The sequence below is a fragment of the Massilia sp. 01N417 genome, from assembly GCF_056399645.1.
Genome location: NZ_JBFTRS010000032.1, coordinates 1 through 56,359 on the forward strand (window position 1 = coordinate 1; position 56,359 = coordinate 56,359).

At 66.1% G+C, this 56,359-nt stretch carries 43 protein-coding genes, 1 tRNA gene, 1 pseudogene and 2 riboswitches; of the genes and pseudogenes, 30 read left to right on the forward strand and 15 right to left on the reverse strand.

The window, feature by feature from the left end:
- Positions 1–80 precede the first annotated feature (80 nt).
- Positions 81–1,034 carry an IS1595 family transposase gene (locus AC1DOQ_RS25100; protein WP_477370523.1) on the forward strand — a complete coding sequence of 318 codons (954 nt, stop codon included), beginning with the start codon at positions 81–83 and terminating at the stop codon, positions 1,032–1,034.
- Positions 1,035–1,059: 25 nt separating this feature from the next.
- On the opposite strand, the gene AC1DOQ_RS25105 is transcribed toward AC1DOQ_RS25100, so the two are convergent.
- From AC1DOQ_RS25105 to AC1DOQ_RS25115, 3 genes are all read right to left on the reverse strand, one after another.
- Positions 1,060–2,025 (reverse strand): HDOD domain-containing protein, encoded by a 966-nt coding sequence (locus tag AC1DOQ_RS25105; RefSeq protein ID WP_477370526.1) that lies wholly within the window; start codon positions 2,023–2,025, stop codon positions 1,060–1,062.
- A 96-nt stretch (positions 2,026–2,121) separates the two neighbouring features.
- Positions 2,122–3,426: a dicarboxylate/amino acid:cation symporter gene (locus AC1DOQ_RS25110; RefSeq protein WP_477370624.1), complete on the reverse strand. Its 1,305-nt coding sequence runs from the start codon at positions 3,424–3,426 to the stop codon at positions 2,122–2,124.
- A 168-nt stretch (positions 3,427–3,594) separates the two neighbouring features.
- Positions 3,595–4,887: a metal-dependent hydrolase family protein gene (locus AC1DOQ_RS25115; protein WP_477370529.1), complete on the reverse strand. Its 1,293-nt coding sequence runs from the start codon at positions 4,885–4,887 to the stop codon at positions 3,595–3,597.
- A gap of 223 nt (positions 4,888–5,110) precedes the next feature.
- On the opposite strand from AC1DOQ_RS25115, the gene AC1DOQ_RS25120 reads away from it, so the two are divergent.
- The 5 genes from AC1DOQ_RS25120 (at position 5,111) to AC1DOQ_RS25140 (ending at position 14,477) form a co-directional block, all read left to right on the forward strand.
- A complete protein-coding gene (locus tag AC1DOQ_RS25120; RefSeq protein WP_477370531.1) occupies positions 5,111–8,086 on the forward strand; it encodes a reprolysin-like metallopeptidase in 2,976 nt (991 codons plus the stop codon).
- 27 nt (positions 8,087–8,113) lie between these two features.
- Positions 8,114–8,701: a cohesin domain-containing protein gene (locus AC1DOQ_RS25125; protein ID WP_477370533.1), complete on the forward strand. Its 588-nt coding sequence runs from the start codon at positions 8,114–8,116 to the stop codon at positions 8,699–8,701.
- A 165-nt stretch (positions 8,702–8,866) separates the two neighbouring features.
- Positions 8,867–11,458 carry an EAL domain-containing protein gene (locus AC1DOQ_RS25130; protein ID WP_477370536.1) on the forward strand — a complete coding sequence of 864 codons (2,592 nt, stop codon included), beginning with the start codon at positions 8,867–8,869 and terminating at the stop codon, positions 11,456–11,458.
- A complete protein-coding gene (locus AC1DOQ_RS25135) occupies positions 11,455–12,852 on the forward strand; it encodes a putative bifunctional diguanylate cyclase/phosphodiesterase (protein WP_477370539.1) in 1,398 nt (465 codons plus the stop codon). The genes AC1DOQ_RS25130 and AC1DOQ_RS25135 overlap by 4 nt, the downstream gene beginning before the upstream one ends.
- A complete protein-coding gene (locus AC1DOQ_RS25140; protein ID WP_477370542.1) occupies positions 12,846–14,477 on the forward strand; it encodes a methyl-accepting chemotaxis protein in 1,632 nt (543 codons plus the stop codon). Before AC1DOQ_RS25135 ends, AC1DOQ_RS25140 begins: the two co-directional genes overlap by 7 nt.
- Here the strand turns inward: AC1DOQ_RS25140 and AC1DOQ_RS25145 are convergent.
- The 3 genes from AC1DOQ_RS25145 to AC1DOQ_RS25155 form a co-directional block, all read right to left on the reverse strand.
- Complete coding sequence (locus AC1DOQ_RS25145) at positions 14,400–14,780, reverse strand: hypothetical protein (protein ID WP_477370545.1); 381 nt, start codon at positions 14,778–14,780, stop codon at positions 14,400–14,402. The genes AC1DOQ_RS25140 and AC1DOQ_RS25145 overlap by 78 nt on opposite strands.
- 70 nt (positions 14,781–14,850) lie before the next feature.
- Positions 14,851–17,004 carry a TonB-dependent receptor plug domain-containing protein gene (locus tag AC1DOQ_RS25150; protein ID WP_477370548.1) on the reverse strand — a complete coding sequence of 718 codons (2,154 nt, stop codon included), beginning with the start codon at positions 17,002–17,004 and terminating at the stop codon, positions 14,851–14,853.
- A gap of 175 nt (positions 17,005–17,179) precedes the next feature.
- Positions 17,180–17,974, reverse strand: coding sequence for a 3-hydroxybutyrate dehydrogenase (locus AC1DOQ_RS25155; protein WP_477370550.1), 795 nt, complete (start codon positions 17,972–17,974; stop codon positions 17,180–17,182).
- A gap of 125 nt (positions 17,975–18,099) precedes the next feature.
- Between AC1DOQ_RS25155 and AC1DOQ_RS25160 the strand changes: the two genes are divergently transcribed.
- Genes AC1DOQ_RS25160 through AC1DOQ_RS25185 form a run of 6 tightly spaced genes read left to right on the forward strand, consistent with a single transcriptional unit; the run spans position 18,100 to position 24,073 of the window.
- Positions 18,100–18,981 carry an alpha/beta fold hydrolase gene (locus AC1DOQ_RS25160; protein ID WP_477370552.1) on the forward strand — a complete coding sequence of 294 codons (882 nt, stop codon included), beginning with the start codon at positions 18,100–18,102 and terminating at the stop codon, positions 18,979–18,981.
- A 28-nt stretch (positions 18,982–19,009) separates the two neighbouring features.
- Positions 19,010–19,360 (forward strand): RidA family protein, encoded by a 351-nt coding sequence (locus AC1DOQ_RS25165; RefSeq protein WP_477370555.1) that lies wholly within the window; start codon positions 19,010–19,012, stop codon positions 19,358–19,360.
- A gap of 9 nt (positions 19,361–19,369) precedes the next feature.
- Positions 19,370–21,619, forward strand: a complete 2,250-nt coding sequence (locus tag AC1DOQ_RS25170) for a RelA/SpoT family protein (protein WP_477370558.1) — start codon at positions 19,370–19,372, stop codon at positions 21,617–21,619.
- Between the two features lie 43 nt (positions 21,620–21,662).
- Positions 21,663–22,469: an MlaE family ABC transporter permease gene (locus AC1DOQ_RS25175; protein WP_477370561.1), complete on the forward strand. Its 807-nt coding sequence runs from the start codon at positions 21,663–21,665 to the stop codon at positions 22,467–22,469.
- Between the two features lie 27 nt (positions 22,470–22,496).
- Positions 22,497–23,438, forward strand: a complete 942-nt coding sequence (locus AC1DOQ_RS25180; protein ID WP_477370563.1) for an MlaD family protein — start codon at positions 22,497–22,499, stop codon at positions 23,436–23,438.
- The gene (locus tag AC1DOQ_RS25185) at positions 23,435–24,073 is read left to right on the forward strand and encodes a hypothetical protein (protein WP_477370566.1); all 639 of its coding nucleotides are present in this window, start codon (positions 23,435–23,437) and stop codon (positions 24,071–24,073) included. The genes AC1DOQ_RS25180 and AC1DOQ_RS25185 overlap by 4 nt, the downstream gene beginning before the upstream one ends.
- 8 nt (positions 24,074–24,081) lie before the next feature.
- Here AC1DOQ_RS25185 and AC1DOQ_RS25190 read toward each other — a convergent pair whose 3' ends face one another.
- The 3 genes from AC1DOQ_RS25190 to AC1DOQ_RS25200 all read right to left on the reverse strand — a co-directional run bounded on the left by AC1DOQ_RS25190 (position 24,082) and on the right by AC1DOQ_RS25200 (position 26,626).
- On the reverse strand, positions 24,082–24,570 hold the full coding sequence (locus AC1DOQ_RS25190; protein ID WP_477370569.1) for a hypothetical protein: 489 nt from the start codon (positions 24,568–24,570) through the stop codon (positions 24,082–24,084).
- A gap of 71 nt (positions 24,571–24,641) precedes the next feature.
- The gene (locus tag AC1DOQ_RS25195) at positions 24,642–25,622 is read right to left on the reverse strand and encodes an NAD(P)/FAD-dependent oxidoreductase (protein ID WP_477370572.1); all 981 of its coding nucleotides are present in this window, start codon (positions 25,620–25,622) and stop codon (positions 24,642–24,644) included.
- A gap of 89 nt (positions 25,623–25,711) precedes the next feature.
- The gene (locus tag AC1DOQ_RS25200; RefSeq protein ID WP_477370575.1) at positions 25,712–26,626 is read right to left on the reverse strand and encodes a cation diffusion facilitator family transporter; all 915 of its coding nucleotides are present in this window, start codon (positions 26,624–26,626) and stop codon (positions 25,712–25,714) included.
- A 162-nt stretch (positions 26,627–26,788) separates the two neighbouring features.
- On the opposite strand from AC1DOQ_RS25200, the gene AC1DOQ_RS25205 reads away from it, so the two are divergent.
- The 11 genes from AC1DOQ_RS25205 to AC1DOQ_RS25255 all read left to right on the forward strand — a co-directional run bounded on the left by AC1DOQ_RS25205 (position 26,789) and on the right by AC1DOQ_RS25255 (position 37,620).
- Positions 26,789–26,865 (forward strand) — tRNA-Val (locus AC1DOQ_RS25205).
- Positions 26,866–27,111: 246 nt separating this feature from the next.
- Positions 27,112–29,022, forward strand: coding sequence for a threonine--tRNA ligase (gene thrS, locus AC1DOQ_RS25210; RefSeq protein WP_477370578.1), 1,911 nt, complete (start codon positions 27,112–27,114; stop codon positions 29,020–29,022).
- Positions 29,023–29,075: 53 nt separating this feature from the next.
- Positions 29,076–29,600 carry a translation initiation factor IF-3 gene (infC, locus tag AC1DOQ_RS25215; protein WP_477370626.1) on the forward strand — a complete coding sequence of 175 codons (525 nt, stop codon included), beginning with the start codon at positions 29,076–29,078 and terminating at the stop codon, positions 29,598–29,600.
- 303 nt (positions 29,601–29,903) lie between these two features.
- Positions 29,904–30,104, forward strand: a complete 201-nt coding sequence (gene rpmI / locus AC1DOQ_RS25220; protein WP_036228503.1) for a 50S ribosomal protein L35 — start codon at positions 29,904–29,906, stop codon at positions 30,102–30,104.
- A gap of 20 nt (positions 30,105–30,124) precedes the next feature.
- Complete coding sequence (gene rplT / locus AC1DOQ_RS25225; RefSeq protein ID WP_036228505.1) at positions 30,125–30,484, forward strand: 50S ribosomal protein L20; 360 nt, start codon at positions 30,125–30,127, stop codon at positions 30,482–30,484.
- Positions 30,485–30,620: 136 nt separating this feature from the next.
- Positions 30,621–31,655, forward strand: coding sequence for a phenylalanine--tRNA ligase subunit alpha (gene pheS / locus AC1DOQ_RS25230; RefSeq protein ID WP_477370581.1), 1,035 nt, complete (start codon positions 30,621–30,623; stop codon positions 31,653–31,655).
- 154 nt (positions 31,656–31,809) lie between these two features.
- Positions 31,810–34,233 (forward strand): phenylalanine--tRNA ligase subunit beta, encoded by a 2,424-nt coding sequence (pheT, locus tag AC1DOQ_RS25235; RefSeq protein WP_477370584.1) that lies wholly within the window; start codon positions 31,810–31,812, stop codon positions 34,231–34,233.
- Positions 34,234–34,301: 68 nt separating this feature from the next.
- Complete coding sequence (locus AC1DOQ_RS25240; RefSeq protein ID WP_477370628.1) at positions 34,302–34,712, forward strand: integration host factor subunit alpha; 411 nt, start codon at positions 34,302–34,304, stop codon at positions 34,710–34,712.
- Positions 34,713–34,731: 19 nt separating this feature from the next.
- Positions 34,732–35,145, forward strand: a complete 414-nt coding sequence (locus tag AC1DOQ_RS25245) for a MerR family transcriptional regulator (protein WP_477370587.1) — start codon at positions 34,732–34,734, stop codon at positions 35,143–35,145.
- Positions 35,146–35,312: 167 nt separating this feature from the next.
- Positions 35,313–35,945 (forward strand): response regulator, encoded by a 633-nt coding sequence (locus AC1DOQ_RS25250; RefSeq protein WP_141837548.1) that lies wholly within the window; start codon positions 35,313–35,315, stop codon positions 35,943–35,945.
- Between the two features lie 151 nt (positions 35,946–36,096).
- Positions 36,097–37,620, forward strand: coding sequence for a CHASE3 domain-containing protein (locus tag AC1DOQ_RS25255; protein ID WP_477370590.1), 1,524 nt, complete (start codon positions 36,097–36,099; stop codon positions 37,618–37,620).
- Here AC1DOQ_RS25255 and AC1DOQ_RS25260 read toward each other — a convergent pair.
- Complete coding sequence (locus AC1DOQ_RS25260) at positions 37,574–38,386, reverse strand: Crp/Fnr family transcriptional regulator (protein ID WP_477370593.1); 813 nt, start codon at positions 38,384–38,386, stop codon at positions 37,574–37,576. The two genes, AC1DOQ_RS25255 and AC1DOQ_RS25260, sit on opposite strands and share 47 nt — an antisense overlap.
- A 452-nt stretch (positions 38,387–38,838) precedes the next feature.
- On the opposite strand from AC1DOQ_RS25260, the gene AC1DOQ_RS25265 reads away from it, so the two are divergent.
- Positions 38,839–40,506, forward strand: coding sequence for a peptide chain release factor 3 (locus tag AC1DOQ_RS25265; RefSeq protein ID WP_477370596.1), 1,668 nt, complete (start codon positions 38,839–38,841; stop codon positions 40,504–40,506).
- Between the two features lie 88 nt (positions 40,507–40,594).
- Here the strand turns inward: AC1DOQ_RS25265 and AC1DOQ_RS25270 are convergent, their stop codons facing one another.
- A complete protein-coding gene (locus AC1DOQ_RS25270) occupies positions 40,595–40,924 on the reverse strand; it encodes a hypothetical protein (protein ID WP_477370599.1) in 330 nt (109 codons plus the stop codon).
- Positions 40,925–41,095: 171 nt separating this feature from the next.
- Between AC1DOQ_RS25270 and AC1DOQ_RS25275 the strand changes: the two genes are divergently transcribed.
- The gene (locus AC1DOQ_RS25275) at positions 41,096–42,778 is read left to right on the forward strand and encodes a methyl-accepting chemotaxis protein (RefSeq protein WP_477370601.1); all 1,683 of its coding nucleotides are present in this window, start codon (positions 41,096–41,098) and stop codon (positions 42,776–42,778) included.
- On the opposite strand, the gene gcvP is transcribed toward AC1DOQ_RS25275, so the two are convergent.
- The 3 genes from gcvP to gcvT form a co-directional block, all read right to left on the reverse strand.
- Positions 42,779–45,685, reverse strand: a complete 2,907-nt coding sequence (gcvP, locus tag AC1DOQ_RS25280; RefSeq protein ID WP_477370603.1) for an aminomethyl-transferring glycine dehydrogenase — start codon at positions 45,683–45,685, stop codon at positions 42,779–42,781.
- 157 nt (positions 45,686–45,842) lie between these two features.
- A complete protein-coding gene (gcvH, locus tag AC1DOQ_RS25285; protein ID WP_477370606.1) occupies positions 45,843–46,223 on the reverse strand; it encodes a glycine cleavage system protein GcvH in 381 nt (126 codons plus the stop codon).
- 59 nt (positions 46,224–46,282) lie between these two features.
- The gene (gcvT, locus tag AC1DOQ_RS25290) at positions 46,283–47,407 is read right to left on the reverse strand and encodes a glycine cleavage system aminomethyltransferase GcvT (protein WP_477370609.1); all 1,125 of its coding nucleotides are present in this window, start codon (positions 47,405–47,407) and stop codon (positions 46,283–46,285) included.
- 62 nt (positions 47,408–47,469) lie between these two features.
- Positions 47,470–47,563: riboswitch (glycine riboswitch) on the reverse strand.
- A gap of 28 nt (positions 47,564–47,591) precedes the next feature.
- Positions 47,592–47,677: riboswitch (glycine riboswitch) on the reverse strand.
- A gap of 132 nt (positions 47,678–47,809) precedes the next feature.
- On the opposite strand from gcvT, the gene AC1DOQ_RS25295 reads away from it, so the two are divergent.
- Positions 47,810–48,370 carry an ATP-dependent Clp protease proteolytic subunit gene (locus tag AC1DOQ_RS25295; protein WP_477370612.1) on the forward strand — a complete coding sequence of 187 codons (561 nt, stop codon included), beginning with the start codon at positions 47,810–47,812 and terminating at the stop codon, positions 48,368–48,370.
- A 75-nt stretch (positions 48,371–48,445) separates the two neighbouring features.
- Here the strand turns inward: AC1DOQ_RS25295 and AC1DOQ_RS25300 are convergent, their stop codons facing one another.
- Positions 48,446–48,760, reverse strand: coding sequence for a hypothetical protein (locus tag AC1DOQ_RS25300; protein ID WP_060567171.1), 315 nt, complete (start codon positions 48,758–48,760; stop codon positions 48,446–48,448).
- Positions 48,761–49,123: 363 nt separating this feature from the next.
- Here AC1DOQ_RS25300 and AC1DOQ_RS25305 point away from each other — a divergent pair, with 363 nt between their 5' ends.
- The 4 genes and pseudogenes from AC1DOQ_RS25305 to AC1DOQ_RS25320 all read left to right on the forward strand — a co-directional run.
- The gene (locus AC1DOQ_RS25305; protein WP_477370615.1) at positions 49,124–51,583 is read left to right on the forward strand and encodes a DUF1631 family protein; all 2,460 of its coding nucleotides are present in this window, start codon (positions 49,124–49,126) and stop codon (positions 51,581–51,583) included.
- 115 nt (positions 51,584–51,698) lie between these two features.
- Entirely contained in the window at positions 51,699–52,424 is a 726-nt protein-coding gene (locus AC1DOQ_RS25310; RefSeq protein ID WP_477370618.1) for a phosphatase PAP2 family protein, read from the forward strand.
- A 135-nt stretch (positions 52,425–52,559) separates the two neighbouring features.
- Positions 52,560–56,084, forward strand: coding sequence for a chromosome segregation protein SMC (smc, locus tag AC1DOQ_RS25315; RefSeq protein WP_477370621.1), 3,525 nt, complete (start codon positions 52,560–52,562; stop codon positions 56,082–56,084).
- A pseudogene (locus AC1DOQ_RS25320) lies at positions 56,081–56,359 on the forward strand (cell division protein ZipA C-terminal FtsZ-binding domain-containing protein); the annotation flags it as partial. The gene smc and the pseudogene AC1DOQ_RS25320, both read left to right, overlap by 4 nt.

A 56,359-nucleotide genomic window follows, 5' to 3' on the forward strand; every position in this document is an offset into this window, starting at 1 on the left:
AGGCGCTGTTCGCGCCAAGTGTGGAATCTTTTCCGTAAGCCTGCGGTCCAATGTCGACCTGAACCGTTGACGGAGGCCCAATGCAAGCACGGCAGTTCGAACAGTTCCTGCAACGCCTGTCCAGTCTGACCCGGCGGCAACGCGACCGCCTGCTGGCACTACTGCAATCGGCGGCCGGCCTCGACCGCGTGCTCGAGATCGTCGAACAACCCGCCGCGCCGCTCTGTTGCCCGCACTGCCAGGCCAGCAAACCCTATCGTCACGGTTACGCACATGGACTGCAGCGCTACCGCTGCCGCAGTTGCCGTCGCACCTTCAACCTGCTCAGCGGCACGCCGCTGGCCCGGCTGCGCTACAAAGGGCATTGGCTCGACTACCTCGGCGGCATGCTCGACTCCCGCAGCGTGCGCCGCGCGGCGCGCGAGATCGGCGTAGCCAGTGCGACCAGTTTTCGATGGCGTCACCGCTTCCTGGCCTTGAGCAAGGATGACCGGCCGCAGCGCTTGAGCGGTATCGCCGAAGCCGACGAGATGTATGTGCTCGAATCGCACAAGGGTTCCAGAAGCCTCGACCGTCCGCCACGAAAGCGTGGTGGCAAGGCGACRAAGCGTGGGATCTCGAACGAGCAGGTGTGCATCCTGGTCGCACGCGATCGCAGCGGCCAGACCATCGACGCCGTGACCGGCAAGGGCAGCGTGAGCAAGCGGCAGCTATTGCAACACCTGGGGCCGCGCCTTGAGCGTGACGTGCTGCTGGTGACCGATAGCCACGCCGCCTATCCGGCATTCGCGCGGGAGCTCGGGATCTCACATGAGGCCATCAACGCGAGCGCCGGCGAAAGAAGGCGCGGTGCGCTGCACATCCAAAATGTGAACGCGTATCACAGCAGGATGCGCGCCTGGCTGCTGCCATTCCGCGGCGTCGCGAGCCGTTACCTGGGCCATTACTTCGGCTGGCGCTGGGCGCTGGATGGACGGCGCATTGCCAGTCCCGACGCCTTTTTGAGAGCGGCGCTCGGCAGGTTCAACACTTAGCGCGAACAGCGCCAAATAATATTAGCTAACCCTCGAGCTTCGCCAGCTTGCCCAGGCAACGGCGCTGGAAATTGTCGAGCCCGTTGGTGACCAGGCTGTCGTCTTCGCCGATCACGCCGGCGTCGATCAGCAGGCGCAGCTTGGCGATGCGGTCTCCCTGGGCCAGGGCTTCGGCCAGGTGGTCGCTGCCCGGATCGCCGGCGTGGGCGATGGCGTCGACGACTTCCTGCGGGAAGCTCCAGTGCGCGGCGATGGCCGAGGAAAGCTGGCGGCTGGCCGCCAGCAGCTGGACGCCGAAGGCGCTGGAGCCGGGCACGCGGCCGTCGGTGCAGACGCGGTCGGCCAGGCGGAAGGCGACCACCAGGCCGACGTTCTGCATCAGGCCGGCCAGGTAGGCTTCGAACACGCCGGTGCTCAGGCCGGGCGCCATCAGGCTGGACGCCAGCGCGCAGCTGACCGACTGGTTCCAGACCTGGGGCGCGGCCTCGCGCGCGAAGCCGTTCGCCTGCATATTGACGAGGGGACGGAAGGCGATGCGCGCCAGCAGCATGCGCAAGCCGTTCTGGCCGAGCATCATGATGGCGGCCTCGACGTTCTTGACCGGGGCGATCGGGCGGTAGTAGGCGCTGTTGGCTTCGCGGATGACTTCGGCCACCAGCACCACGTCCTGGGCGACCTGGCGGGCCAGGTCGGCCACCGAGGCGTCTTCGTCGCTCAGGCTGGCAAGCAGCTTCGGGATGGCTTCCGGCACCCGCGGCACCAGGCCGGCGGCCTTGTCCGGTTGCGCGGCCAGGTGGCGGACGGCGCCGAGGATGCGGGTCTCGACCTCTTCGGGGGCGTCGTAGCCGCGCGCCGCGGTCAGCCAGCGGTAATAGCTTGCTTCGATGTCGGCCGCGAGGTCGGCCGCCTGTTCGTCGGGCGCGGCCGCCGTAGCGGCTGCGGCGGGCGCATTCTCGGGGGCGCCGCGCAGGCGGTTGATCCAGTTCTTCATAGCACGGATTCTAAAGCAAAAAAAAGACGCCGGGCGAACCCGGCGTCTGAACGAGGAGAGTTAATCCGACTCGAGCAAGCGAATCGAGCGGCCGACTCAGGCGGTTTCGTGCACCGCCTGCTCGCGCAGGGAGCTTTCGTCCACGCTCGGGTTCTTCAGCTCGGCGCTCAGGCGCTCCTGGTCGAGCTCGCCTTCCCACTTCGACACGACGATGGTGGCGACGCCGTTGCCGATGATGTTGGTCAGGGCGCGGCATTCGCTCATGAACTTGTCGATGCCCAGGATCAGGGTCATGCCCGCCACCGGGATGGTTGGCACCACGGCCAGGGTCGCCGCCAGGGTGATGAAGCCGGCGCCGGTGATGCCGGACGCGCCCTTCGAGGTCAGCATGGCCACCAGCAGGATGGTCAGTTCCTGGGTCAGGGTCAGGTCGGTGTTGGTTGCCTGGGCGACGAACAGGGCCGCCATGGTCATGTAGATGTTGGTGCCGTCCAGGTTGAACGAGTAGCCGGTCGGAACCACCAGGCCCACCACCGATTTCGGGCAGCCCAGCTTTTCCAGCTTGCGCATGATGGCCGGCAGGGCGCTTTCCGACGAGCTGGTGCCCAGCACGATCAGCAGCTCTTCCTTGATGTAGGAGAGGTAGCGGAAGATCGAGAAGCCGGTCAGGCGGGCGATGACGCCCAGCACGATCACGACGAACAGGGCGCAGGTCAGGTAGAAGGAACCGACCAGCGACGCCAGCGGGATCAGCGACTTGACGCCGTATTTGCCGATGGTGAAGGCCATCGCGCCGAAGGCGCCGATCGGGGCGGCCTTCATGATGATGTTCACCACGCCGAAGATCATGTGCGACAGGGTTTCGATGCCGCGGGTGATCGGACGGCCACGCTCGCCCATCATCGACAGCGCGAAGCCGCACAGGATCGCGATCAAGAGCACCTGCAGGATCTCACCCTTGGCGAACGCATCCACGAAGGTGTTCGGGATGATGTTCATCAGGAAGTCGGTCGTCGTCAGCGCCTTGGTCTTGTCGGTGTACTGGGCGATCGAGTGGGTGTCGATGGTGGCCGGGTTGACGTTGAAGCCGGCGCCCGGCTTGATGACGTTGGCGACGATCAGGCCGATCGCCAGCGCGAAGGTGGACACGACTTCGAAGTAGAGCAGGGCCTTGCCGCCGACGCGGCCGACCTTCTTCATGTCCTGCATGCCGGCGATACCGGCGACCACGGTACAGAAGATGACCGGGGCGATGATCATCTTGATCAGCTTGACGAAGCCGTCTCCCAGCGGCTTCATCGCGGTGGCGAGGCCGGGATCGTAGATACCCAGCAGGACGCCGACGATAATCGCGAACAGTACTTGGATGTACAGTACTTTATAGAATGGTTTTTTCATGATCGGGCTTCATGAGCGAATGATAGTGCCGTCATCATTACTGAAAATATCTGCGCCAGCTATTGTGGAAAACCGCAACGCCGGCACGTATAACCCATCCTACGCTTCCTGAATGTCAGGAGCGCCCGATTGGCGGGCGCACCCGTGCATCACGCGCCTTGTCGGCGCCGCTCAGTTGCGGCGATACACCGTGCCTGCCTTCATCACGAAGCCCACCTTGCGCAGCGCCGCGATGTCGGCGGTCGGGTCGCCCTCGACCGCGATCAGGTCGGCCAGGCTGCCGGCCTGGATCGCGCCCAGGTCCTTCTTGCCGAGGATGTTGCCCGCAACCGCGGTGGCGGCACGCAGCGCCTCGGTCGGTGTCATGCCCAGGCGCACCATCCACTCCAGCTCGCGTTCGTTGGTGCCGTGGGTGAACACACCGACGTCGCTGCCATTGCCGATGGTGACGCCCAGCTTGTGCGCCAGGCGGAAGGCGCGCGCCGCCTCCTGCATGCCCGGGGTCGGCGTGCCGCCCCGCACGTGCTTCTGGAAATACTCGCCGATCGCTTCCGGCGCGGTCAGGGTCGGCACGTAGGCGGTACGGCGTTCCAGCATCAGCTTGAAGGTCGCCTCGCTGGCGCCGTAGCCGTGCTCGATGCTGTCGACGCCGGCCAGCACGGCCATGCGGATCGCCTCGTCGCTGCTGGCATGGGCCGCCACCTTGCGTCCGGTCACGTGTGCGGCCGCCACCATCGCCTTCATCTCTTCCAGGGTGAAGGTCGGGCGGGTGCTGCCGTCGATGCCGGTGCGGTAGTCGGCATAGAACTTGATCCAGTCGGCGCCGTGCGACGCCTGCTCGCGCACCGCCTTCGTTACTTCGTCGATGCCGGTGGCCTGCTGGGCGCCGTAGGGAATCTCCATGTCCGGACGGTAGTTGCGCTCGGCCGGGCCGTAGCTGGCGGTGGCGACGATCGCGCGCGTCGCCACCAGCAGGCGCGGACCCGGCACTTGCCCTTCTTCGATGGCGCGCTTGATGCCGACGTCGGCATAGTCGACACCCTCGGTGCCGAGGTCGCGCAGGGTGGTGAAGCCGGCCTGCAGGGTGTCGGCCGCATGGCGCACCGCCAGCGCGATGCGGTAGGCGGGCGCCTCCTTGATCACCTGGTCGTCCCAGGTGGTTTCGTCATACGGGTGCAGCAGCACGTGCGAGTGCAGGTCGATCAGGCCGGGCAGCAGGGTCTTGCCGGGCAGATCGATCCGTTCGGCATCGGCCGGCACGGCCAGCTTGTCGGTCGGGCCGACGGCCTGGATGCGGCCCTGGGCCACCAGCACGCCCCAGCCGGCATGCGGCGCGCCTTCGCCGGTCCAGACCTTGTCGGCGGTGAGGAGCACGGGGCGCTGCTCGGCGCCATGCGCGGCGGCGCCCAGCAGGCCAAGGGAGGCGAGGGCGGCGAGGGCGATTTTCCTGGTCCAGCTCGGCATGCTTTTTTCCTTCTGAGTGTGAATTTTCGGAAACGAAATCATAGCGGACAGGACTTCTTTGCGGTAAAGAAATCATTTGCATAAATGTAATATTTTTCTTGTGTTAATAATTTTTTGGCAATACCATCCACTTGCTGTATTGCCTTTAATGCATGCCGGGAGTGGGGCGCCGGCATACCTATAACCATAAGCACAGCAAGACCACTCCGAGAGAGGACACCGCATGAAGACGAAGTGTTCGAGTTCCATCGCATTATGTGTCGCCCTGGCTTTCCTGGGCACCGCGCCTGCGGCCTACGCCCAGGCGACTTCCGGCGTCAAGAGCCAGCCCGCGGCACCGTTCTGGCAGAACGTGGGCGGCGGGATCCAGTCATCCTCCAGCCTGACGCAGGCGCTCGGCGCTTCCGCAAGGTTGCCCGAACTGCAGCTCAAGCGTTTCCACGCCGCTACGCTCGACCTGCCCGGCATGAAGTCGTTCACGGCCGGCGCACCGCGCGAACGCCTGGCTGCCGGCGCCACCGCCACCTCCAGCACCCTGACCATCGCGCTGCCCCACCCGGATGGCGGCTACCAGCGCTTCACCCTGGTCGAATCGCCGATCATGGAAGACGAACTGGCAGCCCGGCACCCCGAGATCAAGACCTATCGCGGCAAGGGCGTCGACGACCCGAACGCCAGCCTGCGCATGGACATCACCCCGCTCGGCCTGCACGCCTCGGTGCGCTCGCCGAACGGCGGCTGGTACGTCGACCCCTACTATCGCAACGACACCAGCGTCTACGCCGCCTATACCCGCGCCGACCTGGTCAGCCCGCGTGGTCCGCTGATCGAAGGGAGCCTCGACCAGGCCACGCTGAGCGTGTCGCGCGGCTTCGTCGGCGAAGGCGACAATGTCGAGGTGCGCGGCGACGGCTTCGCGCCGGGCGCCAGCGTCAACCTCGAACTGCACGCGGAAGGCGACAGTGTTCCCCTGCAGAACCTCAGCGCCACCGCCGGCAAGGACGGCAGCTTCAGCATCGCGCTGCCGGCCGGAACCGTTCCCGGCGCCTACGAGATCAGCGCGGCCAACGGCGGCGCCAGCGCCGCCTTCCACGTGGTCGGCCAGGACGCGACGCCGATGGCCAGCGCCGGCGGCACGCTGCGCACCTACCGCCTGGCGCTGGTGACCGATCCCTCGTATGCCGCCTATTTCGGCGGCGACCCGGCGAATGTGACCGCGGCCAAGGTCACGCTGATCAACCGCGTGACCCAGGTGTACGAGGACGAGACCTCGATCCGCCTGGTGCTGATCAACGGCACCGAGGCCCTGAACCTCGACACCAACGCCAAGATGACCGGCGCCAACGGCCCCTGCGGCGGCGCCGCCTGCTTCACCACCGCCCAGGCCTCCACCTGCGGCAGCGGCACCCTGACGCGCAACCGCGTGGTCGCCGGCCTGCTCGTGGGCGCCAGCAACTTCGACATCGGCCACATCGGCCTGGGCCTGAACGGCGGCGGCATCGCCAGCCTGGGCGTGGTCGGCGGCACCAGCAAGGCCCAGGGCTGCACCGGCATCCCGACCCCGAAAGGCGATTTCTACGCGGTCGACTACGTGGCGCACGAGATGGGCCACCAGTTCGCGGGCAACCATACCTTCAACGGCACCATCAGCAACTGCGCGAGCACCAACCGCAACCCCGGCACCTCGGTGGAGCCGGGCAGCGGATCCTCGATCATGGCCTATGCCGGCATCTGCGGCACCGACAACCTGCAGACCCACAGCGATCCCTACTGGTCGCAGCGCAGCTTCGACGAGATCACCGCCTACACCTCGGGTGCCGAGAGCAACCTGGCCGAAGTGCAGATGGGCGTGCTGACCAACTTCGCCGGCACCCAGAGCTTCCAGCTGTCCTGGAACGGCAAGCTGTCGGCGCCGATCGTGCGGGGCTCGAACTTCACCACCGCCGGCATCAAGGCGGCGATCGAGAACATCGCCGGCTGGCAGGCCGGCGGCACGGTGACGATCAGCGCGCTGACGGATACCGGGTTCACGATCACCTTCGGCGGCACCCTGGCGGGCACCAACGTGCCCTCGCTGGCACTGCTGAACTGCAGCGGCGGTTGCACCGGCTACATCGGCGAGATCACCGCCGGCGGTCCGACCACCCGGCGCGGCAGCCTGTCGGGGACCGGCAACACGCCGCCGGTCGTGAGCGTGACGCCGTCCTACACGATCCCGGTGCGCACGCCCTTCGTGCTGACCGGCAGCGCGACCGATGCGGACGGCGATGCCCTGACCTATATGTGGGAACAGAACGACCGCGGCTCTGCCACCGGCACCGGCCTGGTGAGCAACACCAAGGTCAACGGTCCGCTGTTCCGCCAGTTCGGCCAGCGCGCCATCGTCAACAGCGCCGATACGCTGGAGTATCAATCGCCGGGCGAGAACACCGTGACCGCCGATCCGACCCGCGTGTTCCCGGACATGAAGCAGATCCTGGCCAACAATACCAACGCGGAAACCGGCGCCTGCCCGACTGCCTCGCCCACGCCGACCGCGGACCAGATCGAGTGCTTCTCGGAGTTCCTGCCGACCGCGGCCTACGTCGGCTTTGCCGGCGTGAACGCGAGCCCGGCCTCGCTGAACTTCAAGCTGACGGCGCGCGATGGCCGTGGCGGCGTCAACAGCGCCATCACGACCCTGGTGCTGGCCCCGGCGGCCGGTCCCTTCCTGGTCACCGCGCCCAACACGGCCGTGACCCTGGACGCCGGCGTGCCGCAGACCGTCAGCTGGAGCGTGGCGAACACCAACGTCGCGCCGGTTTCCACCAGCAACGTGCGGATCACGCTGTCGACCGACGGCGGCGCCACCTGGCCCTACGAGCTGGCGGCCAGCACGCCGAACACCGGCAGCGCCAGCGTGGTGCTGCCGCGGGTGGCCACCAATGCCGCGCGCATCAAGGTGGAAGCCGTGGGCAACGTGTTCTTCGACGTCTCCAATGCGAACTTCACCATCAACCTGCCGCCGGTGGCGGGCGACGTCGATGGCGACGGCGCGGTGAGCTGCGCGGATGTCTCCATCGTCAAGGCCCTGATCGGCAAGCGCAGCGGCCAGGCCGGCTTCGATGCCCGCGCCGATGTCAACAAGGACAACGTGATCGACATCCGCGACCTGAGCTACGTGAACGCGCGCCTGCCGAAAGGCACCAGCTGCAATTGATCGCATCCTTAAAAAATCAGGAGAAACATGATGAAAAGTTGGAAAAAAATGCTGGGTGCGGCGGTACTGCTGGCCAGCTGCGCGCAAGCCTGGGCGGAGCCGATCCTGTCGACCATCGCCACCAAGTCCGGCGACGGTTCGACGGTCAGCGTTGCCGTGATGATCTCGAATATCGCCGACTTGTACGGCTATCAGTTCAGCCTCGGCTTCGCCCCCGGCGTGCTGAAGGCGACGGGCTATGCGGCCGGCGATTTCCTGGGTGACGCCAGCACCGCGATGCAGGACGTCGTCGATCTCGACAACGCCTCCGGCCTGGTGAGCTACGCCTTCGGTTCGCTGTTCAGCGCCGTGCCGGGCATCAGCGGCAGCGGCCTGCTGGCCACCATCAGCTTCAGCGTGCTGGGCGCCGGCGAGTCGCCGCTGTCGTTCTCGGACGTCCTGTTCCTGGACAGCAGTCTGAACGACATCGCCGTGACCGCGCTCGACACGGCGGTCCAGACCGGCGGCAGCAATGGCGGCAGCGACGTGCCGGAACCGGGCAGCCTGGCCTTGCTGGCGCTTGGCGCCGCTGCGGTGGGGGCGGCGCGCCGGCGCCGGGCGGCATCGATGGCCTGAGCGGCTGAAGCAGGCATGTAGGGGAGGCCGGCCTTGTGCCGGCCTTTTCAGTTGTAGCGGGTAAATTCAGCAAATTTTTGATGCAGATCAAGCAACTGGTTTGATCAAAGATTAACGCCTTCCTAAAATTGCAAACAGTACACATTTGTGGCTCTTTTGCAATTTATGCTCGATAAAAAGAACGATTCCATCGACGCGATCGCCCTCGAGATCGGCCTCGACCGCAAGGAACTGGCCGCCCGCATGGCCTTCCTCGAACTGGGCGAGAGGGATGTCGCACTGCTGCGCGAACTGCACGGCCTGATCGACAAGGACATCGATACCTTTTCGGACAGTTTCTACGATCACATCCTGAGCTTCCCGGAACTGCAGGCCCTGATGAGGGACGGCGGCACCGTGCAGCGCCTGAAGCACGCACAGGCCTCGTATTTCCGCAGCCTGACCGCGGGCGAGTATGGCGAAACCTATATCCGCGACCGCCTGCGCGTCGGCCTGGTGCACCAGCGCATCGGCCTGGAGCCGAAGTGGTATATCGGCGCCTACCGCAAATACCTGGCCGAGATGATCGAGCTGCTGTGGGGGCGCATGCACGCCGAGCCGCGGCGTTTCCGCGCCGCCTGCGACAGCATCCTCAAGGTCGTCTGCCTGGACATGGGCCTGGCGCTCGACACCTATGCGCATGCCGACCGGCGCAGCGTGGTCCAGTACCAGAACTACCTCGAGCAGGTGATCGGCGGAATGCCGGCCGGCCTGATCGTGGTCGACGACGAACACCGGATCCGCTCGATCAACGCGACGATGCTGCAGATGCTCGGCATTCCGGACGACGCGGTCGAGGCCCGGCCCCGGCTCGGCACCCTGATCCCGGCCCCCGAGCTGGCCGAACGCATGGCGGCCGTGCTGGCCACGGGCGCGCCCCAGGACGGCGTGGTGGTCACCATCGACGGCCATGCCGAAGGCGTGCGCTACTTCGAATTCAATATCCGCCGTACGCGCCAGGCCGGCGGCGCGATCCTGCTGCTGATCGGCCAGGACGTCACCTTCCGGCGCCAGGCCAAGCTGCGGCTGCAGGAAAGCGAGGAGTTCTTCCGCCTGACCTTCACCCAGGCCGCGGTCGGGATCGCGCTGCTGTCGCGCGAGGGCCGTTTCGTGCGCGTCAACCGCAGGCTCACGCGGATCGTCGGCTTTACCGAGATCGAACTGCTGCAGCGTTTCGTCCACCAGATCACCCATCCGGACGAGCTGCTCGAAGACCGGGTACTGATCCGCAGGCTGGTCGATGGCGAGATCCGCGACTTCCAGCGCGAGACCCGTTACGTCGCCAAAGGCGGCAATCCGATCTGGGTGACCGTCAGTGCGTCCGTGATGCGCGAGGCCGCCAGCGGCCAGCTGCGGCTGATCATCGCGGTCGAGGATGTCTCGCGCCGCAAGCAGGCCGAGGAAGCCCTGCAGCGCATGGCCAGCCACGACGCGCTGACCGGCCTGCCGAACCGCACCCTGTTGCAGGACCGGCTGGCGAACGCCATCGCCCAGGCCCAGCGCACCAGGCGCCAGGTGGGCGTGATGTTCATCGATCTCGACCGCTTCAAGCACGTCAACGACAGCCTCGGGCACGAAGCCGGCGACCAGATGATCATCGAGATCGCGCGCCGCCTGGCCTGCGCCCTGCGCGAGAGCGACACCGTGGCGCGCCAGGGCGGCGACGAGTTCGTGGTGGTGCTGCCCGACCTGGCCTGCCCGGACGATGCCGCGCTGGTGGCGCAGAAGCTGCTGGCCCAGCTGTTCCAGCCGCTGACCCTGTGCGGCACCGAGCTGTTCCCGACAGGCAGCGTCGGCATCGCCATGTATCCGCGCGATGGGGCGGACTGCCATGCGCTGCTGAAGGCGGCCGACACGGCGATGTACAGTTCGAAGGCCAAGGGCGGCAATCACTTCCATTTCTATACGGCGGACCTGGGCATGCACGCCGAGGAGCATCTGCAGGTCGAGGCGAGGCTGCAGCGCGCGCTCCAGCGCGGCGAGTTCGTGCTGTACTACCAGCCGCAGTTCGACGTCGCCGGCGGCAGCGTGGTCGGCCTCGAAGCGCTGCTGCGCTGGCGGCCGGAAGGAAGGGAGATGGTGCTGCCCGCCGACTTCATCCCGCTGGCGGAAGAAACCGGATTGATCGTGGCGATCGGCGAATGGGTGCTGGCCACCGCGATGGACCAGCTGGCGGCCTTGCGGCGCAAGGGCGTAGGGCCGCTGCGCATGAGCGTGAACGTCTCGGCGCGCCAGTTCCAGCACCAGGACCTCGCCGCCCAGGTGGAGCGCCTGGCCGCGCGCAGCGGCTGCGATCCCGCCGCGCTGACCCTGGAGATCACCGAAACCCTGCTGATGGAAAGCCCCGCCGTGGCCGCCGAAACCATGTCCCGCCTGGCGCGGATGGGGGTGCAGCTGGCGATCGACGACTTCTGCAGCGGCTATTCGAGCCTGGCCAACCTGAAGCGCTTCCCGATCCACGGACTGAAGATCGACCGCTCCTTCGTCGCCGACATCGAAACCGACAGCGACGATGCCGCCATCGTCGCGGCCGTGATCGCCCTGGCCGCGTCCCTGAAGCTGGACGTGACGGCGGTGGGCGTCGAGAGCGCCGGCCAGCAGGACTTCCTGGTCGCGCACGGCTGCCGGCGGATGCAGGGCTACCGCTTCGGCGCGCCGCTGCCGGCAGCGGAGATCGAGGCGCTGCTGCGCGCGCCGAAGGCGGAAGCGGCGGCATGAGAAAAGCTTTGTGGAGCGTACTGCGGCGCTGCGAAGCCGAGCGGCGCCGCCTCGAGCGCGCCCTGGTGGAGCAGCAGTCCCATGACGACCTGACCGGACTGCCGAACCGGCGCGGCATCCTCGACCTGCTGGACGCCGCGCTCGATGGCGCGCGCCGGGCTGGACGCGTACCGGCGGTGCTGGTATTCGATGTCGACGAATTCAGGAAGATCAACGGCAGTTATGGCCATGCCGGCGGCGACGAGGTACTGCGCGAGTGCGCGCTGCGGCTCGCGCGTCTGCTGGGCCCTGACGACATGCTGGCGCGGCCCGGTGGCAACCAGTTCATCGTGGTGCAGCCGGATTCCGGCATCGATGCGGCGGCGCGCCTGGGCCGCTCCATGCTGCTCGGCATGCGCGATTCCTTCCTGCTGGGCGGCCAGCGCCTGTTCCTGTCTGCCAGCATCGGCATCGCCACCGCGCCGCCGGGTCCGTGCACGCCGGCGCAGCTGCTGCAGATGGCGGAGGTGGCGCTGGACTCGGCGCGCGCCGGCGGCCCGGCCCAGATGTGCTTCCACCGCGCCGAGATGGAGCAGGTGATCCGCGACCGCGTCGATCTCGAATCGATGCTGCGCCATGCGATCGGACGCGGCCAGCTCGCCCTGCAGTACCAGCCGCGCGTCGGTGCGGACGGCGGCATGGCCGGGGTCGAAGCCCTGGTGCGCTGGCGCCACCCGGTGCTGGGGCTGGTGGCGCCGGCACGCTTCATTCCGCTGGCCGAGGAAACCGGCATGATCGAGCAGCTCGATATGTGGGTGCTGCACGAAGCCTGCGGCCGCGCCGCCCGCTGGCGCCAGGAGGGCCTGCCGCTGGGCCGGGTGTCGGTGAACCTGTCGGCGCGCCAGTTCCAGCAGGCCGGCCTGACTGCCCAGGTAAGCGCCGCGCTGGCCGCGAGCGGCCTCGATCCGGCCGGCCTGGAAATCGAGATCACCGAAAGCACGGTGATGCGCGACACCGCCAGGGCGGTCGAGGTGCTGCGCTCGCTGAAGGGGCTCGGGGTCGCGCTGTCGATCGACGACTTCGGCACCGGCTATTCCTCGCTGAGCTACCTGAAGCGCTTCCCGCTCGACGTGCTGAAGATCGACCGTGCCTTCGTCAAGGACGTGGTCGACGACCGCAGCGACGCCGCGATCACCCGCGCCATCATCGATCTCGCCCACGGCCTCGACCTCGAAGCGGTGGCGGAGGGCGTCGAGACGGCGGAGCAGGTGGCCTTCCTGAAGGCCAATGGCTGCGACGAGTTCCAGGGGTATTACTTCAGCTCGCCGGTATGGCCGGAGCAGCTGGAGCGGCTGTTGACGCAAGACCTTCCCAATCCAATCCTCCAACCGCTACAAGCAGGTAGCTCATGCTGAACAAACTCACCAAACAACTCACTATCAAGACGCGCCTGATCCTCGTCATCGTGCTGCTGGGCCTGGAACTGATCGTCGGCGCCACCGTGGGGCTGCTCAGCCTCGGCCACGCCAACGACCAGCTGCGCTCGCTGCACGACGACCGCATGGTCTGCCTGGGCCAGCTCGACCGCATCGTGCGGCGCCTGAACCTGAACCAGCTGGCGGCCGCCGAAGCCCTGAACGCCGACCCAGGCGCGGTGCCGGCCCTGCTCGAGGACATCGCACGCAACCAGGTGTTGATCGACGAACAATGGAAGGCCTACACCGGCACCAGGATGGCGAACCGCGAAAAAGAGCTGGCCGACGGTTTCGTGCGCGTCCGCCGCCGCTTCGTGGAGGAGGCCCTGCAGCCGGCCGTCGAGGCGCTGCGCGCCGGGGACATGGAGCGCGCCAAGGCCGTCGTGCAGGGGCCGATGATCGCGCTGTTCGCGCCGGTGCGCACCGCCATCGACGGCCTGATCCAGCTCCAGCTGGACGAAGCCGGCCGGGCCAGCACCGAGTCGCAGTCCACCTACGAGATCGTGCGCCTGGTCTGCCTGGCCGGCATGGCCTTCGGCCTGGTCCTGGCCGGCATCGTCGGCGCGATGCTGATCCGTGGGATCGTCGTGCCGTTGGAAGAAGCGGTGCGGGTGGCCGGCGCGGTGGCCGGCGGCGACCTGACCCAGAACATCGCCGTGACGGCGCAGGACGAGACCGGACGCCTGATGCGCGCGCTGAACGAGATGAACCGCGGGCTGGCCAGCCTGGTGGGGCGGGTGCGCGGCGGTACCGACACCATCGCCACGGCGTCCGGCCAGATCGCGGCGGGCAACCTGGATCTGTCCTCGCGTACCGAGGAACAGGCGGCCTCGCTCGAGCAGACCGCATCGTCGATGGAAGAGCTGACCGCGACCGTGCGCCAGAACGCCGACAATGCGCGCCAGGCCAATGCGCTGGCGCTGTCGGCCTCCGAAGTGGCCAACCGCGGCGGCGCGGTGGTGGCCGAGGTGGTCGGCACCATGGGGGCGATCGACGCTTCGGCCACGCGGATTGCCGACATCATCGGCGTGATCGACGGCATCGCCTTCCAGACCAATATCCTGGCGCTGAACGCCGCGGTCGAGGCCGCGCGCGCCGGCGAGCAGGGGCGCGGCTTCGCGGTGGTCGCCGGCGAGGTGCGCAACCTGGCCCAGCGCAGCGCGGCGGCGGCACGCGAAATCAAGGCCCTGATCGACGATTCGGTGCGCCAGGTGCGCCACGGTTCGGCGCTGGTGGACCGCGCCGGCAGCACGATGCGGGAGATCGTCGGCAGCGTCGGCCGGGTCACCGGCATCATGGGCGATATCATGGCCGCCAGCCAGGAGCAGGCGGCGGGCATCGAACAGGTGAACCAGGCCATTGCGCAAATGGACCAGGCCACCCAGCAGAACGCGGCGCTGGTCGAGCAGGCCTCGGCCGCCGCCCAGGCCCTGCGCGAAGAGGCGGACAGCCTGGCGGCCGCGGTGCAGGCCTTCCGGCTGGACGGCTCAGCCCTCCAGGTCCCCCAGCGACTGCTCGACCCCCAGCTGCACGTCGCGCAGGAACGCCCCGCCCTTGTCCGATAGGGCGATGCCCGGCACCGCCAGCTCGACCAGGCATACGAGCGCCTGGCGGAACCATTCCATGTCGGTGCCCATCAGGGGCAGGGCGTGGGCGTCGATCATGTAGTAGACGGCGCGGGTCAGCAGATTCGGATCGCGTCCGGCGCGCGCGATGCCGGGTGCGAAGTCGATGACTTCGCGGTGGAAGCGGTCGGCCAGGGTTTCGAGGATGTCGTTCGAGACTTGCGGCTGGCCGGCGGCTAGCACGACCCGGGCCAGGTCCAGGCAGGCGTCCTGCAATTCCTGTTCGTCGAGGCGCTGCGTCATGGATGTGCTGCTTTCTTGCGTTGAAAAAGCGCAGCATGCCATGAATCGGCGATTCGCGCCGGCTGCGGCCTTATTCGAATTTGTGCTCGTACTGCAGGCGCAGGCTGCGGTAGGTGGCGCTGCCGGCATCGCGTTCGGTGGCGCCAAGCGCATTCGCATACAGCATGCCGCGCGGCCGGTCCGGCGCCAGCAGGTTGCGGGCCGTGAGGCGCAGCTGGCTGCGCGGCGCGAACTTGTAGAGCGCATAAGCCTCGAGGTCGCGCGTCACGCCGCCATAGCGCGACTCGAACACCGAAGTCCGGGTCCAGCCGCCGGTGAGGAAGTTGAAGCTGGCGCCGGTGCTGAAGCGCGCGCCGTTGACGTCGGCGCCGAGGTTGCCGGACCACCGTGGCTGCTGGGCGAGGCGGTTGCCGGGGCCGGGCACGGCGTCGACGCGCGACCAGTTGCGGCTGAGGTTCCCGCGCAGTTCGAGCGGCCAGGCGGCCCCGAAGGGCTTCGCCGGCAGCTTGATTTCCAGCGCCAGGCTGCGCACCTCGGCGCCGCCCTGGTTGACCGGCGCCGTCACCCAGCGGGCGCCGTCGTAGCGCGTCATGTCGCGGATGAAGTCGCGGATCGAACGCGTGGTCGCGCCCAGTGAGACGAGGCCGCCGCCGCTGAAGTAGTGCTCCCAGGCGGCGTCGATGCCGGTCGCCAGCTCCGGGCGCAGGCCGGCATTGCCGGTGTAGTCGGACGAGACCTCGGTGTTCAGGGTCGCGTAGAAGATCGCCGGGATCAGCTGCTGCATGGTGGGGGCGCGGTAAGTGCGGGTCAGGGCCAGGCGCAGCTGGTCCTGTTTCGTGCCCGGGATCTTCCACAGCGTCTGCATCAGCGGGCTGAAGACCTTGTAGCTGCCGTCGGAGCGGGCGAAGGCATCGCCGCTCGTGCCGATGCGTACGCCTTCCCAGCGCGCGCCCAGGTACAACGACCAGCCGGGGCGCAGTTCCCACTCGTCCTGTCCGTACAGCGCCAGGCGCTCGACCGTGGCGGTGTAGCCGGTGTCGACGTCGAGCGCTGCGCCGCTCGAGGGCGCAGCGCCGGCCGGGTGGCGCTCGACGCGGATGTCGTGCTGGTGGTTGCGCTCGCGGCCGGCATCCCAGCCGAAGGTGAAGGCATGGCCCTCGAGCAGCGGCACCTGGTATTTGCCGGTGCTGGCGATCTCGGCGTTGCGGATCCTCCCTTCGTCGAAGGTGTCGAGCACCGTTTGCCGGTCGGCGATGCCCTGGCGCCCCATGCGGCGCAGCACGTGGGTGAGATCGAGGACGGCCTTGGCCTCGAGCCTGGCGCCGCCGTCGATGCGGCGGTCGAGACCGAGTTCGCTGTGCAGGTTGTCGCTGTCGATCTTCCAGCCGACCGGCAGCAGCGGGTAAGGATAGGCGGGGCCGAGCAGGGTGTCGGTGCGGTTGTCCTCGGCGCCGCGGTTGCGCCCCGCGTTGTAGAGGGTCTGCCAGCTCAGGGAGCCGCCGCCGTCGAGCGCCCAGTTCAGGCGCGCGTTCGCATTCAGGGGCGTGAAGCGCTGGCGGTAGAAGGTGTCGGTGTCGCGCAGCTCGTCGAGCCTGCCGCCGGCATCGCGCGCGGAGAAGCGCTCGATCGTGCGGTAATCGCGGGTCGAATGATTCAGGGTGGCGCCCAGCGTGTAGCCGAAATCTCCCTGCTTGTCCGATTTGCTCGCGCTGAGGCTTCCTGCGGTGCTGCCCGGACCGCCGCCGGCCGACAGCTTGAGCTCCGCCGTCTTCTTGCCGACCGCCTTGCGCAGCACGATGTTGATGGTGCCGGCGATGCCCTCGGTGCTGTACTCGGCGGTGGCGGCGCGGATGATCTCGATCTTTTCGATGCTGTCCGGCGCCAGCGCCTCCAGCAGGAAGCCGGGCGGCATGCGCTGGCCGTTCACCAGGATCTGCGTATAGCCGTTGCCGAGGCCGCGCATGCTGACGCCGCCGTTGCCGACGGTGACGCCCGGCAGGCGCTTGAGCGCATCCAGCACCGAGGCGTCGCCGTATTTCACCAGTTCCTCGTGGCCGACCACCACCCGGCTGGCGGTGTCGTTGCGGCGCACGGTGTCGAGGCTGGCCTTGACCTCGACCGTGGCGAGCGGCTTGGCCGGCGCCTCGGCCTGGGCCTGGAGCTGCTGGGCCGAAACCAGCGGGGCGAAGAGGGCGGCGATGGCGGCGGCGATCGGTTTTTGCATGGACGGCATCCCTTCTCAATGTAGACACGGCTGTCTATATTGATGCGTAAAGGATTGCCGAGTCAACGGTAAAACGCTGTCTAGACCGATTATTCTAGATTTTGAACGAAAAACGGCGGCGCAGGTGGCGCCGCCGGAGGAGGGGAATTACGGGAAGGGGATTACAGCACGGGGATTACTGCGCGGCCCAGCCGCCATCCATATTCCACGCCACGCCGCGCACCTGGTCGGCGGCCGGCGAGCAGAAGAACACGGCCAGCGCGCCCAGTTCCTCGGGGGTGACGAATTCGCCGGACGGCTGCTTCTCGCTCAGCAGGGCCTTCTTGGCGGCTTCGTTCGAGACGCCTTCGCGGGCGGCGCGGTCGTCGACCTGTTTCTGCACCAGCGGGGTCAGCACCCAGCCCGGGCAGATCGCGTTGCAGGTGACGCCGGTGTGGGCGTTTTCCAGCGCCGTCACCTTGGTGAAGCCGACCAGGCCGTGCTTGGCCGCGACATAGGCCGACTTGCCCGCCGAGCCGACCAGGCCGTGCACCGAGGCCAGGTTGATGATGCGGCCCCAGTTCTTCTGCTTCATGCCCGGCAGCGCCAGGCGGCTGGTGTGGAAGGCCGAGGTCAGGTTGATGGCGATGATGGCGTCCCATTTCTCGACCGGGAATTCGTCGACGTTGGCGACGTGCTGGATGCCGGCATTGTTGACGAGGATGTCGACGCCGCCGAATTTCTCGGCCGCGAAGGCCATCATGGCCTCGATCTGTTCCGGTTTGGACATGTCGGCATTATGGTAAGCGGTGCGCACGCCGAATTCCTGGCCGATATCGGTGTACAGCTTCTCGATCTGCTGGGCGTCGCCGAAGCCGTTGAAGACGATATTCGCGCCCTGTTCGGCCAGCGCGCGCGCGATGCCGAGACCGATGCCCGAGGTCGAGCCGGTCACGAGGGCGGTCTTGCCGCTTAACATGGTTGATTTCATTGCTTCCTCTTCTCAGAAAAAAGTGATCGTGATGTGATGTGGCGCGGACTTGGTAGAATTCTAATCGCTTAGCCGGTTAAAATGTTGGCGGCCGTTCAGACATCAGAATCGAGAGGAGGTAGGGCATGGGCGAACCGAGGCTGAAGAGCGTGCAATGCAGTTCGCCGGCCGGCCTGCACCGCATGGCCTACAAGGAGTGGGGCGATCCCGCCAACCCGCGCGTGCTGGTCTGCGTGCACGGCGTGACCCGCGTGGCCGACGACTTCGATGCGCTGGCGGATGCCATGAGCGACCGCTACCGCGTGGTCTGCCCGGACGTGGCCGGCCGCGGACGGTCCGAGCGCCTGCGCGACCCGAACCTCTACGTGGTGCCGCAATACGTGGCCGACATGGTGACCCTGATCGCCCGCGTGACGGCCGGCAGTGAGGACGAAGCCGTGCACTGGGTCGGCACGTCGATGGGCGGCCTGATCGGCATGATCCTGGCGTCCTTCGACGACAGCCCGATCCGCCGCCTGGTGCTGAACGATATCGGCCCGGTGCTGGACCCGGCCGCGATGGCGCGCATCGGCGAATACATCGGCCAGGACGTGCGCTTCCCGAGCTTCGAGGCCGGCGCCCGCTTCGTCAAGGATGTATCGAGCTCCTTCGGCCCGCACAGCGACGCCGAATGGCACAAGCTGGCCAGCGACGTGCTGGTCCGGGCACCCGGCGGCGAATGGGTGCGTCATTACGACCTTGGCCTGGCCAAGCCCTTCGCCGCGATCACGCCGGAACGCGCCGAGCAGGACCAGGCCGCGCTGTGGGCCGCCTGGGATGCGATCCGCTGTCCGACCCTGCTGCTGCGCGGCGAGCTGTCCGACCTGCTGTCGCGCGCGACGGCGGAAGAAATGACACGCCGCGGACCGAGGCCGATACTGGCCGAGATCCCCGGCGTCGGCCATGCGCCGACCCTGATGCATGCGAACCAGATCGCGATCGTCAGGGATTTTTTGAGCACCGAATAACTTATTTCAATTCAAAGGTAGAACACATATGGAAATCCAACGTCTGCACGTCGGCAAGCGCCTGTCCGAAACCGCCATCCACAACGGCACCGTCTACCTGGCCGGCCAGATCGCCGAGGACACCACCCAGGACATCGTCGGCCAGACCCGCGAAGTGCTGGGCCACGTCGACCGCCTGCTGAACGAAGCCGGCAGCAGCAAGGCCCGCATCCTGAGCTGCCAGATCTACATCTCGGACATGAGCTACTTCCCGGGCATGAACGAAGTCTGGGATGCGTGGGTCGTGCCGGGCCACACCCCGCCGCGCGCCACGGTCGAGGCGAAGCTCGCGAATCCCGCCTGCCTGGTCGAGATCGTGGTCGTCGCCGCCCAGGCGTAAGAAAGCCCTATGGTATCGATTGCCGCGCTCGGCGACGCCACCACCCAGCTCGTCCACGGCCTCGGCAAGGACGATTGCGCGCGGGTGCAGGCGGCGCTGGATTTCGCCGCCGAGGCCTATGGCGAGCGTCATGCCGCCTCCGGCCAGAGCGCCTTCGAGTTCTCGCTCGGGGTCGCGGGCACGCTCGCCGTGCTGCGCAGCGACGCCGAGACCCGCATCGCCGGCCTGCTGTTCGAGCTTTGCCTGGTCGAGCCGCTGATCGCCGAAAAGCTCGAGGAACGCTTCGGCAAGGAAGTCGCCGACATGGTGCACGGCGTGCACCAGCTGATCCGCCTGCGCGACCTCACCGCCACCCAGGCCCCGGTCGGGCGCGGCAAGAACGCCGCCCAGCAGGCCATGGCGCAGGTGGAAACCCTGCGCAAGATGCTGCTGGCGATGGCCTCCGACATGCGGGTGGTGCTGGTGCGCCTGGCCTCCTGCGTGACGACCCTGCGTTATTTCGCGGAGCAGAAACGCTTCGACGACCTGACCCGCAACTATGGCAGCGAAGTGCTGGACCTGTACGCGCCGCTGGCCAACCGGCTCGGCATCTTCCAGCTCAAGTGGGAACTGGAAGACCTGTCGTTCCGGATGATGGAGCCCGACACCTACAAGCGCATCGCCAAGATGCTCGAAGAGAAGCGCATGCTGCGCGAGAGCTTCGTGCAATCCTCGATCGAGCGCCTGCAGGCGGAGCTGTCCGCGGCCGGCATCAAGGCCGAGGTCAGCGGCCGGCCCAAGCACATCTACAGCATCTGGAAGAAGATGCGCGGCAAGGAGCTCGATTTCACCGAGCTGTACGACGTGCGCGCCTTCCGCGTGATCGTCGACGACATCAAGACCTGCTACACGGTGCTGGGCGTCATCCACAATATCTGGACCCCGATCCCGAAAGAGTTCGACGACTATATCTCGCGCCCGAAGCCGAACGGCTACCAGTCGCTGCATACGGTCGTCACCGCCGACGACGGCCGGCCGCTGGAAGTGCAGATCCGCACCCAGCAGATGCACAATTTCGCCGAGTACGGCGTGGCCGCGCACTGGCGCTACAAGGAGGAGGGCGGCTCCAACTTCAAGAGCCAGCAGTACGACGAGAAGATCGCCTGGCTGCGCCAGCTGCTGGCATGGAACAGCGAAGTCGCCGACGCCATGACCGGCGGCGACCAGGAAGAACTGCAGCGCGAGTGGGTCGAGAAACTGAAATCCACCACCCTGGACGACCGCATCTTCGTGCTGACCCCGCAGGCGCGCGTGATCGAGCTGCCGCAGGGCGCGACCCCGATCGACTTCGCCTACCACCTGCACAGCGAGGTCGGACACCGCTGCCGCGGGGCCAAGATCGACGGCGTGATGGTGCCGCTGAACACGCCGCTGAAGAACGGCCAGACCTGCGAGATCATCACCGCCAAGGGCGCGCCCGGCAGCGCCGGACCCTCGCGCGACTGGCTCAGCCCCGGCTATACCGTCAGCAGCCGGACCCGCACCAAGATCCGCGCCTGGTTCCACGCCCAGGAACTGGCCGAGACCCTGGCGCACGGCCGCGCCCTGGTCGAGAAGTCGCTGCAGCGCGAAGGCAAGACCGCGGTCAACCTGGAGGCGCTGGCGCACAAGCTGGGCTTCGCCAAGGTCGACGACCTGTTCATCGCGGTCGGCAAGGAGAAGTTCAGCCTGCGCCACGTCGAAGCCGCGCTGCACGATTCGGGCGAGGCCGCGCCGCCGCCGGAAGACACGGCGGTGGTCAACAAGAGCCGCGCCTCGAGCGTGGAGCAGGGCGCCAAGTCGGGCGTGCTGGTGGTTGGCACCGAAGGCATGCTGACCATGCTGGCCAAGTGCTGCAAGCCGGCGCCGCCGGATCCCATCGTCGGCTTCGTCACGCGCGGCAAGGGCGTGTCGATCCACCGCGCCAGCTGCAAGAACTTCGGCGAAATGGCGTCCAAGGCGCCGGAGCGGGTGATCGAAACCGAATGGGGCCGCGCCGACAAGGAAACCGTCTATCCGATCGACATCTTCATCCTGGCCTCCGACCGCCAGGGCCTGCTGCGCGACATCTCCGAGGTGCTGGCGCGCGAGAAGATCAACGTGATCGGCGTGAACACGCAAAGCGCGAAAGGCTTCGCGCGCATGGTGTTCACGGCGGAGATCGGATCGACCGGGCAGCTGCAGAAGGCGCTGGCGGCAATCGGCGAAGTCTCCGGCGTGCAGGAGGCGAGACGCACGTGATACGTCCTGGCGTATCACCTGCCGGAAAATGTATCATGTAAATATGCCAATCTCGTCCTTCCTCTACATCAAGCCGCGCGACTGGGGCGGCCGCATCGCGCGCTACCTGGGCAGCTGGTGGGCCATGCTGCACCTCGGCGCCGTCGCGCTGGTGATGGCGATGTCGCCGTCCATCTGGCACCGCGGCAACCGGCTCGCGACTTCGCGCTACATCTACGCCAGCACCTGGGCGGTGCTGCCCTGGTTCACCGTGCTGACCGCCCTGATCAGCCTCGTCATCATCCGCATCGTGCTGGTGACGGCGCAGAGCTACGGCCTGTCCGGCTTTGCGCTGGAGATGATGGTGCGGGTGCTGGTGCTGGAACTGCTGCCGCTGTCGGCGGCGATGTTCGCGGCCCTGCGCGCCAGCATGGCCTTCGACGCCAATGCGATGGGGCTGGCGGCCAGCGGCGTGGCAACCGGCGACGCGCTCGAGTCCACCCTGCGCCGCGTGCGCCGCGACCTGGTGCCGCAGGTGATCGCGAACGCCTTCTCGGTGCTGAGCCTGGCCATGGTCAGCAGCGTGATCGTGCTGGTGCTGGCCTACCTGAACGTATACGGCGTATCGCCGTGGGGTCTCTCCGACTATACCCGCACGGTGGGGCGCGTGTTCGATCCGACCGTGACCCTGGGCTTCGTGTTCAAGACCGTGCTGTTCGGGCTGGCCGTGGCCGTGATCCCGAGCGCGGCCATCCTGGACATGCTGCGCCACCGGCGCCGCCACCGCAGCAATGTGCAGCCGGGCGCGCTGCGCCTGCTGTTCGTGCTGCTGCTGATCGAGGCCAGTTCGCTGGCCGTGAAGTACATCTGAAAGAAAACAAGGAACCAAGGACCCCGCATGGCCGACCCCATCTCCGCCGCCCCGCCCGACGAACCGAAACACGTGGAAGCGAAGGCGCTGATCCTGCTGATCGTGATCGGCGCCCTGATCGTCGCCTTCTTCGTGTACGTGATGTACGCGCGCGGCGTGTTCGAGCCCACCCAGCGCCTGGTGCTGGTGACCGACAATTCCGAGGGCGTGATCCCCGGCATGGACATGAGCTTTGCCGGTTTCCCGATCGGGCGCGTGCGCCAGGTCGACCTCGGCCAGGACGGCAAGGTCAACATCCTGGTCGACATCCCGAAGGACGACGCCAAGTGGCTGCGCACCACCAGTGTGTTCACCCTGGAATCCAGCGTGGTCGGCCAGACCCGGCTGCGCGCCTACAGCGGCATCCTGACCGACCCGCCGCTGCCGGACAAGGCCCAGCGCCCGGTGCTGCGCGGCGACGCCGCCGCCGAGATCCCGCGCCTGCTCTCCACCGCCCATACCTTGCTGGAGAACCTGGAAGCCATGACCCGCCCCGACTCCGCGATCGGCAACACCCTGACCAACGTCGAGACCCTCAGCGGCCGCCTGACCGGCAAGTACGGCGTGCTGGGCACCGCCCTCGGCGGCGACGAGGAAGCCAGGAAGCTGCTGCAGACCCTGCAGCGGGTCGACGCCATCCTGGCCAAGACCGACCAGCGCGTGTTCGGCAAGAACGGCGTGATGGACGATACCCAGGCCGCGGTCCGGCAACTGAACGGCGTGCTGGGCGACGCCCGCGCGACCTTGCAGAAGGTCGACGCCGTGCTGGTCGAAGCCCAGGCCGTCGGCGCGAATGCGAAGGTGGCGACCCAGGACCTGGGCCGTCTGCGCGGCGAGGTCGACGCCAGCCTGCGCAAGGTGAACCGGCTGGTCGACGAGATCAACCGCAAGTGGCCGTTCAAGCGCGACGAGGAGATCAAGCTGCCATGAAGAAGACCGCCTTATCGTTTGCGACGATGGCTGCCATCGCCCTGGCCGGCTGTGCCGGCAAGCCCCAGCCGCCCGACTGGCAGCCGAACGCGAAGAGCGCGCTCGAAGGCTATACGGACGCCTGGCTGCATGGCGACACGGCGGCCGCCGACGCCGAATTCGTGCGCGCCCGCCGCGCCACGGCCAGCACCGGCCGCTTCGACAACGTCGCCCAGGCCGAGCTGGTGCGCTGCGCGGCGCGCGTGGCCGCCCTCGAATTCGACTGTCCCGGCTATGCAGCCGTGGCGGGCGATGCGAGCCCGGCCCAGCAGGCCTATGCGGCCTACCTCGAGGGCCGCTGGCAGGGGCTGAACGCCAGCCTGCTGCCCGAGCAGCACCGCGCCGTCGTCAGCGGCGGCAGCCTGGCCGGCGTGCAGGATCCGCTGGCGCGCCTGGTGGCGGCCGGGGCGCTGTTCAAGGCGGGCAAAATCAGCCCGGCCGACATCGGAAATGCGGTCGACACGGCGTCGAACCAGGGCTGGCGCAGGCCGCTGCTGGCCTGGCTGGGCGTGCAGGAACGGCGTGCCCGGGCGGCGGGCGATATGCAGGCCGTGGAGCAGATCCGGCGCCGGATGGCGCTGGCGTCCGAAGGCTGAGCCGGGCCTTACCTGACCCGCGCCACCCTTGCGCTGTTGGTATGGCCCTCGACCTGCAGGAAGTAGGCGCCCAGCAGGCCGCGCGTGATCTCGACCTTCGGGTTCTGCATGATCGGCAGCACGGCATCGGCGTCGTCGGTCACCTTCCAGACCTGGCCGTTGGCGAGGGTCAGGACCGTTCCCGGGCTCCAGCCGTCGAAGCGGCCCACCACGCTGCTGTGGATGGCCGCGGGTTCGGCATCCTGCTGTTTCCTGACCACCGGGCGCAGGCCGAAATTCTGCTCGGGCGATGCGGCCGGCACCGGCGCGGCAGCCGGCGCGGAGGACCGGGCGGCCATCGGAGCGGCTGCGCCGACCGGAATCGCGTCGTAGCAGGCCAGCCGCTTCGCGGTGTCGGGCAGGGCGCGGCATGCCAGCATGGCGGCATCATCGGCGGCGAAGGCGGCGCCGGACAGGGTGGAGGCGATCAGCAGCAGGGACGGAAAAGTCTTCTTCATGGGCTCGTCGACGTTGTCATGCCGGTCCGGAGCGGGCGCGGCTTGACACTATTATATCGACACCTTGCCCATCAGGAAGCCGTCCATCCGGCCTGCGCCGGCCGTGGCATCGCCTGGCGCAGTGCCGGCGGCAGCTGGTTGTGGATGCGCACCGCCGCCCTGGCCGCGCCGCCGGTCGCCACCGCGATCTGGTTCAGGCCCACGGTGACGTCGCCGATCGCGTACAGGCCCGGCACGCTGGTGGCCTGGTGCGCGTCCACCAGCAATTCCTCGCATTGCGCGGTGCGGGCGCCCAGCTTCGCGGCCAGGCTGGAACGGGCCTTCTCGCCCAGCATCGGGTAGAACACGTCGGCCGAATAGTCTTCGCCGTCCTCGGTATGCATCACCGGCTTCATCGACGCATCCATGGTGACGGACACCAGTGGCGATTCGATCAGGCGCACGCCGGCGGCAGCCAGGCGGGCCCTGTCGTCATCGTCCAGCATCGAGGGCGAGCCGCGCTCGAACAGGGTGACGTCGGCGCTGAAGGTGCGCATGAAGAGGGCGTGGCCGACCGGGTTGGTATCGGCGGTGGCGACCGCGATGCGCTTGTCCATCACGTCGAAGCCGTCGCACACGGGGCACAGGCGCAAGGAGCCGGAGGCGATCGCTTCGCGCCAGTTCTCGATCGGCAGGCCGGCATCGGCGACGCCGGTGGCCAGCAGCACGGTGTGGGCGCGGATACGGGTCAACTCGCCCTCGGGTGCGTCCTCCGCGGCATAGTCGCCGACGAACAGGCCGTCCTCGAGACGCAGGTCGACGATCTCGCCCGGCATCACGCTGCCGCCGTAGCGTTCCAGCTGGACCGACAGATTGCCCAGCAGGACATTGCCTGGCACGCCTTCCGGAAAACCCGGGTAGTTGTGCGACACGGGAATCAGGCGCAGCCGGCTGTTGCCCTTGTCGACCAGGGCGACACTGCGGGTGAAGCGGCGCAGATAGATGGCGGCGGTCAGGCCGCCGGGGCCGCCGCCGATGATGAGGCAGTCGTAGACTTGGTCTTGGATAGGCATGTGCCGATTATCGGCAACACCCATCGGCTGGCCTATCGGCGTGCGCCCCGGCACGGGGTCGGAGGGCGCTGACAGGCAGCCGAAAGTGCTCAATGACCCTGGGCTTCCGGCTGCAAGGTCACGTGATCGATGCCATGCTTGGCGAGCAGCATCTCCTTCACCGCGCGCAGCACCTCGGGCCAGGCGTTCAGGTCGGCGATCTCGAGGTGGCCGATCAGGGCCGGCTCGCCCGGCGACATGTCCCACACGTGCAGGTCGTGCACCGACAGCACGCCGGGCACGGCGGCCAGGTCGGCGCCCACGCCCAGGTAGTCGATCTGGTGCGGCACGCCTTCCATCAGGAAGTGGTAGGACTCGCGCAGCACGCCGAGCGTCGATTTCAGGATCAGCAGCGACACGAAGATCGACAGGATGGGGTCGATCCGCAGCCAGCCGGTGAAGTGGATGATGGCGCCGGCGGCGATCGCGGCCACCGAGCCGAGCAGGTCGCCCAGCACGTTGACGAGGGCGGCGCGGGTGTTGATGCTCTGCTCGCCGCGCGACAGCACCCAGGCCACCAGGATATTGATGCAGGCGCCGATCGTGGCGACCACGAACACGGTCCCGCCTTGTACCTGCTCCGGATGGGCCAGCCGCGTGGCCGCCTCGTAGACGATCCAGCCGACCAGCAGCAGCATCGCCAGGCTGTTCACGAAGGCGGCCAGCGCCTCGGCACGCACGAAGCCGAAGGAGTGGCGGCTCGACGGCGGCCGGCGCGCGATCAGTTGCGCCATCAGCGCCAGGCCGAGGGCGGCGGCGTCGGTGACCATGTGGCCGGCGTCCGAGATCAGGGCCAGCGAATTCGAGAAGACGCCGGTGACCGCCTCGATCACGGCGAACAGCAGGGTCAGCCCCAACGCCAGCCCCATCGCGGCCTGGCTGCGGCCTTCGATGACGTGGCCATGGCGGGCGTCGCCGTCGAGGTGGGCGTGCAGGTGGGCGGAGGAGGCGGACTGGTCGGACATATTCGATATTGGTAGAAGAGCAGCGCAGAAGTATACACGCAGGGTGGGCACCCCGTGCCCACGCAAATACGTACGGCCGCAAACGTCGAAAACAGGCACCAAACGCCCATCGTCCGTGCTGCCTTGCACAACTGCAGCCGACCCCCTATAATGGCGGCATACGGGCGGTTAGTTCAGCTGGTTAGAATACTTGGTCGACATCCAAGGGGTCGCAGATTCGAATTCTGCACCGCCCACCAGAATACTCAGCAGTATCCTTAGTAAGAGCGAGAAAGGCACCGACGGTTATGACACCGCGAACTACAACTTGGTTGTGGGGGAATCGCTAGACGCGGTATGGTGTGCTTTTGCCTGTTGAAAGCTCTACGACACTAAAAGAAAACGCGCCTGGTGCGCGTTTTTTTTCGTCCGAATATTTTCCGTTTCAAATTTATTAACTCATTTTCCAACTTTGCGGGCGCGAGGGCGCCGAACAGGAGATCAAGATGCTGAATGTGCGACTTCCGGACGGCTCCAGCCGTCAATTCGAGGGCCCGGTCACCGTGGCCCAGGTGGCGCAGAATATCGCCCCGAGCCTGGGCAAGGCCGCGCTGGCCGGCAAGGTCAACGGCAAGGTGGTCGATACTTCCTTCCTGATCGAGAGCGATGCCGATCTCGCCATCGTCACCGACAAGGACCCGGAAGGCCTGGACGTGATCCGCCACTCGACCGCCCACCTGCTGGCCTACGCGGTCAAGGAACTGTTCCCGGAAGCCCAGGTCACCATCGGCCCGGTCATCGACAACGGCTTCTACTACGACTTCTCGTACAAGCGCCCGTTCACCCCGGAAGACCTGCAAGCCATCGAGAAGAAGATGGTCGAGCTGGCCAAGAAGGATGAGCCGGTGACCCGCAAGGTCCTGCCGCGCGACGAGGCGGTGGCCTATTTCAAATCCATCGGCGAAGACTACAAGGCCGAGATCATCGCCTCGATCCCGGCGAACGAGGATGTGTCGCTGTACTCGGAAGGCAAGTTCACCGACCTGTGCCGCGGCCCGCACGTGCCGTCGACCGGCAAGCTGAAGGTGTTCAAGCTGATGAAGCTGGCCGGCGCCTACTGGCGTGGCGACTCGAAGAACGAGATGCTGCAGCGCGTCTACGGCACCGCCTGGGCTAAGAAGGAAGAGCAGGAGCAGTACCTGCACATGCTGGAAGAGGCCGAGAAGCGCGACCACCGCAAGCTGGGTAAGCAGTTGGACCTGTTCCACTTCCAGGACGAGGCCCCGGGCCTGATCTTCTGGCATCCGAAAGGCTGGTCGATCTGGCAGCAGGTCGAACAGTACATGCGCCATACCTACCAGGTGACCGGCTACAACGAAGTCAAGGCGCCGCAGATCATCGACGTGTCGTTGTGGAAGAAGACCGGCCACTGGGACAACTATCGCGAAAACATGTTCACCACCGAGTCGGAGAACCGCACCTACGCGCTCAAGCCGATGAACTGCCCGGGCCACGTGCAGATCTATAACGCCGGCCTGCGTTCCTACCGCGACCTGCCGCTGCGCTACGGCGAGTTCGGCCAGTGCCACCGTAACGAGTCCTCGGGTGCGCTGCACGGCCTGATGCGCGTGCGCGGCTTCACCCAGGACGACGGCCACGTGTTCTGCACCGAAGAGCAGATCGCGCCGGAAGTCGTGGCTTTCCACGCCCAGGCGATGAAGGTCTATGAAGACTTCGGTTTCGAGAACATCGACGTCAAGATCGCCCTGCGTCCGGAAAACCGCATCGGCAGCGACGAGGTCTGGGACCAGGCCGAGGAGGCCCTGCGTTCGGCCCTGCGCGGCTGCGGCGTCGAGTGGACCGAGCTGCCGGGCGAAGGCGCCTTCTACGGCCCGAAGATCGAGTACCACCTGAAGGACAGCCTCGGCCGTCCGTGGCAGGTCGGCACCATGCAGGTCGACTTCTCAATGCCGGGCCGCCTGGGCGCCGAGTACGTGGCGGAAGACAATACCCGCAAGGTACCGGTGATGCTGCACCGCGCGATCGTGGGTTCGATGGAGCGCTTCATCGGCATCCTGATCGAGAACTACGCGGGCGCGCTGCCGCTATGGCTCGCGCCGGTCCAGCTTGCGATCTTGAACATTTCTGATGCGCAAGCTTCATATGTGAAAGAAGTGGAAGCCCGTCTGAAGGCGGCCGGCCTGCGTGTTCACGCTGATTTGCGGAACGAGAAGATTACCTATAAAATCCGGGAGCATTCCGTCCAAAAACTGCCGTACATCTTAGTTGTCGGAGATAAAGAGCGGGATGCCAACACTGTGGCCGTTCGCGCACGCGGCAATGTCGATCTCGGCGTCATGTCGGTCGATGCATTGCTGGAACGCCTCCTCGGCGAGGTGGCAACCAAGGCGAAATAAGCATTCTTGCGCCTTGAGACGGCCCGATCTAATTAACTTTTAAAGGAAACACCATAGCTACTGACAAGTCGTCACATCGCATCAATGGCGAAATCACCCATCCGGAAATGCGTCTGAATGGCGTTGACAATGAGCCGCTGGGCATCGTGAGCCTGGCTGACGCATTCCGTATGGCCGAAGAAGCGAACGTCGACCTGGTCGAGATCGCGCCGAACGCGGTCCCGCCGGTTTGCCGCCTGATGGACTACGGCAAGTTCAAGTATTCGGAGCAGAAGAAGGCGCACGAAGCGAAGCTGAAGCAGAAGATCATCCAGGTCAAGGAGATCAAGTTCCGTCCGGGTACGGACGAAGGCGACTACAGCATCAAGCTGCGCAACCTGATCAAGTTCCTGGAAGAGGGTGACAAGACCAAGATCACGCTCCGCTTCCGTGGCCGCGAGATGGCCCACCAGGACATCGGTGCGCGCATGCTGGAGCGTCTGCGCGGCGACCTGGAGCCCTATGGCCAGGTCGAGCAGTTCCCGAAGCTGGAAGGCCGCCAGATGATCATGGTGGTCGCGCCGAAGAAAAAGAAATAAGCTTCTTCGCTCGTTGAGACAGTCAAGCCGGGCCAGGCCCGGGCTGCAGGTTTCCTGTGGCCCGGGCCTGGCCTGTTCTGCTTGGGCTGTCGACATGCGGGCTCCAGACGTGGTCACGGGATGCCCACGCAAGCAAAACCTGTGGTATGATCTGCGGTTCTCGTATCGTATGATGCGGGAATGCAAGACTGTAGTGGACTCGCTTCTGCTGCAGAAACAAGTGAAAGCAGGCATCCAAGAGCAGCGTTGCTGCCACCTGCAATCCTGTTACATATGAGGCTGCCTGTAAGAGGGCAGAAGACTATGCCGAAAATGAAAACCAAAAGCTCCGCGAAAAAGCGTTTTCGCGTGCGTCCGGGTGGTACCGTCAAATCGGGTATGGCGTTCAAGCGTCACATCCTGACCAAGAAGACCACCAAGAACAAGCGCCAACTGCGCGGCACCCGTAACATCAATGCGTCCGACGTCCAGAGCGTCTACCGCATGATGCCGTCTGCTGTTTAATCTCACACTAAGGAGCTAATATGCCTCGAGTAAAACGTGGGGTTACTGCACGTGCCCGTCATAAGAAGGTTCTTGAGCTTGCCAAAGGCTATCGTGGCCGCCGCAGCAAAGTATTCCGTATTGCCAAGCAAGCAGTCATGCGCGCTGGCCAGTACGCATACCGCGACCGCCGCAACAAGAAGCGCGTTTTCCGCGCACTGTGGATCACCCGTATCAACGCGGCTTCGCGTTCGCACGGCATGACCTACAGCGCATTCATGAACGGCCTGAAGAAAGCCGCGATTGAACTGGACCGTAAAGTCCTGGCCGACATGGCTGTGAACGACAAGCCGGCATTTGCCGCTATCGTGAACACCGTCAAGGCAAAGCTGGCTGCCTAATCTCAGTTCAGCACACAGTTGTACAGCGCCGCGGTGCAAGCCGCCGGCGCAAAAAGGACGGGGCAAAGGTTGAAGGACCGATGCCCCGTTTTTGATTCTGGCGTTCCCCGCCATTCAAAACAGGAAAAGAACAAGCATGAACTCGTCGGTGGAAGAACTCGCGCTGCAAGAGCTGATCTCTTCGGCACAGGCTGATTTTGGATTCGCACAAGACGCTGCCGCGCTGGAAAACGCAAAAGCGAAATACCTGGGCAAGACTGGCCAGGTGACCGAACTGATGAAGGGCCTCGGCAAGCTCGACCCGGACCAGCGCAAGGCGCAGGGCGCCCTGATCAATGCCGCCAAAGAAAAAATCGAACAGGCCTTGACCGCCCGCCGCGAAGACCTGGCGAACGCCCAGCTGATGGCGCGCCTGAACGCGGAGAGCATCGACGTCACCCTGCCGGGCCGCGGCCGCTCGATGGGCGGCATCCACCCGGTGATGCGCACCTGGGAACGGGTCGAACAGATCTTCCGCTCGATCGGCTTCGACGTGGCCGACGGCCCCGAGATCGAAACCGACTGGACCAACTTCACCGCACTGAACAGCCCGGAAAACCACCCGGCGCGTTCGATGCAGGACACCTTCTATATCGAGGGCAACGACAGCCAGGGCAAACCGCTGCTGCTGCGTACCCACACCAGCCCGATGCAGGTGCGCTATGCCCGCACCCACACGCCGCCGATCAAGGTGATCGCGCCGGGCCGCACCTACCGCGTCGACAGCGACGCCACCCACTCGCCGATGTTCCACCAGGTCGAAGGCCTGTGGATCGGCGAGGACATCAGCTTTGCCGACCTCAAGGGCGTGTACCTGAACTTCGTGAAGGCCTTCTTCGAGACCGACGACCTGCAGGTGCGCTTCCGTCCGTCCTACTTCCCGTTCACCGAACCCTCGGCCGAGATCGACATCGCCTTCGGCTCCGGTCCGCTGAAGGGCCGCTGGCTGGAAGTCTCGGGCGCCGGCCAGGTGCATCCGACCGTGGTGCGCAACTTCGGCCTCGATCCGGAAAAATTCATCGGCTTCGCGTTCGGCTCCGGCCTCGAACGTCTCACCATGCTGCGCTACGGGATCAACGATCTGCGCCTCTTCTATGAGGGCGATCTGCGCTTCCTGAAGCAATTCAATTAAATGGCTTCATAAACCTACTGCGCGGGCACATTTTCGTTCTGCGATGCTCGCCGTACTCGAGTACGGCTGCGCTTCTCGAGCGAAACTGAGCCCGCTCGCTACGGTTTCTGAAACCATTTGAAATGCAAACTTAAGACCTTGAAAAGGCACTGATATGCAATTCTCCGAAAACTGGCTCCGTTCCATGGTCGATCCGAAAATGAGTTCGGACGAACTGGCCCACCTGCTCACCATGTCCGGCCTCGAAGTCGAAGAAGTGGAAGCGGTCGCGCCGCCGTTCTCGAACGTCGTGGTGGCCGAAGTCAAGGAAGTGGCCAAGCACCCGAACGCCGACCGCCTGAACGTCTGCCAGGTCGACGCCGGCAGCGGCACGCTCCTGAATATCGTGTGCGGCGCCCCGAACGTGCGCGCCGGCATGAAGGCGATCCTGGCAAAGGCCGGTGCCGTGCTGCCGCCGGGCGCGGACGGCAAACCCTTCGAGATCAAGGTCGGCAAGCTGCGCGGCGTCGAGTCGCAGGGCATGCTGTGCTCGGCCAAGGAACTGAAGATCTCGGAAGAGAGCAGCGGCCTGATGGAACTGCCGGAAGACGCGCCGGTCGGCCAGAACATCCGTGATTACCTGGGCCTGAACGACCAGAAGTTCACCATCAAGCTGACCCCGAACAAGGCGGACTGCCTGTCGGTGCTGGGCGTGGCGCGCGAAGTGTCGGCCCTGACCGGCGCGGAGCTGACCTTCCCGGCCCAGCGCATCGTTCCGGTAGGTATCGACGAAATCCTGCCGGTCAAGGTCTCGGCGCCGGACCTGTGCGGCCGCTTCACCGGCCGCGTGATCCGCGGCCTGAACGCGCGCGCCGCAACGCCCGAGTGGATGAAGCGCCGCCTGGAACGCAGCGGCCAGCGCTCGGTGTCGGCCCTGGTCGACATCTCCAACTATGTGATGCTGGAAACCGGCCAGCCTTCGCACGTGTTCGACCTGGCCAGGATCCACGGCAGCATCGACGTACGCTGGGGCAAGAAGGGTGAGTCGCTGAAGCTCCTGAACGGCAACACCGTCGAGGTCGACGAGTGGGTCGGCGTGATCGCCGATGAGAAGGAAATCGAATCGCTGGCCGGCATCATGGGCGGCGACTCCACCGCCGTCACCCTGGACACCAGCGACATTTATCTCGAGGCGGCATTCTGGTGGCCGGGCGCCATCCAGGGCCGTGCGCGCCGCTTCAACTTCTCGACCGATGCGGCGCACCGCTTCGAGCGCGGCGTCGACTTTGCCGGTACCGTCGAGCGCATCGAGCGCATCACTTCGCTGATCGTCGAGATCTGCGGCACGCCGGACACCAAGGTCGGTCCGGTCGACGACCAGGTCGTCAACATTCCGCAGCGCCAGCCCGTCCTGCTCCGCACCGAACGCGCGCAGAAGGTCATCGGCGTGGCGATCGACGACGACACCGTCGCCGACATCTTCACCCGCCTGGGCCTGCCGTTCGAGCGAGCGCCGGGCCGCTTCACGGTCACTGCGCCGTCCTACCGTTTCGATATCGAGATCGAGGAAGACCTGATCGAGGAAATCGCCCGCGTGTACGGCTTCGAGAACATCCCGGCACTGCCGCCGGTGGCGCCGAGCGCCATGCTGATCGAGCCGGAAAACACGCGTTCGCTGTTCGCGATCCGGCACCAGCTGGCCGACCTCGGCTACCAGGAAGTGGTCAACATGAGCTTCGTGGAAAGCCAGTGGGAAGCCGACTTTGCCGGCAATACCGATCCGATCCGCCTGCAGAACCCGATCGCCAGCCAGATGAGCGTGATGCGCTCGAACCTGATCGGCAGCCTGGTCGCCAACGTGCGCTACAACGTCAACCGCAAGGCCGGCCGCGTGCGCGTGTTCGAAGTGGGCGCCGTGTTCCACCGCAATCCGCAAGCCGCCGACGGTCCGCTGTCGATTGCCGGTTTCGACCAGCCGAAGCGCGTCGCCGCGATGGCCTACGGTCCGGCCAGTGACGAGCAGTGGGGCCTGCCGACCCGCGCGGTCGACTTCTTCGACGTCAAGGGCGACCTCGAAGCGCTGTTCGCGCCGCGCAGCCTGCGCTTCGCCAAGCTCGAGCATCCGGCCCTGCACCCGGGCCGCTGCGCCCAGGTGGAACTGGACGGCAAGGTGATCGGCTTCATCGGCGAGCTGCATCCGCGCTGGCTGCAGAAGTACGACCTGCCGCAGGCACCGGTGCTGTTCGAGGTCGATGCCGACGCCCTGCGCGAGCGCGTGGTGCCGACCTACACCGAAATCTCGAAGTTCCCGGGTGCGACCCGCGACCTCGCGCTGGTGGTGAAACAGGATGTCCCGGCCCAGGCGCTGCTCGACGCGTTCAAGGCCGAGCTGGCGTCGAACGCGTATGGTAAACTCGTGCAAGCCGTTGTTTTATTTGATGAATATCGCGGCAAGGGTTTGGAACAAGATGAAAAAAGTCTTGCTTTCCGCTTTAGCTTGCAAGATACTCAATCGACGCTCCAGGACGATGCGGTGGAGGCCATCATGGCCGCGCTGGCATCGGCGGCGCAACAACAGGGCGCCAAACTGCGCGCCTGAATAAGGGCAGATTGCCTGACAGGGGCTCGGATTCCGAGCCCCATCCAAAACGTAAGGTAGGGCTTAAAATTAACAACAACGACTTAGACTCCGTCGTACTCGAGGAAGCGCTCGCCGCCCACAGGGTGCGGCAGGCGGCCGAAAAGGAGTTGCCGACCCTGACCAAGGCGGAGCTGGCCGAGCTGCTGTTCGAGCAGGTTGGCCTGAACAAGCGCGAAGCCAAGGACATGGTCGAAACCTTCTTCGACGAAATCCGCAATGCGCTCGAGCGCGGCGAAGCGGTCAAGCTGTCCGGCTTCGGCAACTTCCAGTTGCGCGACAAGCCGCAGCGTCCGGGCCGCAATCCGAAAACCGGGGAAGAAATCCCCATCACTGCGCGTCGCGTCGTGACGTTCCACGCCAGCCAGAAACTCAAGAGCATGGTCGAGGAGGCCAATCCGGCCGGTTCCGACGACGGATCACTGGCGCGCGCAGCCTGAGTAGTCAAGCCAAACAGCCATGAATGACCGACCGAACAAGATGGAACTGACTGTATTGCCACCGATTCCGGCCAAGCGCTATTTCACGATCGGGGAAGTCAGCGAATTGTGCGGGGTCAAACCGCATGTGCTGCGTTACTGGGAGCAGGAATTTACCCAGCTAAAGCCGGTCAAACGCCGTGGAAACCGCCGCTATTACCAGCACCACGAAGTGCTGTTGATCCGGCGTATCCGCGAACTGTTGTACGAGCAGGGCTTCACGATCAGTGGCGCCCGCAACCGCCTCGACGGCCGCGGCGCCCAGGTCGAGGAGGCCGAGCTGCCGCCGCCGGTGCCGCCCGAACCGCCGGTGCCGACCATCGCACCGGAGCTGCTGCGCGAGGAATTGCACGCCATTCTCGCCATCCTGAAGCACGGGGCGCCGGCAGCCTGAACCGGGATCGTCAGGTATCGAGCTCAAGTATTCGTGCTTCTGTTGTTCTGCACCTAGGAGGTGCTAGAATGTCACTTGCTTATTTTGCTGACTCAAACGCTTGCCGGTGCAGGCGCGGATGTCGGCGTCGGCTCTTTCCTGCCTCAGGAAAAATCTAAGGGAAGACAATGATACGCGTTGCCATTTGTGACGATCACCAGATAGTTCGAGCAGGTTTCAAGCAGATTTTTTCGTCCTCCGGCGATTTCGAAGTCGTCGCCGAGGGTGCGACCGGGCGCGAAGCCCTCGACATCGCACGTCGTGAGATTTGCGACGTGCTGCTATTGGATATTGCGATGCCCGACCAGAGCGGCATCGACATCCTGCGCACCATCCGTCAGGGCCAGCCGAACCTGCCGGTCCTGATCCTGTCGGGTTACCCGGCCCAGCAGTACGCGCTCAACCTGTTCAAGATGGGCGCCAACGGTTACCTGAACAAGGAATGCGACGCCGACGAGCTCAAGACCGCCGTGCGTACCGTCTACCAGGGCCGCCGCTATGTCAGCTCCCAGGTCGGCGAACTGCTGGCCCAGAGCTTCGACCGCGACCCCAACACGGCCCTGCACACCGAGCTGTCGGACCGCGAATTCCAGGTTTTCCTGCGCCTGGCCAAGGGCGCGACGGTGTCCGATATCGGCAATGCGCTGTCGCTGTCGATCAAGACTGTCTCGACTTACCGCACCCGCATCATGGAAAAGATGGGCTTGCAGTCGAACAGCGACCTGACCTATTACGCCATGAAGAACAACCTGCTCGACTGAAGAGTCGGCAGTCTGCAATATGGAGGACGGCACGCCCGCCGCGTCGTCCTCCCGCCACACCTCTCCGCGCGCCATTTCTACTGCGCTGCACAGCAATTTCCCTCAGTCTATAATTCCGCACATCGTCGCTGCGTGAGAGGACCGTTCCAGGATGTATTTCAGTACCGACCCCGCGTTCAAGCCGGGCCGCAGCCTGCCTCTGTACCAGACTCTGCTGTGTGCGGTCTGCGTGCTGATCCTGGTGCTGAACGGCGTCAGCCTGATGCGCAACCTCGACGGCCTGAAGGAGGCCAATGGCAGGCAGGCGCAGGCCGACCGCGTGTCCGCGCGGCTGCAATATGTGAACCTGCTGGTCACCGATGCGGACAGCGGGCTGCGCGGCTATTTCCTGTCCGGTTCCGATACCTACCTCGGCCCGCTGCGTACCGCCGAGCATGAGCTGGGCGGCCAGTTCGGGGTGCTCAAGGACCTGCTGGCCGACAATCCCTCGCAACTCAAGAACCTGGTCCAGCTGCAGACCCTGGTGCAGCGCCGCATGGACCTGATGAACCAGGCCCTCGAGGTCTACCGCCACGGCGGCCTGAAAGACATCATCGCGATCGCCCGCACCCAGGAAGACCCGACCCAGATGGACGAGATCCGGCTGCAGGTGGTCATCATGACGGGCGAGCAGAATGAGCTGCTGGCCGCGCGCGGCGCCGCCTTCTACGAGCGATACCAGCGCACGGCCCTGCTGGGGCTGGGCACGAACATCGCCGCCATCGCCGTGCTGCTGCTGTTCTATAACCTGATCCGGCGCGGCTTCCGCCTGCGCCTGCACGCCCAGCACGCCCTGGAGCAGACCAACGACCACCTCGAATCCCTGGTGGCGTCGCGTACCGAGCAGCTGTCGGTATTGTCGCGCCACCTGATCAGCGTTTCGGAAGAGGAGAAGGCGCGCCTGGCGCGCGAGCTGCACGACGAGATGGGCGCCAACCTGACCGCCATCGGCATGTACTTGTCGACGGTCGGCGAGCAGTTGAAGGAAACCCATCCGGAACAGGCGGCGGCCCTCGGCTGCGCGCGCAAGACCCTGGTCGAGACCGTGCAATTGAAGCGCCGCATCGTCGAGGACTTGCGGCCCAGCCTGCTGGACAACCTGGGCCTGGCGGCGGCACTGCAGAGCTATTGCGAGGATTACGCGCGCGCCACGCGCCTGGACTGCGAAGCCCTGATCGACCCGGAAGCCGACAGCGCCGGGCCGATGCAGGCGATCGCCCTCTTCCGCATTGCCCAGGAATCGCTGAACAATATCGCCAAGTACGCACAGGCGCGCCACGTGGTCGTGCACCTGGCGCGCGAAGGCGAGGGACTGGCGCTGGAAGTCAGCGACGACGGCGTCGGTATTTCGCCGGATGCGATGCGGCGCACGAAGTCGCACGGCCTGCTGGGCATGCGCGAACGTGCGCTGCTGCTGAACGGGACATTGAAGGTGGGGCGGGGAGTGAACGGGGTAGGTACCTGCGTACAGGCCTGGGTGCCGCTGGAGTCGCCTGGCGCCGCACCGGCGGGAACCGCCTCAGTGGCGGTTCCGGCGCCGGCGGCGCTGGCTTTGGGGGATGCTCAGAAGGATCCGGGCTTGCCCGCGCTCATGCGCGCGCCACGTCCAGCAGCAGACGGTCATACTCGCTCTTAGCGACCTTGTAGCACTCGCCGGCGTAGTCTTCCAGGCCCTGGCGGTTCAGCACGGTGATGTTGCCGCGGCGGTACTGGATCAGGCCTTCGTCCTGCAGCTTGCCGGCGGCGGCGGTGATGCTTTCGCGGCGCACGCCCAGCATGATGGAGATCAGTTCCTGGGTCACTTTCAGCTCATTGCTGGCCGAACGGTCCAGGCGGTCCAGCAGCCAGCGGCACAGTTTCTGCTCGATCGAGCTGTGGCGGCCGCCGACGGCGTTCTGGGCCATCTGGGCGAACAGGGCATTGGTGTAGCGCATCAGCAGCTGGGGCAGGGCGCCGCCCTTGTTGAAGGCGTCGCGCAGGAACTGGGTCTTGAGGCGGTAGCCATAGCCGGCGCTCTGGACCACGGCGCTGCAGGTGGCGCGTTCGCCCATGAACAGCGAGACACCGACCGCGCCTTCATGGCCGACCACGGCGATCTCGGTGGTGGCGCCGTCTTCCATCACGTACAGCAGGGAGACGATGGCGGTGGTGGGGAAATAAACGTATTCGAGTTTGCTGCCGTATTCGAACAGTTCCTTGCCGAAGGGCAGGGGAACCAGTTCCAGGTGCTCAAACAGGGTTTCCAGGTCTTGGCGCGGCAGGGCCGCAAGCAACTCATTTTGTTGGGTGCCGCTGTAGCTGACGACCGGACGGGACGCCACTTTGAATTCCTCGGCGGAGGCGGGAATCTGGTTGACCGGCTGGGCCTTCTGGGCGGCAACACCAAGTTGAGCGTTATTCATATTGTCCTCGTTATCTCTGTCTTACATCGGGTACTTCGTGGGGTGCGACTGTTGGATGGGTTTCCTCATCGCGATGTGTGTACTTTATTGCCATAGTCTCTTGCCGAACATAAGACTAGTCGTCGCCCCCATGTAGGTTCTATGCATGATGTTTTGTCAGTCCAGTCCTACTAGAGAGAAACATTCAAAGCGGGCTAGTTTTAGCCACCTGGAAATGGCCAAAGTGCATTAAAACGATTTCGCGCTCAGCCGTATAAGCCGATTTGGCAACGGCCCGGTTTCCCTTGAGTTCGTCAGGAACATACGCGGCGGTATCCACGTTTTCCCTGGTTAATGAGAAATTGCGAGCCGCCAAGGTGGAAGCCCGACTTGTCCTACAGCGGATTTCAAGACAAACCGCATGAGACTCGGTAAAATCGAGGGTTTATGCAAAGCGCCGCGAAGGCGAGACCATGTCCAACGAAACCGCAGCAAGTACTCCAGAAACGGCCGACGATATCGCCGTTGCTCCATCGGCCAAATCCGCCGCGCAGATCGCGCGCGAGGTCCAGCGCCGCCGCACCTTCGGCATCATTTCCCACCCCGACGCCGGCAAGACCACGCTCACCGAAAAGCTCCTGCTGTTCTCGGGCGCGATCCAGCTGGCCGGCACCGTCAAGGGCCGCAAGAGCGGACGCCACGCCACCTCCGACTGGATGGACATCGAGAAGCAGCGCGGCATCTCGGTCGCCTCGTCGGTCATGCAGTTCGAGTTCCGCGATCACGTGATCAACCTGCTCGACACCCCGGGCCACCAGGACTTCTCGGAAGACACCTATCGCGTGCTGACCGCGGTCGACTCGGCCCTGATGGTGATCGACGCCGCCAAGGGCGTGGAAGAGCAGACCATCAAGCTGCTGGATGTTTGCCGCATGCGCGACACCCCGATCGTCACCTTCATGAACAAGATGGACCGCGAGACCCGCGATCCGCTGGAACTGCTCGACGAGGTCGAGTCGGTGCTGAAGATCGAGTGCGCGCCGGTGACCTGGCCGATCGGCATGGGCAAGAACTTCCGCGGCGTGTATCACCTGCTCAAGGACGAGATCATGCTGTTCAAGGCCGGCGAGGAAAAGGCCGACGGCGACTACGAGATCATCAAGGGCATCGACAACCCGCGCCTGGCCGAGATGTTCCCGATGGAGATCGAGCAGCTGAAGATGGAAGTGGAGCTGGTCCACGGCGCTTCGCACGTGTTCGACCTGGAGCGCTTCCTGTCGGGCGTGCAGACCCCGGTGTTCTTCGGTTCCGCGATCAACAACTTCGGCGTCCGCGAGATCCTGTCGGCGCTGGTCGACTGGGCCCCGGCCCCGCGCGAGCGCGACGCCACCGTGCGCGCCGTGAAGCCGGACGAGCAGCCCTTCTCCGGCTTCGTCTTCAAGATCCAGGCGAACATGGACCCGGCCCACCGCGACCGCATCGCCTTCCTGCGCGTGTGCTCGGGACGCTTCGAGAAGGGCATGAAAGTCAGGCACCTGCGGCTGGGCAGGGAAGTGAAATTGTCGTCCGTCGTGACCTTCATGGCGTCCAGCCGCGAACAGGTCGAGGAAGCCTACGCCGGCGACATCATCGGCCTGCCGAACCACGGCAATATGCAGATCGGCGATAGCTTCTCCGAAGGCGAGCTGCTGACCTTCACCGGCATCCCTTACTTCGCGCCGGACCTGTTCCGCAACGTGCGCATCCGTAATCCGCTGAAGATGAAGCAGCTGCACAAGGGCCTGCAGCAGCTGGGCGAAGAGGGCGCCGTGCAGGTGTTCAAGCCGGTCATCGGCAGTGAGCTGATCCTGGGCGCAGTCGGCGTGCTGCAGTTCGAGGTGGTCGCCAGCCGCCTGCTGAACGAGTACGGCGTCGACGCCGTGTTCGAGGGCTCCAGCATCAGCAGCGCGCGCTGGGTCTCCAGCGACGACAAGAAGGCGCTGTCCGACTTCGAGACCGCGCTGGCGCCGCAGGTGGCCTACGATGCGGCCGGCAACCTGGCCTTCCTGGCCACCTCCGGCGTCAACCTGCGCCTGACCCAGGAGCGCTGGCCGAAGCTGCAGTTCCACGCGACGCGCGAGCACGCGGCCAAGCTGGACTAATCGCTGACTTTGATCGTGGGCACGGTGTGCCCACCCTACGATGTCTGTGTCCGGGACGTAGGGTGGGCACACCGTGCCCACGTGAAGATTACGCCTGCGGTTTGCGCAACAACGCCTCCACCACGCTGCCCACCCAACACACCACGAACACCCAGCCGCTGAGCGTCACCGCCCAGGAAGTCGGCTGCGCATCGACTTTCGCCGCGATCGCGGCCGGATCCAGCGGCACCGAACCCGACAGCACCTGGCCGGCCACCGCATTCGCCTCCTCCAGCGCGAAATCGAAATAGACGAAGCCGGCCACCAGCGCAGGCACGGCGAACAGCAGGGCCAGGCGGCGGCGGCTCAGATACCATTGGCCGACACCGGGGAAGACCAGCGCCGACAGCAGGGCGGCGGCCCCTTTCGAACGTTTCATGTGATTCCTTTCCGAACCCGGCTGTTTGAGTTATCGCAACTGTCATTGTGCCGGACAGCGTAGATTGCTTCAATGCACGTCAATTTCGTGCTTACCAGAAATGGTTGAGCGACATTGTTCACTGGGAGGAGACCATGACGCTTGCAACTTCTCATCCGGAAGTCCGCTGAGATGCTGGCCCGACTGCGGATCGGCCCCAAGCTGCTGCTGGCGCCCGGCGTCGTGCTGGTGCTGCTGGTGCTCCTGTCCTGCGGCGCCTATCTCGCGATGCTGCGCCAGAACGATTCCCTCGACACCATTGTCCAGCAGCGTGCCACCCACATGCGGGCAGCGTCGAACCTGGTGGCGTCGGCGCAAAAGGCCCATGCCCAAGCCTACCAGATCCTGACCTGGATCAGCGGCAGCTTTCCGCGTACCCGTGTCGAACCGCTGGTGCGCGACGTCCGCCAGCAGCATGAGAACATCGGCCGCGGCCTTGCCGGCCTGGCACGCCTGGTTCGGGACGGCCCGGCGCGCCATCGCGAGGCCGAGCTGCGCCATGTCGAGCAGGCCGCCGGCGCCTGGCGCCTGTACGTGGCCGCGGTGGACGACGTGATCGAGATCGCCCGCGAAGACCAGTCGATCAGCGCCAGCGCGATGAGCAGGGCGGAGCGCGCCTTCGTGGTGGTGGCCGAGCGCCTGACCGAGCTGGCGCGCCGCGAGCAGGAACTGTCGGAAAAGGCGTCGAGCGAGGCGGCCGACGACTTCAGGGCGATCGCGATCCTGATGCCGATCGTGATCGTCCTGTCGATCGCCGCCTCGCTGGCGATCACGATGGCGGTGCGGCGTTCCTTGCTGGGCGAGATCGGCGCCATCGACGCCGCCGCCAGCAGCCTGGCCAGCGGCGACCTGACGGTGCGCGCCCGGGTCGACGGCGACGACGAGATCGCCGCCACCTCGCGCGCGCTGGACGACAGCATCCGCAACCTGAACCTGTCGCTGAGGACGATCCTGGCGTCGGCGCGCTCGATCGGCTCGGCTTCGCGCGAGATCGCCCTCGGCCGCGCCGGGCTGCCGGCGCGCGCCGGCGTGCGCGCATCGCTGGAACAGACCGCGACCTCGATGCAGGACCTGGCGGCGGCGATGATGGAAACCGCCGACTCGGCACGCCATGCCAACCGCCTCACCGAAGCGGCGAGCAGCGCGGCCCAGCAGGGCGGCAGCGTGGTGCACCGGCTGGTGGCGACCCTCGAAACCGTGCGCCGCTCCGCCACCCGCCTGGACCAGATCGGCGAGGCGATCGAGATCGCCTGCGGCCGGGCAGGCAGCCTCGCCCTCGGCGCGGCGGTCGAGGCGGCCGAGGGCGGCCCGCAGGCATGGCGCTTCGCCCAGGCTGCCTGCGAGGTGAGGGCGCTGGCCGGACGCGCGGTGGCGGACGCACGCGAGGCGCGCGAACTGGCGCGCGAAGCGATGGCGGCGATCGAGGGCGGAACCGGGATCGCACTGGACGCCGGTTCCAGCATGGCGGACCTGGCCAGTTCGGTGCAGGAGGTCGGCGACATCGTCGGCCGCATCGGCAGCAGCAGCGCCGCGCGCGCCGAGAACCTGGCCGGCGTGAACCAGGCGATCGTGCGCATGGACGAGCTCACCCAGCAGGGCACGCGGATGGTGGAAGAGGCGGCGATGGCCGCGCGCACCCTGCAGCAGCAAGCGCTCAGCCTGTCGCAGGCGGTGGCGGCCTTCCGGCTGGATGAAGTCGCGCAGGCGGCGGAGACCGGAAATGAAGACGGGGCCGCCGGGACGCCGGACAAGCGTCCCGGCAGCCCCGGGCACCCGTATCTCCGGCTGGCGAGCAGCCGGAGAGGCAAGGACTAGTTACTCGTAATCCTCGATCGGCGCACAGCCGCAGAACAGGTTGCGGTCGCCATACACGTTGTCGGCGCGGCCGACCGGCGGCCAGTACTTGCGCTTGCGCAGCGACGGCACCGGGAAGGCGGCCACTTCGCGCGAGTAGCCGTGCTTCCAGTCGTCGGCGGTGACGACTTCGGCGGTGTGCGGCGCACCCTTCAGCGGATTGTCCATGCGGTCGTACTCGCCGCGCTCGACTTTCACGATCTCGGCGTGGATGGTGATCATCGCCTCGATGAAGCGGTCCAGCTCGACCTTCGATTCCGACTCGGTCGGCTCGATCATCAGCGTGCCCGGCACCGGGAAGCTCATGGTCGGGGCGTGGAAGCCGAAGTCCATCAGGCGCTTGGCCACGTCTTCGTTGCTGATGCCGGTCTGTTCCTGCAGCGGACGCAGGTCGATGATGCACTCGTGCGCGACCAGGCCGTCGTGGCCGGTATACAGCACCGGGTAGTGCGGGGCCAGGCGGCGTGCGATGTAGTTGGCGTTCAGGATCGCGGTCTCGGTGGCGGCGGTCAGGCCTTCCGCGCCCATCATCGCGATGTACATCCACGAGATCGGCAGGATCGAGGCCGAGCCGTAAGGCGCGGCGCTGACGGCGCCGATGCCGGCTGCGGTGTCCGAACCTTCGCGCTGGTAGCCGGTCGACACATGGTTCGGCAGGAAGGGCACCAGGTGGGCGCCCACCGCCACCGGACCGACGCCCGGACCGCCGCCGCCGTGCGGGATGCAGAAGGTCTTGTGCAGGTTCAGGTGGCTGACGTCGCCGCCGAAGATGCCGGGGCCGGCCACGCCGACCAGGGCGTTCATGTTGGCGCCGTCCACATAGACCTGGCCGCCGTGCGCGTGCACGATCTCGCACAGTTCCTTGATGCCTTCCTCGAACACGCCGTGGGTCGACGGGTAGGTGACCATCACGCAGGCCAGGTTGGCGCTGTACTGTTCGGCCTTCTTCTTCAGGTCTTCCAGGTCGACGTTGCCGTTCTCGTCGCAGGCGGTGACCACCACCTGCATGCCGACCATGCTGGCCGATGCCGGGTTGGTGCCGTGGGCCGAGGACGGGATCAGGCAGATGTTGCGATGGCCTTCGCCGCGCGACTCATGGTACTTCTTGATGATCAGGAGACCCGCGTATTCGCCCTGCGAACCGGCGTTCGGCTGCAGCGACACGCCGGCGTAGCCGGTCACGGCGCACAGCATCTGCTCGAGCTGGCCGATCATCTCGCGGTAGCCGACGGTCTGGTCGCTAGGTGCGAACGGGTGGATGTTCGAGAATTCCGGCCAGGTGACCGGGATCATCTCCGAGGTCGCGTTCAGCTTCATGGTGCACGAGCCCAGCGGGATCATGGTGCGGTCCAGGGCCAGGTCCTTGTCGGCCAGCGCGCGCAGGTAGCGCAGCATCTCGTGCTCGGCGTGGTAGCGGTGGAAGGTCGGGTGGGTCAGGTAGGCGCTGGTGCGCGACAGGGCGGCCGGGAAGGCGTCCGCGGCATCCTTGTCCAGGCTGTCGAAATCGACGGTTGCGGTCTTGCCGGCGGCTTCGCCGAAGATCTTCGCCAGCAGCTCGATTTCTTCACGGCCGGTGGTCTCGTCCAGCGACAGGCCGACGTGGCGCGCATCGATGCGGCGCAGGTTGACGCCGTTCTCGACGGCGATGCGGTGCACGTCATCGGCCTTGTCGGTGACGACCGTCAGGGTGTCGAAGAAGGTCTCGTTGGCCAGCTGGTAGCCTTGCTGCTGCAGGCTTGCCGCCAGGATGCCGGTGTAGCGGTGCACGCGGCGGGCGATCTGTTCCAGGCCTTTCGGACCGTGGTAGATGGCGTACATCGAGGCCATCACGGCCAGCAGCACCTGGGCGGTACAGATGTTCGAGGTCGCTTTTTCGCGGCGGATGTGCTGTTCGCGGGTCTGCAGCGCCAGGCGGAATGCCTTGTTGCCCTGGGCGTCGACGGTGACGCCGGCCAGGCGGCCGGCCATGCTGCGCTTGTAGTCGTCGCGGGTGGCCAGGTAGCCGGCGTGCGGGCCGCCGAAACCGAGCGGCACGCCGAAGCGCTGGCTGTTGCCGACCACGACGTCGGCGCCCCATTCGCCCGGCGGGGTCAGCACGGTCAGGGCCAGCAGGTCGGCCGCGACCACGACCATCGCGCCCATCGCATGCAGCTTCTCGCAGGCGTTGCGGTAGTCGCGCACGTCGCCGTTCACGCCCGGGTACTGCAGCAGCACGCCGAAGCAGGGGTCAAGCAGGTTCTCGATGTCGGCGGCGGCAATGGTGCGCACTTCGACGCCGATCGGGTTGGCGCGGGTGCGCACCACTTCGAGGGTCTGCGGCAGCACGTCGTCGGCCACGTAGAAGACCTTCGAGGCCGACTTGCCGACGCGCTGGATCAGCGTCATCGCTTCGGCGGCGGCGGTGCCTTCGTCCAGCATCGAGGCATTGGCGATGCCCATGCCGGTCAGGTCGGTGATCACCTGCTGGAAGTTCAGGATCGCTTCCAGGCGGCCCTGCGAGATCTCGGGCTGGTACGGGGTGTAGGCGGTGTACCAGGCCGGGTTTTCGAAAATGTTGCGCAGGATGACCGGCGGGGTAAAGGTGCCGTAGTAGCCCTGGCCGATCATCGACTTCATGACCTTGTTCTGCGAGGCGATGCTCTTCAGCTTCGCCAGCGCGGCCTGCTCGGGCAGCGGATCGAAGAACTGGCCGAGCTCCAGCTTGTCCTTGCGGCGGATGTTGGCGGGAACGACGGCATCGATCAGGGCGGCGCGGCTCTGGTAGCCGAGGACGGACAGCATGGCTGCCTGTTCGGCGTCGGACGGACCGATGTGGCGCGGGATGAAGCCATCGCGTGCTTCGAGTTGGGTCAGGCTGGTGCGGGTCATGGCGGAAGTCGAAAAAGAGGAATCGAGGCGGGAGTGATCGACGTCGTCCCCGCAAAGGCGGGGACCCAAGTCTGGTTGAGGCTAACGTGACATATGCAGAACTTGGATTCCCGCCTTCGCGGGAACGACGTCGAGGCTACGGAAACGACGGGGGTGATTAACCTTCGGTGGTCTTGCCGTAAGCCGCAGCATCCAGCAGGCTGTTGATCGCATTCGGATCGCTCGGCTGCAGCTTGAACAGCCAGGCGCCGTAGGCGTCGGCGTTGATCGAGTCCGGGGCGTCGGCGGTGGCCTGGTTGACGGCGGTGACGGTGCCCGAGACCGGGGCGTAGATGTCGCTGGCGGCCTTGACCGACTCGACCACGGCGGCGTCGTCGCCGGCGGTGAAGGTCTTGCCGACCTGCGGCAGTTCGACGAACACGATGTCGCCCAGCGCGTCCTGTGCGTATTCGGTGATGCCGACGGTAACGGTGCCGTCAGCTTCTTGACGGACCCACTCGTGGGACTCGGTGTATTTCAGGTCGGCTGGGATGTTCATGCATGGCTCCTAATGAGAGATGAGGCTGTAAGTATACGTTGTTCTTTGCGGGCTGCGAATCAGGAAGCCAGCACTTTGCCGTTGCGCACGAACGGCAGCTTGACCACCGAGGCGGCCAGTTTCTTGTCGCGGATTTCGACGTGCACGGTGTCGCCCACCTGCACTTCGACCGGCACGCGCGCCAGTGCGATCGCCTGCTGCATGCTGGGGCTGAAGGTGCCGCTGGTGATCTCGCCGGCGTTGCCCGAGCTTGCCACGACCTTCTGGTGGGCGCGCAGGATGCCGCCTTTTTCGCGCAGGATCAGGCCGACGAAGTTCTGCTGCTGGCCCTTTTGCTGCAGGGCTGCCTTGCCGATGAAGTCGCGCTCCGATGCCAGGTCGACGGTCCAGGCCAGGCCGGCGTCGAGCGGAGAGACGCCATCGTCCATGTCCTGGCCGTACAGGTTCATGCCGGCTTCCAGGCGCAGGGTGTCGCGGGCGCCGAGGCCGGCCGGCTTGACGCCGGCTGCCAGCAGGGCGTTCCACAGGGCTTCGGCTTGCGAAGCCGGCACGCCGATCTCGAAACCGTCTTCGCCGGTGTAGCCGGTGCGCGCCACCATCACTTCGCCGAACGGGGTGCCGTCCACGATCGTGACGTTGAAAGGCTTCATCTCGCTCGACGCGGCCTGGGTGGCCGGCAGCACCTGCCAGACCTTGGCGCGGGCGTTCGGGCCCTGCACGGCGATCAGGGCGATGCCGTCGGCGGAGAGGTCGGCGCGGCGCGGTGTGATGGTGATGCCACTGTTGGTGGCGTCGTTCTGCTGGCGGATCCAGGCGATGTCCTTCTCGGAGGTGCCGGCGTTGACGACCAGGCGGAACCAGTCTTCGCGGAAGAAGTAGACGATCAGGTCGTCGATCACGCCGCCTTCCGGATTGAGCATGCAGGAGTACAGGGCCTTGCCCGAGGTCTGCAGCTTGTCGACGTTATTCGCGAGCAGGCCGCGCAGGAAGGCGCGCACATTGGCGCCGTGCAGGTCGACCACGCACATGTGGGAGACGTCGAACATGCCGGCATCGAGGCGGACGGCATTGTGTTCCTCGATCTGGGAACCGTAGTTGACGGGCATGTCCCAGCCGCCAAAGTCGACCATCTTGGCTCCCAGGGAGCGGTGTGCGGAATTGAGCGGGGTCGCTTTGAGCGTCATGGCGTGAGATCCTCGGACAGATTGAATAGGGTTCAGGCACGTGGAAACATTCCACATGCATGTCGCACCCCTCTGTCCTCGGTACCTGAGAGATAGCGGTCGAAACCGCCTGCCCCTTCGGTGGGCCCGACTGGGCCGCTCTCCAGAGTTGGTCCACGGCGCTTGCATCGTGCATTAGCGCTGTGTCCCCCGACCGGTCCGGTTGCCTGAGAGTTTTCGGGTGATGCCCCTTCGGCGGCAGCCTGCGCTGCGCTCTCCCGGTCAAGACTGCGAAGGATATGCGAGGCGTGCGGGGAAGTCAATCAGAGGGGAGGGCGCGCACTATTGCAGTGCGTCCACACGGGCAAAAACCCGTCCTTTGTTACACTTGGCCTATGACCCTTGTGACAGAAGAGACCTACTATGAGCGAAGATCAAGTAAAACAGCAAAAGGAGGCGTGGTTCACGCTGTCCGGTGACGTCAACAGCGATATGGTGCATCGCGTCTTCGAGGCGGTCGCCGAGATGACCGAGAGCGGCATCGAGACCGCCCACGTGCTGCTGCAGTCGAACGGCGGCTATGTCAGCGACGGTCTGTGCCTGTACAACTTCCTGGCCAATGCGCCGGTCCAGTTCGTCATGTACAACGGCGGCGCGGTGGCCTCGATCGCCGTGATCCTGTTCCTCGCCGGGACCCGCCGCTACGCCAGCGAGACGGCGCGCTTCATGATCCACAAGTCGCATGCGACCGCCTCGCCGGGTTCGCGTCCGGACGCCCTCAACATCATCGTCGAAGGCCTGCGCGCCGACGATGCCCGTACCGAGTCGATCCTGCGCAAGCACATCGAACTCACGCCCGAGCAGTGGGGCATCCACCAGTACGGCGACCTGCACCTCAACGGACGCGACGCCAAGACCGCCGGCCTGGTCAACGAAGTGAAGGACTTCGCGCCGCCGAAGGGCGCGCCGCTGCGGAATATCTGAAAACGACAGGGCCCGGGATGGTTTCCCATCCCGGGCCCACTCACTTACGGCCTGGGCCGGCTGGTATCGGCCGGATCAGCGGTTGCCGTCGTTCTTGTGGCTCTGGCGGCCGGCAGCGGCATGCTGCTCGGGGGTGCCGCCACGGGTGCTGCCCGAGCGCGAACCCGAGCCCGAACCCGACTGCTTGTTACCGTCATTCTTGTGGCTTTGACGGCCTGCTTCCGCATGCTGCTCCGGGGTGCCGCCACGGGTGCCGCCCGAACCGCCCGAACGCGAGCCCGAGCCCGAACCCGACTGCTTGTTGCCGTCATTCTTGTGGCTCTGCTGGCCTGCCTTCACGTGCTGCTCGTGGGAACCACCCTGGTTGCCCGATTTGCTGTTGTTAGCCATGATCATTCCTTTCTAAAATTGGAAAGTCCTGCTTACCGAAGCGTTAGCGTTTCCGGTATTGCAATAATGCGAGCCCGGCAGTAGATGTGGTATCGGATCACGTCGTGTGGTCTTGTAGGAATTAGACCAAGCGATAAAAAATAAAATTCCCATGCACCTCGCTTTTTCGCGAAATTTATTCCCGTAAACTGCTTTGCTTATAGATAAGTGGCAATATTTTATTGTTGAGTTAACTCGACGGTAGCACGTTTGTTTCATTGGAAGTCCGAGCGCCGCCGATGCCGCGATCTGCAGAATGTGATTGCCATGTGGAAATTATGTGCCACAATAGAAGCAAGCAAGCCACAGCACCCACCGTCCACCATGTCATCCAGCCGAGTCCAGAGTCCGGCAGCGCGTCAGGCCGCCTCGCAGCAGCAGGCGGTGCTGGAGTCGCTCGTCGGTATCGCAGCCGGCCAGCTCAAGGAGCAGCTCACGCCGATGATAGGCCGCTTCAGCGCGGCCCTGGCGGACGTCGACCAGCCCGGCCTCGACACGCGCGACGTCTACCGGCGCGTACGCTCCGCCAAGCTGCTCAGGGAAAACAGCTACGCCTTCTTCCACCTGGCCAGCACCGGCATCGAACTGGCCCTGCGCCAGGAACTCGAGCGCCTGCGGCCCCGGCATGCCGCCGGCAAGGCCGCACCCGCCACCCTCAGCCTGGTGCCGCTCGAGGTCATGGACAGCAAGGTCGCCTTCGGCGCCATCACCCGTCCCTTCGACATCGCCCATTCCGAGCAGCTGGCGACGCTCTCGGTCCGCCTCGGCCTCTTGCTGGGCAAGGGTGTGCTGCGCGCCGACGCCAATCCCTTCCGCCCGGAAGTCTTCCTGAAGGCCCTGGAAGAAGCCTGGCGCGAGTTCGAGCCGGAAGAAGAGTCCCACGACCTGATGCAGGGCCTGCTGCGGCCCGAGCTGGTCTTCGATTTCGCGCCCCTCTACGAAGCTTTGGGCGAGGCCCTGACCCGCAAGGACGGCCAGCCCGGCTCGGTCGAGGCCTACCGTATCCAGAAGACCGACGACGCGGCGGCGGCCCGCGCGGCGCGCGCCAGCGGCAAGGCGGCGCTGGCCGAGCAGCTGCGCAAGCTGTTCGGCGACGATGGCGACGGGCTGCCGGCCGTGCCGCTGATTCCCGAACTGCCCGAGATGCCGGCGGGGAGCGGCGGCTGGCGGCCCAGCGCGGCGGCCGGCTTCGCCCAGGCCGGGGCGCCGCAAGAAAAGGGCGAGGCCAGGCCGGCGCCGGGCTTCGCGGCCGCGGCGCAGCCGGGGGCGAGTCCGGGTGCGCAGCCAGTCGGCCGCGCGGTGAACGGCGGTGGCGAGGTTTCCTTCGCGGGCGCGGGCGTTGCCTTTGGCGTATCGCCGGGCGGCGCAATTTCCGCCTCCGCCGGCCTGCCGCTCGTTGCCGGCCTGCCGCAGGACGGGGTCGTCCTGGTCCCGGGCCAGGTCGCACCGCTGCTGGAACTGCTGGCAAGCATCGAGCCGACCCTGCAGGCCCGGGGGCAAGCCCAAGGTCAGGCGCAGTCCGCGGGCATGGTCCCGGCCACGGCCGGCGGGCTGCCGCACGATGTGTTCTACCTGCCGCGCTTCGCCCAGAGCCTGCCCAAGGGCAGCCTGTCGCGCGGCGACGAAAGCACGCTGGGCCTGCTGTCGCGCGTGTTCGAGACGGTCCTGCTGGACGACAGCATCCCGTCCCAGACCCGCGAGCTGCTGCGGCTGCTGCAGGTGCCGGTGCTGAAGGCGGCCCTGCTGGACAAGAACTTCTTCTTCGAGGAAGCGCATCCGGCGCGGCGCCTGGTCGACCTGTTGTCGCGCATGGGCTGGGAGCAGCGCAAGGACCTTGACGATCCGCTGTTCCAGCTGATGCAGCGCAGCGTCGAGCGGGTCGGCGGGGCCGGCGAGGCGGGTGCCGAAGCCTTCGCCGCAGCGGTGGCCGAACTCGAGGCGGGCATCGCCGCCGAGGAAGACGCCCAGCAGCAGGCGATGGCCGGTCCGGTGGCCAGCGCCCTCAAGCAGGAAAAGCTGCAGGTCGCGAGCCGCGCCGCGCGCGATGCCGTCGCCTTGCGCGTCCAAGCCGGCGACGTCGAGCAGGTGGTCAGCGGCTTCCTCGAAGAGCGCTGGACCACGGTCATGACCTTCGCCTACAGCATCGAGGAAGACAAGCCGGGCGCGGTCGGCAACGCCACCCGCGCGATGGACGACCTGATCTGGAGCGTCAAGCCGAAGCAGACCCAGGAACAGCGCAAGACCTTGATCGGCAAGCTGCCGCGCCTGCTGTCGACGCTGAACAAATGGCTGGATGCGATCAAGTGGCAGGACGCCGAGCGCCTGCAATTCTTTGCCCGCCTGGCCGAATGCCATGCGTCGATCGTGCGGGCGCCGATCGAACTGTCGCCGGAACGCCAGCTCGAACTGGCCGTCGAGGCGGCCCAGCAGGATGCGCTGCGCCGGGTCGAACTGGAGCAGCTGGCCGCCGAACAGGAAGAGGCGCGCCAGCAGATGATCTCGCCGGTGGACGGCCTGGAGCGCGGCATGTGGTTCGAATTCCGCACTCTTGATGCGGCGCGCAAGGTCAAGCTGGCCTGGGTCAGCCCGCTGCGCACCCTGTTCATCTTCTCCGGCGCCGGGCGGCGCGAGGCCTTCTCGCTGTCGGCCGAGAAGTTTGCCGAACTGCTGCATGCCGGCACGGCCCGCGTGCTGGCCATCGATGGCGTGGTGGGGCAGGTGCTGTCGGAGGCGATGCAGGCTGGGGCGGTGAACGATGCGTCGATGAAGGTGGCGGCCGCTTAGCCGTCGTTCCCGCGAAAGCGGGAATGACGTTCGCACGGCGCAGGCCACTGCGTGCTCTCCCATCCGCGCATCCTGCGCTATAGTCGAGCCGACCCATCCACATCCTCGACTAGCCATGATCTGGTGGTACCACCTCTCCGCCCTCGGCGGCCTGAACGTCACCGCATCGCTCGCCGTCGCCATCGCCGCCTGGCTGGTCGGGGCGCGCTGCTGGCGGCTGGCGCTGGCCTGGTGCCTGCTGTTCGGCGCGGCGATCCTCATCGCGGTGGCCAGCCAGGTGGCCTTCCTAGGCTGGGGCATCGGCGTGCGCGAGCTCGAATTCACCGGCTTTTCCGGCCATGCGACGCGCGCCGCCGCCGTCTTTCCGGTCGCGCTGTTCCTGCTGATGGAAAGGCGCGGCTTCAGGCGCGAGGACCGGCGCACGCAATCCCGGCCGGGTGGCCGGGACCGGCGCGCAGGCGGCTGGCTGCGCGCTGCCGTGCTGGCCGGCGCGGTGCTGGCGGTGGCGGTAGCGGCGGCCCGCGTCGAGGTCGGCGCCCACTCGGCCAGCGAAGCGGCGGCCGGCTGCCTGCTGGGCCTGGCCTGCGCCGGACTCTTTATCGCGCGCACCCGCAGGGCCGGCGACAGCCAGCCCCAGCCGCTGCTGCTTGGCCTGCTGGCGGCGACCCTGCTGCTGCCGCGCGCCGACCCGATCAATTCCCACCAGTGGCTGACGGCGGCCGCCCTCAAGCTGTCGGGCAGCGACCGGGTCTGGCTGCGCACCGGCTGGCAGCCCGCCAGCAACCCGTATGTGCCGCCGTGCGCCCCGGAGAGGCGGCGCTTCGGCGTGCTCTGTACCTGACTCAGGGCAGTGCGCGGAGGAAATCAGGACACCGCAGGCGTCCAGAGCGGAATGCGACGCCAAATCTTGGCCGTAAAGCAAGGAACAGATGGTATGATGCGGTTTTTCACAGCTCCCACTCCACCCTGAGCAAACGTGCGTCTATCCTCCATCAAATTGTCGGGATTTAAGTCTTTCGTCGATCCCACCAATTTCCAGGTGCCGGGGCAACTGGTCGGCGTGGTCGGCCCGAACGGATGCGGCAAGTCGAACATCATCGACGCCGTACGCTGGGTGCTGGGCGAATCGAAAGCCTCCGAGCTGCGTGGCGAGTCGATGCAGGACGTGATCTTCAACGGCTCGACCTACCGCAAGCCGGCCGGGCGCGCCTCGGTCGAGCTGGTGTTCGACAACAGCGCCGGCAAGGCGGCCGGCCAGTGGGGGCAGTATGCCGAAATCGCCGTCAAGCGCACCCTGACGCGCGACGGCACCTCGACCTATTACATCAACGGCCAGCCGGTGCGCCGGCGCGACATCCAGGATATCTTCCTCGGCACCGGCCTCGGCCCGCGCGCCTACGCCATCATCGGCCAGGGCATGATCTCGCGGATCATCGAATCGCGCCCCGAGGAGCTGCGCGTGTTCCTCGAAGAGGCGGCCGGGGTCTCCAAGTACAAGGAGCGGCGCCGCGAGACCGAGAACCGTTTGTCCGACACCCGCGAGAACCTGATCCGCGTCGAGGACATCCTGCGCGAGCTGAACGCCAACCTGGAAAAGCTCGAAGCGCAGGCGGCGGTGGCGAACCGCTTCCACCAGCTGCAGGCCGACCAGGAAGAAAAGCAGAAGCTGCTCTGGCTGCTGCGCAAGAACGAGGCCAAGGCCGAACAGACGCGCTGGTTCCTCGAGATGGAACAGGCCCAGACCGGCCTCGAAGAACAGAACGCGAAGATGCGCCACCTCGAGCTGGAGCTCGAGCGCATGCGCCAGGCCCATTACGCCACCGGCGACCGCCTGCACGCGGCCCAGGGCGAGCTGTACCAGACCAATGCCGAGATCGGCAGCCTGGAGGCCAGAATCAAGTTCGTGGTCGAGTCGCGCACCCGCCTGCAGAACCAGATCGGCACGCTCACCGCCCAGCGCGAGCAGTGGCTGAACCAGGCGCGCGACACCCAGGAACAGATCGAGGAAGCGGAATACCGTCTCGAAGAACTGGCGGCCCGTGTCGAAGGCGCGCAGATCGCCGTCGAGGCCCAGAACGAACGCCTGCCGGAGCTGGACGCCGCCTGGCGTACGGCCCAGGAAAAGACCACCGAATCGCGGGCCCGCATCATGCAGGTCCAGCAGCGCATCGAGCTGTCGTCGGCCCACCAGCGCAATGCCTCGAACATCCTGGCGACGCTCGGCACGCGCCGCGAGCGCCTGCAGCAGGAGCGTGGCAACCTGAACCTGCCGGACGCCGGCCACCTCGACAACCTGCGCATGCAGCTGGAAGAAAAGCAGCTGCAACTGGAAGAGCACAACCTGTTGCTGGAGGAAGCCGCCAGCCGCCAGGAATCGAGCGAGCAGGAACGTCGTGAAGCCCACGCCCAGGTCCAGCAGGAGAGCGCCGCCAATGCCAAGCTGGAAGCGCGCCTGTCGGCCCTGCGCCAGCTGCAGGAACGGGTCCAGACCCAGGGCAAGGTCCAGCCCTGGCTGCAGAAGCACGAACTCGACAAGCTGCCGCGCCTGTGGCAGAAGCTCGACATCGAGACCGGCTGGGAGACCGCGCTGGAATCGGTCCTGCGCGAGCGTACCGGCGCGCTGGAGATCTCGAACCTCGACTGGGCGCGCGGCTTCTTCGGCGATGCCCCGCCGGCCCGCATGGCGCTGTACACGCCCTCGGCCGGCGCCGCGGCTGCGCACGACCATCACGGCCTGAAACCCTTCGCCAGCCTGCTGAAGCTGAACGATCCGGGCCTGCGCGGCCTGCTCGACGACTGGCTGCACGAAGTCTACGCGGCCGACGATCCCGGCACCGCCCTGGCCCAGCGCGAGCGCCTGCCGGAAGGCGGCTGCTTCGTGACCCCGCACGGCCACATCGTCAGCCGCTCCAGCGTGCGTTTCTACGCCGCCGATGCCGAGCAGGACGGCGTGCTGGCGCGCCAGCACGAGATCGACAACATCACCAAACAGCTTCGCGCCCAGGCTTTGCTGCTGGACGAGGCGCGCAGCCGTTCCACCCGCGCCGACGCCGCCGTGAGCGAGCTGCAGCGCCGCCTGCAGGATGGCCGCCAGAAGGTCGCGACCCTGCAAAGGGAAGTGCATACGCTGCAGATCGAGGTCGTGAAACAGGCCGAGGTCGAGGCCCGCTTCAACCAGCGCAGCGGCCAGATCTCCGCCGACCTCGACGAGATCGCGGCCCAGGAAGCCGAGCAGCGCCAGATCAAGATGGAGGCCGAGGCCGAGTTCGAAGAGCTGGACATGGAACTGGCCGAGCTGCAGGGCGCGCACGAAGACGGCCAGAGCGCCTTCCTGGACAAGGAACGCGCCTTGAACGAAGCACGCGACAGCTTGCGCGAGCTGGAACGCGCGGCCCAGGAAGCGGTGTTCGCCGAGAAGACCCAGCGCACCCGCATCGACGAACTGCGCCGCACCATCGCCACCGCCAACCAGCAGGCCGAACAGGTCCTGGAAAGCATCGGTAGCGGCAAGATGGAGCTGGCAGCGCTGGAATCCGGCACCGCGGCCGAAGGCCTGCAGGAACTGCTGGCGCGCCGCACCGCCCAGGAACAGGCGCTGGCCGATGCGCGCCACGAACTCGACCAGCTCACGCAGCAGCTGCGCGCGGCCGAGGAAGCACGCATGGCGGCCGAACGCAGCCTGCAGCCGCAGCGCGAACGCATCACCGAGATGCAGCTGAAGGAACAGGCCGCGCGCCTGAACCAGGAACAGTTTGCGGAAGCCTTGAGCGCGACCGGCGCCGACGAGGCCGAGCTCTCGGCCAAGCTGAATCCGGAGATGAAGCCGCAATACCTGCAGGGCGAGGTGACGCGCCTGACCAATGCGATCACGGCGCTCGGCGCGGTGAACCTGGCGGCGGTCGAGGAACTGGCCCAGGCCACCGAGCGCAAGCGCTTCCTCGATTCCCAGAACGCCGACCTGCAGGAAGCGATCGCCACGCTGGAAGGCGCCATTTCCCGCATCGACCGCGAGTCGCGCGACCTGCTGCAGGATACCTTCGACCGCGTCAACGCCAACTTCTCGGAGCTGTTCCCGATCCTGTTCGGCGGCGGCACCGCCAAGCTGGTGATGACCGGCGAGGAAATCCTCGACGCCGGCGTGCAGGTGATGGCCCAGCCGCCGGGCAAGAAGAACGCCACGATCCACCTGCTGTCGGGCGGCGAGAAGGCGCTGACGGCGACCGCCCTGGTGTTCTCGATGTTCCGTTTGAATCCCGCGCCGTTCTGCCTGCTCGACGAGGTGGACGCGCCCCTGGACGACGCCAATACCGAGCGCTTCTGCCGCATGGTCAAGCGGATGTCCGACCATACCCAATTCCTCTTCATCTCGCACAACAAGATCGCGATGGAGATGGCCAACCAACTGATCGGTGTGACGATGCAGGAGCAGGGCGTATCGCGCATCGTGGCGGTGGACATGGAGTCCGCCGCGAATTTTGCACAAGAGGCACAAGCAGCATGACAGATTTAGAGATGAGCCTGGTTGCCGCGGGCGGCGTGTTCGTGGCCGGCGTCTTCGGTTACAACAAGTGGCAGGAGTACAAGGCGAGGAAGAGCGTCGAACGTGCCTTCGCCTCCGACCATGACGACGTCCTGATGAAGGGCGGGGCGGCGCCCGAACGCGGCGTGGCCGAGCCGGTGCTGGGCGAGACCGGCGCCGTCGGCCGCCACGAGCCGGTCCTGGACGCCAACGTGGATGCGCCGTTCGCCGAGCTGGCCGGGGCCGATGCCGTGGCC

What these genes read in the sequence shown, in the direction of transcription:
- gcvH (WP_477370606.1), bottom strand. Translation starts at nt 46,223, where the DNA reads ATGAACATCCCAGCCGACCTGAAATACACCGAGTCCCACGAGTGGGTC.
- AC1DOQ_RS25305 (WP_477370615.1), top strand. Translation starts at nt 49,124, where the DNA reads ATGTCATCCAGCCGAGTCCAGAGTCCGGCAGCGCGTCAGGCCGCCTCG.
- AC1DOQ_RS25160 (WP_477370552.1), top strand. Translation starts at nt 18,100, where the DNA reads ATGGGCGAACCGAGGCTGAAGAGCGTGCAATGCAGTTCGCCGGCCGGC.
- AC1DOQ_RS25185 (WP_477370566.1), top strand. Translation starts at nt 23,435, where the DNA reads ATGAAGAAGACCGCCTTATCGTTTGCGACGATGGCTGCCATCGCCCTG.
- AC1DOQ_RS25155 (WP_477370550.1), bottom strand. Translation starts at nt 17,974, where the DNA reads ATGAAATCAACCATGTTAAGCGGCAAGACCGCCCTCGTGACCGGCTCG.
- AC1DOQ_RS25245 (WP_477370587.1), top strand. Translation starts at nt 34,732, where the DNA reads ATGAATGACCGACCGAACAAGATGGAACTGACTGTATTGCCACCGATT.
- AC1DOQ_RS25125 (WP_477370533.1), top strand. Translation starts at nt 8,114, where the DNA reads ATGATGAAAAGTTGGAAAAAAATGCTGGGTGCGGCGGTACTGCTGGCC.
- AC1DOQ_RS25135 (WP_477370539.1), top strand. Translation starts at nt 11,455, where the DNA reads ATGAGAAAAGCTTTGTGGAGCGTACTGCGGCGCTGCGAAGCCGAGCGG.
- AC1DOQ_RS25120 (WP_477370531.1), top strand. Translation starts at nt 5,111, where the DNA reads ATGAAGACGAAGTGTTCGAGTTCCATCGCATTATGTGTCGCCCTGGCT.
- AC1DOQ_RS25115 (WP_477370529.1), bottom strand. Translation starts at nt 4,887, where the DNA reads ATGCCGAGCTGGACCAGGAAAATCGCCCTCGCCGCCCTCGCCTCCCTT.
- AC1DOQ_RS25265 (WP_477370596.1), top strand. Translation starts at nt 38,839, where the DNA reads ATGTCCAACGAAACCGCAGCAAGTACTCCAGAAACGGCCGACGATATC.
- AC1DOQ_RS25255 (WP_477370590.1), top strand. Translation starts at nt 36,097, where the DNA reads ATGTATTTCAGTACCGACCCCGCGTTCAAGCCGGGCCGCAGCCTGCCT.
- AC1DOQ_RS25200 (WP_477370575.1), bottom strand. Translation starts at nt 26,626, where the DNA reads ATGTCCGACCAGTCCGCCTCCTCCGCCCACCTGCACGCCCACCTCGAC.
- AC1DOQ_RS25195 (WP_477370572.1), bottom strand. Translation starts at nt 25,622, where the DNA reads ATGCCTATCCAAGACCAAGTCTACGACTGCCTCATCATCGGCGGCGGC.
- AC1DOQ_RS25165 (WP_477370555.1), top strand. Translation starts at nt 19,010, where the DNA reads ATGGAAATCCAACGTCTGCACGTCGGCAAGCGCCTGTCCGAAACCGCC.
- AC1DOQ_RS25170 (WP_477370558.1), top strand. Translation starts at nt 19,370, where the DNA reads ATGGTATCGATTGCCGCGCTCGGCGACGCCACCACCCAGCTCGTCCAC.
- AC1DOQ_RS25260 (WP_477370593.1), bottom strand. Translation starts at nt 38,386, where the DNA reads ATGAATAACGCTCAACTTGGTGTTGCCGCCCAGAAGGCCCAGCCGGTC.
- thrS (WP_477370578.1), top strand. Translation starts at nt 27,112, where the DNA reads ATGCTGAATGTGCGACTTCCGGACGGCTCCAGCCGTCAATTCGAGGGC.
- rpmI (WP_036228503.1), top strand. Translation starts at nt 29,904, where the DNA reads ATGCCGAAAATGAAAACCAAAAGCTCCGCGAAAAAGCGTTTTCGCGTG.
- AC1DOQ_RS25295 (WP_477370612.1), top strand. Translation starts at nt 47,810, where the DNA reads ATGAGCGAAGATCAAGTAAAACAGCAAAAGGAGGCGTGGTTCACGCTG.
- AC1DOQ_RS25130 (WP_477370536.1), top strand. Translation starts at nt 8,867, where the DNA reads ATGCTCGATAAAAAGAACGATTCCATCGACGCGATCGCCCTCGAGATC.
- AC1DOQ_RS25275 (WP_477370601.1), top strand. Translation starts at nt 41,096, where the DNA reads ATGCTGGCCCGACTGCGGATCGGCCCCAAGCTGCTGCTGGCGCCCGGC.
- AC1DOQ_RS25175 (WP_477370561.1), top strand. Translation starts at nt 21,663, where the DNA reads ATGCCAATCTCGTCCTTCCTCTACATCAAGCCGCGCGACTGGGGCGGC.
- pheT (WP_477370584.1), top strand. Translation starts at nt 31,810, where the DNA reads ATGCAATTCTCCGAAAACTGGCTCCGTTCCATGGTCGATCCGAAAATG.
- AC1DOQ_RS25145 (WP_477370545.1), bottom strand. Translation starts at nt 14,780, where the DNA reads ATGACGCAGCGCCTCGACGAACAGGAATTGCAGGACGCCTGCCTGGAC.
- AC1DOQ_RS25300 (WP_060567171.1), bottom strand. Translation starts at nt 48,760, where the DNA reads ATGGCTAACAACAGCAAATCGGGCAACCAGGGTGGTTCCCACGAGCAG.
- pheS (WP_477370581.1), top strand. Translation starts at nt 30,621, where the DNA reads ATGAACTCGTCGGTGGAAGAACTCGCGCTGCAAGAGCTGATCTCTTCG.
- AC1DOQ_RS25250 (WP_141837548.1), top strand. Translation starts at nt 35,313, where the DNA reads ATGATACGCGTTGCCATTTGTGACGATCACCAGATAGTTCGAGCAGGT.
- AC1DOQ_RS25150 (WP_477370548.1), bottom strand. Translation starts at nt 17,004, where the DNA reads ATGCAAAAACCGATCGCCGCCGCCATCGCCGCCCTCTTCGCCCCGCTG.
- AC1DOQ_RS25140 (WP_477370542.1), top strand. Translation starts at nt 12,846, where the DNA reads ATGCTGAACAAACTCACCAAACAACTCACTATCAAGACGCGCCTGATC.
- rplT (WP_036228505.1), top strand. Translation starts at nt 30,125, where the DNA reads ATGCCTCGAGTAAAACGTGGGGTTACTGCACGTGCCCGTCATAAGAAG.
- AC1DOQ_RS25270 (WP_477370599.1), bottom strand. Translation starts at nt 40,924, where the DNA reads ATGAAACGTTCGAAAGGGGCCGCCGCCCTGCTGTCGGCGCTGGTCTTC.
- gcvT (WP_477370609.1), bottom strand. Translation starts at nt 47,407, where the DNA reads ATGACGCTCAAAGCGACCCCGCTCAATTCCGCACACCGCTCCCTGGGA.
- AC1DOQ_RS25105 (WP_477370526.1), bottom strand. Translation starts at nt 2,025, where the DNA reads ATGAAGAACTGGATCAACCGCCTGCGCGGCGCCCCCGAGAATGCGCCC.
- AC1DOQ_RS25190 (WP_477370569.1), bottom strand. Translation starts at nt 24,570, where the DNA reads ATGAAGAAGACTTTTCCGTCCCTGCTGCTGATCGCCTCCACCCTGTCC.
- AC1DOQ_RS25180 (WP_477370563.1), top strand. Translation starts at nt 22,497, where the DNA reads ATGGCCGACCCCATCTCCGCCGCCCCGCCCGACGAACCGAAACACGTG.
- AC1DOQ_RS25310 (WP_477370618.1), top strand. Translation starts at nt 51,699, where the DNA reads ATGATCTGGTGGTACCACCTCTCCGCCCTCGGCGGCCTGAACGTCACC.
- gcvP (WP_477370603.1), bottom strand. Translation starts at nt 45,685, where the DNA reads ATGACCCGCACCAGCCTGACCCAACTCGAAGCACGCGATGGCTTCATC.